General features: G+C 50.0%; 56 protein-coding genes, 2 tRNA genes, 1 rRNA gene and 1 pseudogene (2 of these 60 running past the window's edge). 48 read left to right on the forward strand and 12 right to left on the reverse strand.

Going from position 1 to position 57671, the window contains the following annotated elements; translation table 11 throughout:
- The 9 genes from rpsM to MCJ35_RS29830 all read left to right on the forward strand — a co-directional run.
- Positions 1–352: the 3' portion of a 30S ribosomal protein S13 gene (gene rpsM / locus MCJ35_RS29790; RefSeq protein ID WP_008726447.1), read on the forward strand. It extends 17 nt beyond the left edge of the window; 352 of the gene's 369 nt are visible here — the last part of the coding sequence; the start codon falls outside the window, past its left edge; it ends in the stop codon at positions 350–352.
- A gap of 88 nt (positions 353–440) precedes the next feature.
- Positions 441–842 carry a 30S ribosomal protein S11 gene (rpsK, locus tag MCJ35_RS29795; RefSeq protein ID WP_007869284.1) on the forward strand — a complete coding sequence of 134 codons (402 nt, stop codon included), beginning with the start codon at positions 441–443 and terminating at the stop codon, positions 840–842.
- Between the two features lie 25 nt (positions 843–867).
- A complete protein-coding gene (gene rpsD / locus MCJ35_RS29800; RefSeq protein ID WP_008726448.1) occupies positions 868–1461 on the forward strand; it encodes a 30S ribosomal protein S4 in 594 nt (197 codons plus the stop codon).
- Between the two features lie 165 nt (positions 1462–1626).
- Positions 1627–2589 carry a DNA-directed RNA polymerase subunit alpha gene (locus tag MCJ35_RS29805; RefSeq protein ID WP_007869282.1) on the forward strand — a complete coding sequence of 321 codons (963 nt, stop codon included), beginning with the start codon at positions 1627–1629 and terminating at the stop codon, positions 2587–2589.
- A 155-nt stretch (positions 2590–2744) separates the two neighbouring features.
- Positions 2745–3281, forward strand: a complete 537-nt coding sequence (locus tag MCJ35_RS29810) for a bL17 family ribosomal protein (protein ID WP_008726450.1) — start codon at positions 2745–2747, stop codon at positions 3279–3281.
- A 228-nt stretch (positions 3282–3509) separates the two neighbouring features.
- Positions 3510–4754: an N-acetylmuramoyl-L-alanine amidase family protein gene (locus tag MCJ35_RS29815; protein ID WP_008726452.1), complete on the forward strand. Its 1245-nt coding sequence runs from the start codon at positions 3510–3512 to the stop codon at positions 4752–4754.
- Between the two features lie 114 nt (positions 4755–4868).
- On the forward strand, positions 4869–5864 hold the full coding sequence (locus tag MCJ35_RS29820) for a hypothetical protein (RefSeq protein ID WP_025483875.1): 996 nt from the start codon (positions 4869–4871) through the stop codon (positions 5862–5864).
- A 327-nt stretch (positions 5865–6191) separates the two neighbouring features.
- Positions 6192–7616 carry an extracellular solute-binding protein gene (locus tag MCJ35_RS29825; RefSeq protein ID WP_025483874.1) on the forward strand — a complete coding sequence of 475 codons (1425 nt, stop codon included), beginning with the start codon at positions 6192–6194 and terminating at the stop codon, positions 7614–7616.
- The gene (locus MCJ35_RS29830) at positions 7609–9558 is read left to right on the forward strand and encodes a diguanylate cyclase domain-containing protein (RefSeq protein WP_025483873.1); all 1950 of its coding nucleotides are present in this window, start codon (positions 7609–7611) and stop codon (positions 9556–9558) included. Before MCJ35_RS29825 ends, MCJ35_RS29830 begins: the two co-directional genes overlap by 8 nt.
- A 100-nt stretch (positions 9559–9658) precedes the next feature.
- Here the strand turns inward: MCJ35_RS29830 and MCJ35_RS29835 are convergent, their stop codons facing one another.
- Positions 9659–10591, reverse strand: coding sequence for a LysR family transcriptional regulator (locus MCJ35_RS29835; protein ID WP_025483872.1), 933 nt, complete (start codon positions 10589–10591; stop codon positions 9659–9661).
- A 207-nt stretch (positions 10592–10798) separates the two neighbouring features.
- On the opposite strand from MCJ35_RS29835, the gene MCJ35_RS29840 reads away from it, so the two are divergent.
- From MCJ35_RS29840 to MCJ35_RS29865, 6 genes are all read left to right on the forward strand, one after another.
- The gene (locus MCJ35_RS29840) at positions 10799–12127 is read left to right on the forward strand and encodes an enolase C-terminal domain-like protein (protein WP_025483871.1); all 1329 of its coding nucleotides are present in this window, start codon (positions 10799–10801) and stop codon (positions 12125–12127) included.
- 41 nt (positions 12128–12168) lie between these two features.
- Positions 12169–13176 (forward strand): type 2 periplasmic-binding domain-containing protein, encoded by a 1008-nt coding sequence (locus tag MCJ35_RS29845; protein ID WP_008726459.1) that lies wholly within the window; start codon positions 12169–12171, stop codon positions 13174–13176.
- Positions 13177–13241: 65 nt separating this feature from the next.
- Complete coding sequence (locus MCJ35_RS29850) at positions 13242–13640, forward strand: tripartite tricarboxylate transporter TctB family protein (RefSeq protein WP_008726460.1); 399 nt, start codon at positions 13242–13244, stop codon at positions 13638–13640.
- Between the two features lie 15 nt (positions 13641–13655).
- The gene (locus MCJ35_RS29855; RefSeq protein ID WP_008726461.1) at positions 13656–15137 is read left to right on the forward strand and encodes a tripartite tricarboxylate transporter permease; all 1482 of its coding nucleotides are present in this window, start codon (positions 13656–13658) and stop codon (positions 15135–15137) included.
- 30 nt (positions 15138–15167) lie between these two features.
- A complete protein-coding gene (locus MCJ35_RS29860; protein ID WP_025483869.1) occupies positions 15168–16511 on the forward strand; it encodes an enolase C-terminal domain-like protein in 1344 nt (447 codons plus the stop codon).
- A 216-nt stretch (positions 16512–16727) separates the two neighbouring features.
- Complete coding sequence (locus tag MCJ35_RS29865) at positions 16728–17588, forward strand: energy-coupling factor transporter ATPase (protein WP_025483868.1); 861 nt, start codon at positions 16728–16730, stop codon at positions 17586–17588.
- Here the strand turns inward: MCJ35_RS29865 and MCJ35_RS32435 are convergent.
- The gene (locus tag MCJ35_RS32435; RefSeq protein ID WP_329602254.1) at positions 17585–17770 is read right to left on the reverse strand and encodes a DUF6783 domain-containing protein; all 186 of its coding nucleotides are present in this window, start codon (positions 17768–17770) and stop codon (positions 17585–17587) included. The genes MCJ35_RS29865 and MCJ35_RS32435 overlap by 4 nt on opposite strands.
- On the opposite strand from MCJ35_RS32435, the pseudogene MCJ35_RS29870 reads away from it, so the two are divergent.
- The 8 genes and pseudogenes from MCJ35_RS29870 to MCJ35_RS29905 all read left to right on the forward strand — a co-directional run.
- Positions 17681–18718 (forward strand): annotated as a pseudogene (locus MCJ35_RS29870) (energy-coupling factor transporter ATPase); the annotation flags it as partial. The gene MCJ35_RS32435 and the pseudogene MCJ35_RS29870 overlap by 90 nt on opposite strands.
- Positions 18711–19511, forward strand: a complete 801-nt coding sequence (locus MCJ35_RS29875; protein ID WP_008726465.1) for an energy-coupling factor transporter transmembrane component T family protein — start codon at positions 18711–18713, stop codon at positions 19509–19511. The pseudogene MCJ35_RS29870 and the gene MCJ35_RS29875, both read left to right, overlap by 8 nt.
- 35 nt (positions 19512–19546) lie before the next feature.
- On the forward strand, positions 19547–20290 hold the full coding sequence (gene truA, locus MCJ35_RS29880) for a tRNA pseudouridine(38-40) synthase TruA (protein ID WP_025483865.1): 744 nt from the start codon (positions 19547–19549) through the stop codon (positions 20288–20290).
- 216 nt (positions 20291–20506) lie between these two features.
- Entirely contained in the window at positions 20507–20935 is a 429-nt protein-coding gene (gene rplM / locus MCJ35_RS29885; RefSeq protein ID WP_008726467.1) for a 50S ribosomal protein L13, read from the forward strand.
- A gap of 24 nt (positions 20936–20959) precedes the next feature.
- Positions 20960–21352 (forward strand): 30S ribosomal protein S9, encoded by a 393-nt coding sequence (rpsI, locus tag MCJ35_RS29890; RefSeq protein WP_008726468.1) that lies wholly within the window; start codon positions 20960–20962, stop codon positions 21350–21352.
- A gap of 303 nt (positions 21353–21655) precedes the next feature.
- Positions 21656–22765 (forward strand): AAA family ATPase, encoded by a 1110-nt coding sequence (locus MCJ35_RS29895; RefSeq protein WP_240299749.1) that lies wholly within the window; start codon positions 21656–21658, stop codon positions 22763–22765.
- Positions 22765–23424, forward strand: coding sequence for an HNH endonuclease family protein (locus MCJ35_RS29900; RefSeq protein ID WP_025483861.1), 660 nt, complete (start codon positions 22765–22767; stop codon positions 23422–23424). The genes MCJ35_RS29895 and MCJ35_RS29900 overlap by 1 nt, the downstream gene beginning before the upstream one ends.
- A gap of 66 nt (positions 23425–23490) precedes the next feature.
- Positions 23491–24504 (forward strand): DUF7309 domain-containing protein, encoded by a 1014-nt coding sequence (locus MCJ35_RS29905; RefSeq protein WP_025483860.1) that lies wholly within the window; start codon positions 23491–23493, stop codon positions 24502–24504.
- Positions 24505–24571: 67 nt separating this feature from the next.
- On the opposite strand, the gene MCJ35_RS29910 is transcribed toward MCJ35_RS29905, so the two are convergent.
- Both MCJ35_RS29910 and ymfI read right to left on the reverse strand, forming a co-directional pair.
- The gene (locus MCJ35_RS29910) at positions 24572–25027 is read right to left on the reverse strand and encodes a hypothetical protein (RefSeq protein ID WP_008726473.1); all 456 of its coding nucleotides are present in this window, start codon (positions 25025–25027) and stop codon (positions 24572–24574) included.
- Positions 25028–25175: 148 nt separating this feature from the next.
- Positions 25176–25907 (reverse strand): elongation factor P 5-aminopentanone reductase, encoded by a 732-nt coding sequence (ymfI, locus tag MCJ35_RS29915; protein WP_025483859.1) that lies wholly within the window; start codon positions 25905–25907, stop codon positions 25176–25178.
- A 164-nt stretch (positions 25908–26071) separates the two neighbouring features.
- On the opposite strand from ymfI, the gene trxB reads away from it, so the two are divergent.
- Together trxB and MCJ35_RS29925 are read left to right on the forward strand one after the other, a co-directional pair.
- A complete protein-coding gene (gene trxB / locus MCJ35_RS29920) occupies positions 26072–26989 on the forward strand; it encodes a thioredoxin-disulfide reductase (RefSeq protein WP_008726476.1) in 918 nt (305 codons plus the stop codon).
- A gap of 15 nt (positions 26990–27004) precedes the next feature.
- Positions 27005–28498 carry a C40 family peptidase gene (locus MCJ35_RS29925; RefSeq protein ID WP_025483858.1) on the forward strand — a complete coding sequence of 498 codons (1494 nt, stop codon included), beginning with the start codon at positions 27005–27007 and terminating at the stop codon, positions 28496–28498.
- Between the two features lie 270 nt (positions 28499–28768).
- Here the strand turns inward: MCJ35_RS29925 and hpf are convergent, their stop codons facing one another.
- Entirely contained in the window at positions 28769–29299 is a 531-nt protein-coding gene (gene hpf, locus MCJ35_RS29930; protein ID WP_025483857.1) for a ribosome hibernation-promoting factor, HPF/YfiA family, read from the reverse strand.
- A gap of 550 nt (positions 29300–29849) precedes the next feature.
- On the opposite strand from hpf, the gene MCJ35_RS29935 reads away from it, so the two are divergent.
- The 3 genes from MCJ35_RS29935 to prfB all read left to right on the forward strand — a co-directional run bounded on the left by MCJ35_RS29935 (position 29850) and on the right by prfB (position 34691).
- On the forward strand, positions 29850–30449 hold the full coding sequence (locus MCJ35_RS29935) for a biotin transporter BioY (protein WP_085952124.1): 600 nt from the start codon (positions 29850–29852) through the stop codon (positions 30447–30449).
- 463 nt (positions 30450–30912) lie between these two features.
- On the forward strand, positions 30913–33486 hold the full coding sequence (gene secA, locus MCJ35_RS29940; RefSeq protein WP_008726484.1) for a preprotein translocase subunit SecA: 2574 nt from the start codon (positions 30913–30915) through the stop codon (positions 33484–33486).
- A 67-nt stretch (positions 33487–33553) separates the two neighbouring features.
- Positions 33554–34691 (forward strand): peptide chain release factor 2 gene (gene prfB / locus MCJ35_RS29945; RefSeq protein WP_120058048.1). Its coding sequence is split into 2 segments (ribosomal slippage): positions 33554–33628 and positions 33630–34691, totalling 1137 coding nucleotides; the frame shifts between segments, so codons are not numbered across the junction.
- Between the two features lie 63 nt (positions 34692–34754).
- On the opposite strand, the gene MCJ35_RS29950 is transcribed toward prfB, so the two are convergent.
- Genes MCJ35_RS29950 through MCJ35_RS29970 form a run of 5 tightly spaced genes read right to left on the reverse strand, consistent with a single transcriptional unit; the run spans position 34755 to position 39390 of the window.
- The gene (locus MCJ35_RS29950) at positions 34755–35288 is read right to left on the reverse strand and encodes a chromate transporter (protein WP_081739095.1); all 534 of its coding nucleotides are present in this window, start codon (positions 35286–35288) and stop codon (positions 34755–34757) included.
- On the reverse strand, positions 35269–35832 hold the full coding sequence (locus MCJ35_RS29955) for a chromate transporter (RefSeq protein WP_025483855.1): 564 nt from the start codon (positions 35830–35832) through the stop codon (positions 35269–35271). The genes MCJ35_RS29950 and MCJ35_RS29955 overlap by 20 nt, the downstream gene beginning before the upstream one ends.
- Positions 35833–35872: 40 nt before the next feature.
- A complete protein-coding gene (locus MCJ35_RS29960) occupies positions 35873–37915 on the reverse strand; it encodes a HelD family protein (protein WP_025483852.1) in 2043 nt (680 codons plus the stop codon).
- Positions 37916–37936: 21 nt separating this feature from the next.
- Positions 37937–38614: a hypothetical protein gene (locus MCJ35_RS29965; protein ID WP_025483851.1), complete on the reverse strand. Its 678-nt coding sequence runs from the start codon at positions 38612–38614 to the stop codon at positions 37937–37939.
- Positions 38615–38670: 56 nt separating this feature from the next.
- The gene (locus MCJ35_RS29970; RefSeq protein WP_025483850.1) at positions 38671–39390 is read right to left on the reverse strand and encodes a ferredoxin family protein; all 720 of its coding nucleotides are present in this window, start codon (positions 39388–39390) and stop codon (positions 38671–38673) included.
- A 368-nt stretch (positions 39391–39758) separates the two neighbouring features.
- Between MCJ35_RS29970 and MCJ35_RS29975 the strand changes: the two genes are divergently transcribed.
- Genes MCJ35_RS29975 through MCJ35_RS30000 form a run of 6 tightly spaced genes read left to right on the forward strand, consistent with a single transcriptional unit; the run spans position 39759 to position 46377 of the window.
- Entirely contained in the window at positions 39759–40766 is a 1008-nt protein-coding gene (locus MCJ35_RS29975) for a tripartite tricarboxylate transporter substrate binding protein (RefSeq protein WP_008726493.1), read from the forward strand.
- Between the two features lie 25 nt (positions 40767–40791).
- The gene (locus tag MCJ35_RS29980; protein ID WP_025483847.1) at positions 40792–41241 is read left to right on the forward strand and encodes a tripartite tricarboxylate transporter TctB family protein; all 450 of its coding nucleotides are present in this window, start codon (positions 40792–40794) and stop codon (positions 41239–41241) included.
- A 13-nt stretch (positions 41242–41254) separates the two neighbouring features.
- Positions 41255–42733, forward strand: a complete 1479-nt coding sequence (locus MCJ35_RS29985) for a tripartite tricarboxylate transporter permease (protein WP_008726496.1) — start codon at positions 41255–41257, stop codon at positions 42731–42733.
- Between the two features lie 24 nt (positions 42734–42757).
- Entirely contained in the window at positions 42758–44635 is a 1878-nt protein-coding gene (locus MCJ35_RS29990; protein WP_025483845.1) for an NAD(P)/FAD-dependent oxidoreductase, read from the forward strand.
- A 12-nt stretch (positions 44636–44647) separates the two neighbouring features.
- Positions 44648–45895 carry a 3-isopropylmalate dehydratase large subunit gene (locus tag MCJ35_RS29995; protein WP_025483844.1) on the forward strand — a complete coding sequence of 416 codons (1248 nt, stop codon included), beginning with the start codon at positions 44648–44650 and terminating at the stop codon, positions 45893–45895.
- Positions 45895–46377: a LeuD/DmdB family oxidoreductase small subunit gene (locus MCJ35_RS30000; RefSeq protein ID WP_051400592.1), complete on the forward strand. Its 483-nt coding sequence runs from the start codon at positions 45895–45897 to the stop codon at positions 46375–46377. Before MCJ35_RS29995 ends, MCJ35_RS30000 begins: the two co-directional genes overlap by 1 nt.
- A 98-nt stretch (positions 46378–46475) precedes the next feature.
- Here the strand turns inward: MCJ35_RS30000 and MCJ35_RS30005 are convergent, their stop codons facing one another.
- On the reverse strand, positions 46476–46748 hold the full coding sequence (locus MCJ35_RS30005; protein WP_085952126.1) for a helix-turn-helix domain-containing protein: 273 nt from the start codon (positions 46746–46748) through the stop codon (positions 46476–46478).
- Between the two features lie 265 nt (positions 46749–47013).
- Here MCJ35_RS30005 and MCJ35_RS30010 point away from each other — a divergent pair, with 265 nt between their 5' ends.
- The 3 genes from MCJ35_RS30010 (at position 47014) to MCJ35_RS30020 (ending at position 49135) form a co-directional block, all read left to right on the forward strand.
- On the forward strand, positions 47014–47457 hold the full coding sequence (locus MCJ35_RS30010) for an ACT domain-containing protein (RefSeq protein WP_008726505.1): 444 nt from the start codon (positions 47014–47016) through the stop codon (positions 47455–47457).
- 70 nt (positions 47458–47527) lie between these two features.
- Positions 47528–48769 carry a homoserine dehydrogenase gene (locus MCJ35_RS30015; RefSeq protein WP_025483840.1) on the forward strand — a complete coding sequence of 414 codons (1242 nt, stop codon included), beginning with the start codon at positions 47528–47530 and terminating at the stop codon, positions 48767–48769.
- Positions 48770–48784: 15 nt separating this feature from the next.
- Positions 48785–49135 (forward strand): DUF2752 domain-containing protein, encoded by a 351-nt coding sequence (locus MCJ35_RS30020; RefSeq protein ID WP_025483839.1) that lies wholly within the window; start codon positions 48785–48787, stop codon positions 49133–49135.
- Positions 49136–49143: 8 nt separating this feature from the next.
- On the opposite strand, the gene MCJ35_RS30025 is transcribed toward MCJ35_RS30020, so the two are convergent.
- A complete protein-coding gene (locus MCJ35_RS30025; protein ID WP_227796527.1) occupies positions 49144–49590 on the reverse strand; it encodes a DUF4190 domain-containing protein in 447 nt (148 codons plus the stop codon).
- A gap of 186 nt (positions 49591–49776) precedes the next feature.
- Here MCJ35_RS30025 and MCJ35_RS30030 point away from each other — a divergent pair, with 186 nt between their 5' ends.
- The 11 genes from MCJ35_RS30030 to MCJ35_RS30080 all read left to right on the forward strand — a co-directional run.
- The gene (locus tag MCJ35_RS30030; RefSeq protein ID WP_025483837.1) at positions 49777–51921 is read left to right on the forward strand and encodes a Tex family protein; all 2145 of its coding nucleotides are present in this window, start codon (positions 49777–49779) and stop codon (positions 51919–51921) included.
- Between the two features lie 2 nt (positions 51922–51923).
- Positions 51924–52352, forward strand: coding sequence for a tRNA (adenosine(37)-N6)-threonylcarbamoyltransferase complex ATPase subunit type 1 TsaE (gene tsaE, locus MCJ35_RS30035; RefSeq protein ID WP_025483835.1), 429 nt, complete (start codon positions 51924–51926; stop codon positions 52350–52352).
- The gene (gene tsaB / locus MCJ35_RS30040; RefSeq protein WP_025483834.1) at positions 52352–53188 is read left to right on the forward strand and encodes a tRNA (adenosine(37)-N6)-threonylcarbamoyltransferase complex dimerization subunit type 1 TsaB; all 837 of its coding nucleotides are present in this window, start codon (positions 52352–52354) and stop codon (positions 53186–53188) included. The genes tsaE and tsaB overlap by 1 nt, the downstream gene beginning before the upstream one ends.
- Before the next feature lie 27 nt (positions 53189–53215).
- Positions 53216–53665, forward strand: coding sequence for a ribosomal protein S18-alanine N-acetyltransferase (gene rimI, locus MCJ35_RS30045; RefSeq protein ID WP_025483833.1), 450 nt, complete (start codon positions 53216–53218; stop codon positions 53663–53665).
- 144 nt (positions 53666–53809) lie between these two features.
- Positions 53810–54052 carry a hypothetical protein gene (locus MCJ35_RS30050; protein ID WP_008726514.1) on the forward strand — a complete coding sequence of 81 codons (243 nt, stop codon included), beginning with the start codon at positions 53810–53812 and terminating at the stop codon, positions 54050–54052.
- Between the two features lie 246 nt (positions 54053–54298).
- On the forward strand, positions 54299–55210 hold the full coding sequence (locus MCJ35_RS30055; protein ID WP_008726516.1) for a ribonuclease Z: 912 nt from the start codon (positions 54299–54301) through the stop codon (positions 55208–55210).
- Between the two features lie 13 nt (positions 55211–55223).
- Positions 55224–56258, forward strand: coding sequence for a tRNA (adenosine(37)-N6)-threonylcarbamoyltransferase complex transferase subunit TsaD (tsaD, locus tag MCJ35_RS30060; protein WP_025483832.1), 1035 nt, complete (start codon positions 55224–55226; stop codon positions 56256–56258).
- Positions 56259–56272: 14 nt separating this feature from the next.
- Entirely contained in the window at positions 56273–57016 is a 744-nt protein-coding gene (gene ispD / locus MCJ35_RS30065) for a 2-C-methyl-D-erythritol 4-phosphate cytidylyltransferase (protein WP_008726520.1), read from the forward strand.
- A gap of 157 nt (positions 57017–57173) precedes the next feature.
- Positions 57174–57259, forward strand: a tRNA-Ser gene (locus MCJ35_RS30070).
- Between the two features lie 93 nt (positions 57260–57352).
- Positions 57353–57441: transfer RNA gene (locus tag MCJ35_RS30075), tRNA-Ser, on the forward strand.
- Positions 57442–57657: 216 nt separating this feature from the next.
- Positions 57658–57671: ribosomal RNA gene (locus MCJ35_RS30080) — 16S ribosomal RNA — on the forward strand; it runs 1518 nt beyond the window's last position.

Consider the following 57671-nt stretch of genomic DNA (forward strand, 5'->3'; position numbering starts at 1 on the left):
TGTTGACTTACCAAGAGAAAAACGTGTTGAGATTGGTCTCACTTACATCTACGGAATCGGTAGAACAAGTTCCAACCGTATCTTAACAGAAGCTGGCGTGAACCCAGATACTCGTGTTAAGGATTTAACCGATGATGAGGTGAAGAAGCTGGCAACCATCATTGCTGAAACCCAGACTGTTGAAGGTGATCTCCGCAGGGAAATCGCTATGAACATCAAGAGGCTTCAGGAAATCGGATGCTACAGAGGAATCCGTCACAGGAAGAGCCTTCCGGTCCGCGGGCAGAAGACAAAGACCAATGCAAGAACCTGCAAGGGACCAAGGAAGACAGTAGCAAACAAGAAAAAGTAATTTAGCAACACGGTAACAGAATTCGATTTGCATGTTTTAAAAACAGGAAGAGCGAATTCAAGAAAATGAGAAAGTAGGTTAGTTTAAAATGGCTAAAAAAGTGTCCACGACTAAAAAAGTTACAAAAAAGCGTGTGAAGAAAAACGTTGAACGCGGACAGGCACATATCCAGTCATCTTTTAATAACACAATTGTTACATTAACTGATGCGCAGGGTAACGCCTTATCATGGGCAAGTGCCGGTGGTCTGGGATTTAGAGGTTCAAGGAAATCTACTCCTTATGCAGCTCAGATGGCAGCAGAAACTGCTACGAAGGCAGCTCTTGTACATGGCTTAAAGTCAGTAGACGTTATGGTTAAAGGTCCTGGTTCAGGACGTGAAGCTGCAATCCGTGCCCTTCAGGCATGTGGCTTGGAAGTGACCAGCATTAAGGATGTAACACCGGTACCACATAACGGATGCCGTCCGCCAAAACGTAGAAGAGTCTGATGAACTTAATTAGGAGGTAATTAAAGTGGCAGTAGATAGAGTTCCTGTTCTTAAAAGATGTAGATCCCTTGGACTGGATCCGGTCTATTTAGGAATTGATAAAAAGTCAAACAGAGAATCAAGAAGAACAAATAAGAAGTTAAGTGAGTACGGCATGCAGCTGAGAGAAAAGCAGAAAGCCAAATTCATTTACGGTGTGTTAGAGAAACCTTTCCGTAACTACTATGCAAAGGCTTCCAAGATGAACGGTATGGTTGGTACCAACCTTATGATCCTTCTGGAGTGCAGACTGGATAACGTACTGTTCCGCATGGGCCTTGGACGTACACGTAAGGAAACCAGGCAGATTGTTGACCACAAGCATATCCTGGTTAATGGCAAGCCAGTTAATATCCCGTCCTACCAGGTTAAGGCCGGCGATGTTATCGAGGTAAGGGAGAAGTATAAATCTGCTCAGAGATACAAAGACATCCTGGAAGTAACCGGTGGACGTCTGACTCCAGCATGGCTGGAAGTAGATCAGGAAAACCTGCGCGGCACTGTTAAGGAAATGCCGACCAGAGACGAAATTGATGTTCCAGTAAACGAAATGCTTATCGTCGAGTTGTATTCCAAATAATCCTGCCATTCTCTATAGATTGTACAAGGCATGCCTGTTCCTCACCGGACAGGCGTGCTTTGCAGGACATGGACCCCGGACTTTCTTTGGTTTGGGTATGTTCTGCTGTGTGCAGGTTTTATATCCCTCGAGATTTGATAGAAACCCAAAAAGGAGGGGCTATTAGTGTTCGATTTTGAAAAACCAAACATTGAAATCGCAGAGATTTCAGAAGACAAGAGATACGGCAAGTTTGTAGTTGAACCACTTGAGAGAGGTTACGGCACTACGCTGGGCAATTCCTTAAGAAGAATCATGCTTTCTTCTTTACCCGGAGCCGCAGTGAGTCAGGTAAAAATCGATGGCGTTTTGCATGAGTTCAGTTCCATTCCTGGAGTAAAGGAAGACGTAACTGAGATTATTATGAACATCAAAAGCTTAGCGATCAAGAACAACAGCGATACCGATGAACCAAAAGTTGCATACATTGAATTTGAGGGCGAAGGTGTAATTACTGCAGCAGATATCCAGGCAGATGCTGATATTGAAATCATGAACCCTGACCAGGTCATCGCAACCTTAAGCGGCGGCACGGACAGCAAGTTCTACATGGAGCTTACCATTACAAAGGGCCGTGGATATATCAGCGCTGACAAGAATAAGAACGACGATTTACCAATCGGCGTCATTGCAGTGGATTCCATTTATACACCGGTGGAGCGTGTCAATATGGCTGTTACCAACACCCGTGTGGGACAGCAGACTGACTTTGATAAACTTACACTTGAGATATATACCAATGGCACCCTGGCTCCCGATGAGGCAGTCAGCCTGGCAGCCAAGGTACTCAGCGAGCATCTGAACCTGTTCATTGACCTTTCCGAGAATGCCAAGACCGCAGAAATCATGGTAGAGAAGGAAGACAATGAGAAGGAAAAAGTGCTTGAGATGAATATTGACGAACTGGAGCTTTCCGTCCGTTCATATAACTGCCTGAAGAGGGCCGGAATCAACACCGTGGAGGAACTGTGCAACAGGACTTCCGAGGATATGATGAAAGTCCGTAACCTGGGCCGCAAGTCCTTAGAGGAAGTGCTGGCTAAGCTGAAAGAGTTAGGCTTACAGTTGAATCCAAGTGATGATAACTAAGCACCAATAAAGTGATAGTTACATGTTAACACCCGGCCAGTAAGACCAAAGATGCGTGGCTGAGTAACCAATAAATGTTAAGTGGGCTTAAATGCCTGAACCAGTAAGTCCAATGAAGCATGGTGAAGGTGTTCCACTGATGGAGGAAAATTACAATGGCAGGATATAGAAAATTAGGAAGAACTTCCGACCAGAGAAAGGCTTTAATCAGAAGCCAGGTAACCGCACTGTTATATCACGGACATATCAGGACAACTGAGACCAGGGCTAAAGAAATCCGCAAGGTTGCAGAAGGCCTGATTGCAATGGCTGTGAAGGAAAAAGACAACTTTGAGACCGTTAAGGTTACTGCCAAGGTTGCCCGCAAGGACAAAGACGGCAAGAGGGTAAAGGAAGTTGTTGACGGCAAGAAAGTTACCGTATACGACGAAGTTGAGAAGGAAATCAAGAAGGATCTGCCTTCCAGGCTGCATGCAAGAAGACAGATGTTAAAGGTTCTCTACGGAGTGACCGAGGTTCCTTCCACACCAGCCGGCAAAAAGAAGAACACCAAGTCCGTTGACCTGGTAGCAAAGCTTTTTGACGAAGTTGCCCCTAAGTATACAGGACGCAACGGTGGTTACACCAGAATCATTAAGGTTGGCCCTCGTAAGGGTGATGCCGCAATGGAAGTTCTGATTGAATTAGTATAATGATGTGATTCAGATGACTGCAGATACGCATAGGTGTGTCTGCAGTTTTTTCGTTCCATGATTTTGTGTCAAAAACATCCCCCGGCCATAAAATTGACAGAACTTCGATAGAATAGAGAAAATATCGCAAGATAATCGTAAGTTGACGTAAAACTGCCTTCTGGGCTATAATGGAACCAGAAAAAGAATATTCAGGGGGATACCTGTTTTTGAGGAGGTTGAGATTTCATGAAAAACATGAAACGGTTATTATGTATGGCATTGGCTGCCGGTACACTGATGACAGCAATGCCCATGCAGTCTTTGGCTGCCAGCGACTATAAATATATCACCAACATTTCTTTGAAGGTGAGTATTGATTTGGATTCCGGGGATGAGATTAACAGCGGGGACAGTCTTGGTACCAGTTCAAGCGACAGCGGGAGCAAGGTTTATACATCTTCCAGTAAGTATGAGGTAGAGTCGGCCGAATGGTCCAATGACAGGGAGGTCGGTATTGGGGATACGCCCAAGATAACGGTTTACCTGGATCCCAACACATCCAGCAGCAGCGCTTATGAGTACCGGTTCCGCAGCAGTTACAGCGCCAGCAGCGTAAGCGTAAGCGGAGGTATTTTCGTATCAGCATCCAGGTCAGGGGACCAGCTGAAGGTGGTCCTTAAGGCAACCGGTATCAAAGGAACCTATGACCCGCCTGAGGATGCCGAGTGGGGCAGCAGCAGGGGCAGGGCCAGATGGGAAGAAGCAGAGAACACATCCGGATACTATGATGTGTATCTGTACAGAGGGTCTTCCGTGGTGAAGAAACTGGAAGACTACAAGGGAACCTCCTATAATTTCTACCCATACATGACCAAGGAAGGCGATTATTCCTTTAAGGTAAGGACGGTTCCCCATACGGATGAGGAGAAAAAGTACGGCAAGAAGAGCGAATGGACAGAGGCCGGGGATTTATATATTGCCGATGACGAGGTTTCGGACGGCAGCGGCCAGGATAATGGAGGCAGTACCCCCAGCGGCGGCAATACGGATGTCGGCTGGCGCAAGGAAGGCGATTCCTGGTACTTCCGGTATCCGGACGGCAACATGCAGAAGAACGGCTGGCTGAAGTGGAATGACAAGTGGTATCTGTTTGACAGCACAGGCAGGATGCTGACCGGCTGGCAGCAGACCGGCGGACAGTGGTATTACCTGGGCGAAAGCGGGGACATGAAGAAGGGCTGGATAAAGAGCGGCAACATCTGGTATTACCTGAATCCCAATGACGGCGGACCGGAAGGCGCCATGGTCAAGAGCAGCTGGCTTACCATTAACGGCAAGACTTATTTCCTGAATGAAAGCGGCGCAATGGTAGAAGGATGGTATAAGGTAGAGAACAACTACTATTATTTCTATCCGGGAGACGGTTCCAAGGCCGTGTCCACATCCATTGACGGTTTCCATCTGGATGCCAACGGAGTATGGCAGCACTGATGGGATATATATGAATGATTGGATATATGAAGTTTGTGGGAACGATGTGAGGAAAAGTTGGGTGGCGGCATTTTTCATAGAAGATATCAAGAAGGATGGCTGAAAGGAGATACTATGAAAAAAAGCAGGTATTTAGTGACTGCTGCTGCAGCATTATGGATGGCAATTGGCCTGGGCATGACAGCCCAGGCTAAATCCACATATATGCTGGAGATAGCCAATCAATATGACAGCGAAGGGACCAGCAGGGATGATAATGACAGGAATAAGGTGCATCCCCTGGAACCGGATGTGTATGTGGAGGATGCTTCCTCGGATACCATTGAGATGCTGTCCGCAGTAACCTGGTCCAAAAGCCCTGAGGACTGGACTGCGGGCAGTGAGGTAACAGGCACCGTATATCTTGGAAGCAGTACCGGACTTAACAAGGGCAGCCTGGGGATTAAGGTGGCTGACGGCCGCAACGATGCGGAAATCACCTCTTTGAAGAAGTATACGGGCAGTAAGTATGAGACAGACCAGGATTATGTCTATACAGTCAGATTCACCTACCAGGTGGCAGCCATGCTTGGGAGCACCACGTGGGCTGGCTGGGACAGCGCCAATCCGTCGGTTGCATCCTGGAACAGCGTGAAGTCTGCCAATACCTACCGGGTGGTGCTCTACGATGACCAGGGTTCGGTGGTCAGCCAGATTGTGGAAGGGGCCACCTCCTATGACTTCTCACCGTTCATGACTAAGACCGGGGTACAGTACTACTTCGAGGTAACCGCAATTGCCCGTAATGGGAACCAGCGGGATTATCTGGAAGACGGCGCGCCGGTAAGTTCCTTAAGCTCCCAGGCCGCGGACCCGGGCATCACGGATGGCACCTGGGGGGATTACCAGCAGGGACGGCGTTTCACCTATAAGGACGGAACAGTGGCTGCCGGCAAATGGGAACGCATCATGGGCAAATGGTATTATTTTAATACGGATGGGTATGCGGTGACCGGCTGGAATGAGATTGACGGCAAATGGTACTATATGTATGAGGACGGCTCAATGGCGGCAGGTACGGCTACGCCGGATGGGTTCGCGGTTGGAAGCGACGGGGTCTGGACGGAGTAAGGGGCAGGGAAGTATTCATCTGCGATGGATTGGGGTTAAGATATGCCAATTGCCGGCCAGGCCGTATGAATGGAATTGAAGGACAGTAAAATAAAAATGAGTCCCTGGAGAACAGTTGTTTTTTAGGAACTCATTTTTTCATGCTTTCTTTCTGAAAAAGTATCCGGACATATTGATTTATCCGTCTTCATTACATATTTTATCTATACTACATATAAGAAAATCAAATAGACACCCGGATATCAATCGTGTATACTGAGATTAAATGTAATTAGTGCCCACTGGCACTATGTTTCTGAGGGTCTTGTATGGGAGCAGGGGGATGAAATGAAAAAAAGGGGATATTTGGCTGCGGCATTCATTTTATTGGCCGCAGTATTTGGCTTGTCTGGCTGTGGGGACAGGGAGAATGGCGGACTGGATCCCAAGTCACCTGCGGTCGTCACGGTATGGCATGCATATAATGCAGTGGCAAAGGCACAGTTTGATGAACTGGTCATGGAGTTTAATGAGACGGTTGGAATGGAGCAGGGGATTGTTGTGGATGCGGTGGGGTATGGTTCCAGTGAAGAGCTGGAGGACGTGCTTTATGCTTCTGCCAACCAGGTAATCGGTTCGGAACCATTGCCGGATATATTTGCTTCTTATCCGGATAATGCGTACCGGCTGGACAAAATCGCCCCTTTGGTCAACATGGATGATTATTTTACAGAGGATGAACTGAAGGATTACCGGCCGGAATTCCTGGAGGAGGGGATATGGGATGATGCGTCCTGTAAAATGATACCTGTATCAAAGTCCACGGAACTCTTATATCTGAATAAGACGGATTGGGAAAAGTTTTCCAGGGAGACAGGGGCATCGGATGATCTGCTTTACACCTGGGAAGGCCTGATAGAGGCTGCGGGTATGTATTATGAGTGGTCGGGAGGGAACCCCTTCCTGGGGATGAATTCATATAATGATTATGCCATCCTGACAGCTGCCCAGATGGGTACGCAGGTATACCGGGAAGTGGATGGAAACATGGAGTTCTGCTATCCTGAGGAGATTGCCAGAAAGGCCTGGGATGCCTATTATGTCCCGCATATACTCGGATGGTTTGAGAGCAGGGTATATAATCAGGATGGGATTAAAAGCGGCAGGCTGATGGCCTACATCGGTTCCTCGGCAGGCGCCGGGTTCTTTCCCAGGGAAGTGATAGAGGATGAGAATCAATCATATCCCATTGAATGTGCAAGTTTTCCCTACCCCACATTCCGGGGCGAAACTTCCTATATGACCCAGCGGGGCGCCAATATGGCTGTATTTGAATCAGACCATGTGCACGAATATGCCTCGGCCCAGTTCCTTAAGTGGTTTACACAGCCCGAGCAGAATATCCGGTTTGCGGTATCCACAGGGTATCTTCCCGTAAAGACGGCTGCCCTGGAATCAGTAGACGGGCTTTTAAAACAGACGGGTGATGCTGAAAATGCAGAAATGGTGGAACACAGTATAGAAACAGAGCTGAAAGCCATGAGGGAACAGGAATTCTACATCAAGAAGCCCTTTGAGGGTTCCTATGATATGAACCAGATATTCACCTCATCCCTGGAGAATAAGACTGCCCTGGACCTCCATGAACTGAACCGCCGGGTGGAAGAAGGCGGGAGCCGTGAAAAAGTGGAGGCAGGGCTTTTGGGAGAGGAGAACTTTAAAGCGTGGTATGGAAGCCTCATGAGAGAAATGGCTGGTAGAACGGATGGGTAAAAAAAATGTAAGCGGTTCAATTGCATTTAAACTGGCTGTGGTGTTTATTTTCTTTGCGGTTTTCCAGAGTATCCTCCTGGCGTCCCTGATGGTATCGGGAGGTGTCCTAAAGCAGGCCAAGGCGAACCAATACAGTATTTTTTCCGAAAAGGTCAATGGACGCAGTGATAACCTGGAAAATCAGATGAAGAATATCTGGACGAATCTGGATTATGATATGGAGCAGATCAGCCGGTATTTTGAAACAATGGAACAGGACGGTTCTCCTGAAAATGCGGATGCGATACTGGAAGAGCTGGCCCCCCTGGTTATGGACACCTTATTCCGGGCAAAGACAACAGGGGCATTCCTGGTGATGCCTGGTCAGGGGACGGAAGGGGACGGCGCGCTGCCTGCATTATATTTCCGCAATAATAATCCGGACCGGAACAGCAGGGAGAATTCCAATCTCTACATGCTGGTGGGGCCTTGGAATGTGGCGGAAAAGATGGAGATTGCCACCACCGCCAACTGGAGTTTCCGCCTGAATATGAATGGGTCCAACCGGGATTTTGTGTATAAGCCCTATGAGGCTGCCCTGGATCATGGAAAATCACGGTGGCTTGGGTATTGGAGCAGCCCCTTCCAGGTGAATCCACAGGATGAGGATGTGATTACCTACTCCACACCGCTGTTTGGGGCGGACGGAAAGGTGAAGGCCATATTCGGGGTGGAGATATCCGTGAATTACCTGTACCGCTTCCTTCCGGTTTCCGACCTGCAGACATCGGATTCTTACGGATATATCATAGGAATCAGGGATGGGTCAGGAGAGATAAGGGCAGCCGTCACCCATGGCGCCATGCAGAGGCGGATGCTTCAGGAGGGGATGCCCCTGGACCTGGTGGAGGTGGATCAGGGGAATTCCATTTACAGGCTTTTGAACCATAAAAGCAGCGAGGATGTATATGCCTGCCTGAATCCCATGGGCATGTACTACCACAACACTCCCTTTGAGGAGGAGGAGTGGTTCCTTATAGGGTTAATGGAAGGTCCGGACCTTCACCAGTTCCCTGAGAAGATAGGAAGGATCCTCAGCTATTCATTTCTGTCATCACTGATAATCGGATTCATCACAGCCATCATAACCAGCCAGTGGTTTACGCGCCATGCCAAACTGATTGAACTGGCAGGACTTCCGGTGGGGGCTTTTGAGATGCGGGCCCATTCCAAACGGGTCTACATGACCAGCCAGGTTCCGCGGCTTTTAAACCTTACCAGGGAACAGGAAAGAAGGTTCAGCAGGGATAAGGACCTGATGTGCGCGTTCTTAAAGGAACTTGAAGCTTCTGAGTCCGGTGAGGAGGGCGTCTACAGGATGTATGACATGGGGGAGGTCCGCTGGATTAAAATTGCCCAGAAAACATCAGGCAGCCCAATCCGGTGCGTGGTTGAGGATGTGACGGATGAAATCCTCCAGACAAAGGCCCTGAGGAAGGAACGTGACTGGGATGGGCTTACCGGTGTTAAGAACAGGATGGCTTTTGGCGAGACCATGGAGCGGATGGGAGCACATCGGGAGGAGTACCAGTCGGTTGCGCTCATCATGTGCGACCTCAATGACCTGAAAGGAGTCAATGACGCATTCGGTCATGACAAGGGGGATGAGTATATCTGCGCAGCCGCAGAATGCATCAGGAAGGCATTTCCCGATGGCCATGTATTCCGTATTGGCGGGGATGAATTTGCCGTTATGCTGACCGATGTATGGCCGGATAAGGCCAGGGAAGGAATAAAGGTCCTGGCGGAGGGGATGGAGGCGTACAGTGACGGCTGCTGCTTTGATGCGTCCGTTGCGGTGGGGATTGCATTTTATGATCCGGATATGGATGCTGGACTGGATAATACATTGTCCAGGGCGGATGCCGATATGTATGCCAATAAAAGGAAGATGAAGCGGTGATAAGATAAAAGGCGGGAATAAGGAAGATAGTATTTTCCCTGTTCCCGCCTTTGTTTTTTTGCATTGCTGTTTATGGGGGTTCATACGCCCTTCGTCCGCTTCACACCACGCTCTGGTTGTTCTGCAATGCCGCTGCGTGGTAATGTTCAATGGCCAGTTCGATGAAGGCTTTGCCGGCCTTTGTAAGGTAATGGCCTTTCTTATAGGTTGCGCACAGCTCCCAGAAGGGCCGGGAGGGAAGGTAGAAATAGGCCACGTCCTGCTGCTCCTTGGCATAGTTGTGGGTAATCAGGGAGCAGGCCATCCGGTTCTTAACCATGTTGCACAGGGTCAGGTTGCTGGACGTCTCGAAAAGGATGCGGGGCATGAATCCGGCTTCCTCAAAGAGGGGGTCGATGACGGTGCGCAGGGTGGAATTTTTAAACATGAGCACGAACTGCTGGTCCTTAAAATCCCTCAGGTCCGCGGTGGCAAAGGGCTGGCCCGGCGGATTGGCATGCTTTGCCAGGGGATGGGAGCGGGGCACGGCCAGAAGGATATTCTCATAGTAGATATGGACGTATTCATCATTGGTCTTGTCCTTCTCGCTGAGCGTGACAAAGCCCAGGTCCAGATATCCCTTGGAAATCATGGACTGCTGTGTCTTGACGCCGATTTCCTGAGGCTCTATGGTGATGTGGGGGAACTGCTGGTAAAACTTCGGGTAAATGCTCATAAGCATGCTGATGCCGCGCTCAGGCGTCAGGCCCACGGACAGGCGCCCCACCTTGTTGTCCGCCATGTCATTCAGTATGTCGTAGGCTTCCTGCTTCAGCATAAGGATCTGGCGCGCATACTTCACATAGACCTTCCCTGCCTCCGTAAGCCTCAGGTCATTCTTGCTGCGGTGGAACAGCTGGATGCCCAGTTCGCTTTCCAGCTTTAGCAGCTGCTGGTTCAGGCCGGACTGGGAGATGTAAAGGCGTTCCGCTGCCCGTGTTATACTGTTCTCGTCTGCTATCTTCACGATGTATTCCAATTGTTTTAAGTCCATATGCCCTCCATGATTCCTCCAATCGCACATGACTAAGTTTTACTTAGTGTTAAAATCGAAACTAGTAATTTGACTTAGTCCTATATATTTTATACAATAAAGATGTAAAAAACACAAGGACAAATTACAAAATGACGGTTAAGTTCTTGTTAAGCACCAAACGTATTTTAAAATAACACATATATTTTTTGCTGGGAGGTAAAGAGAATGTCACCAACAATTACTAAAATGGAAGTGTGGCCGGTAGCTGGTCAGGATTGTATGGAGCTGAACCTCAGCGGGGCCCATGCGCCGTATTTTACCAGGAACGTGGTTATCCTGTATGCGGATAACGGTGAGACAGGTGTGGGTGAGGTCCCGGGAGGACAGAAAATCACAAAGGCACTGGAAGAGTGTATCCCCCTTGTGGTGGGCACCAAGGTAGCAGAGTATAAGAGCACGCTGCTGAAAGTGAAGAAGCACCTGGATGCAAGAGGGGAAGAGGATGTGAGGGGAAACCAGACCTTTGACCTGCGTACCGGAGTCCATGTACTGACTGCGATTGAGGCTCCAAGCCTGGATCTTCTGGGCAAGCACCTGGGAGTTCCCGTGTGTGAGCTTTTAGGGGAAGGACAGCAGAGGGATAAGGTGCGTATGCTGGGCTATCTCTTCTTTGTGGGGGACAGGAATAAAACAGACCTTCCCTATGTGTCTGAACCGGATGCGGACTGCGAGTGGTACAGAATCCGCCATGAGGAAGCCCTTACGGCTGATAAGATTGTTGCATTTGCAAAGGCCACAAAGGAAAAGTACGGATTTGAGGATTTTAAATTAAAAGGCGGTGTCCTTGCCGGCAATGAGGAGATGGATGTAATCCGGGCACTGAAAAAGGAATTCCCCAATGCCAGGATTGACCTGGATCCCAACGGAGGCTGGCTCCTTGAGCAGGCAGTGGAATACGTAAAGGGAATGCAGGGCATCCTTACTTACTGCGAGGACCCATGCGGGGCAGAGGGCGTGTACTCAGGGCGTGAAATCATGAGCGAGTTCCGCCGCCGTACCGGTTTCCCCACAGCTACCAACATGATTGCAACGGACTGGAGGGAGGTTGGACATTCCCTGGAGTCACAGGCAGTGGACATCATCCTGGCAGATCCCCACTTCTGGACCATGGCCGGTTCCGTAAGGGTTGGACAGCTGTGTCATGACTTCGGTTATACCTGGGGTTCACATTCCAACAACCACTTTGACATCTCCCTGGCCATGTTCACACAGGTGGGTGCAGCCGTACCGGGTGAGTACAATGCACTGGATACCCACTGGATCTGGCAGGAAGGCCTTGAGCGCCTGACCAAGGAACCGCTTCAGATCGTGGATGGCTGTGTGGCTGTTCCTAAGAAGCCGGGACTTGGGGTAGAGGTTGACATAGACCAGGTTAAGAAAGCAAACCAGATATACCTTGAGAACTGCCTGGGGGCCAGAAACGATGCCATGGGCATGCAGTACCTGATCCCGGGATGGAAGTTTGATCCAAAGCGCCCCTGTCTGGTAAGATAACGGAAGGGACCTGAAGAATATATAAAAAAGGAGAATGAGTAATGAAGAGAAGAGTATTGTGTATGTTATTGGTGTTGGCAATGGCGGTTACCTGCCTGGCAGGATGTAACAGAAAGAAATCCGTACGTGTGGTCATCGGTTCCTCATCCACCAGCGGGGACAGTTATCTGATAGCTGATACAGTAACACGTTATCTGGCAGAAGAGATGGGCTGGGATGCAAAGGTTGACCCGGTGGGCGCAGCAGAAATGTTCGAAATCCTCCGTACGGATAAGGGTAAGGGAGATACCATCGCTATCTTCCATGATATGACATACCTGGGTGTTGTTTTCGGTACATATGGCGAGGAATACGCCCTTGAGAATATGACGGTGGGACCAAGGGTGGCCCAGAACCCTGGCTGCTGCTTTGCTGCAAAGGCAGATGCCCCATACAACACGCTGGTAGAGGCTGCTGAATATTTAAAGGCGAATCCGGACGCTGAAATCCGCGTGGCCTGTGAGAATGGTTCCGTATCAACCCTGTGCTACCTGGCATACTATAACTGGGTGCTGGACAACTACGGACAGGAAGTTGCCGACCAGCTCCGTGTAATCGCTGCAGGCGTTACCTCTGAGAAACGCCAGATGTTATGGGACGGCAATGTGGATATCATCTTTGATGATTACTATGGCATCCAGCAGTATGTGGGCGTGGATGACAAGCAGCTGGCCATGAAGTGCGTGGGCCTTCTGGATGAGATTGAGGGCGCTGAAAATGCTCCTACCTATGCGGAACAGGGAATTACATTTAATGGCGAACCATTTGCACTGTCTAAGGATTTCCTTGTATATTACCCAAAGGATATTGACGCTGATTTTGCAAAGGCAGTGGATACGGCAGCTGCTAAAGTATGTGAAAACGAGAGTTTCAAGTCTGATATGGCTAAGCTGAATTACAGGGGCGCATACCTGGATTCCGCAGCTGCAAAAGACTTTATCTACAACAAGAGGACAGAGATGACACAGCTGATTGAAGCGTGTCCTGATTTCGACTACCTGACCCAGTAATAGATCCGCAAAGCAAGTAAGGCCGGGCTGGACACAGCCCGGTTTCAATTAAGGAGGGAAAGCTTGTGAAGCTTAAGATTATAAATTCAACATCGCACTGGGTCATGCCCAGGATTGTGATGGGGATTCTGGTGGTTCTTCTGGTTATCATAGGGATTCAGAGGCTGATTCATTGTAAGAAGACAGGGACACCGTTCATTCATTTAAAGAATTACCACTTCTTTAAACCCGGCTGGGATAAGGTAAAGTTTCTTGGCGGCATATTGATCTTCATCGCCTACATCTATCTGATGGAATTCCTCACATTCCTTCCGGCAAGTATCATCAGCATCTTCCTATTCAATGTCATCTTTGACAATGAGAGGACAAAGAAGAGCATGATTACATCCGGCGTCATATCGGTTGGTTTCTCGGTTTTTATCTGGCTTGTATTCGGAGTATTGTTCCGCATCACATTACCATAAAAGGAGGTTTCGATTATGTTTGGCATCATGAATATTTTAATGTCGTTCCTCGGAGTGGTAATCGGTATTATCTTCGGAGCGCTTCCGGGCATGACAGCAACCATGGCAATCGCGGTATTCCTGCCGCTCACCTATTCACTGGATCTGGGGCAGGCGCTCTGCCTTCTTCTGGGGCTTTACGTAGGCGGTATCAGCGGCGGCCTTGTACCGGCCATCCTGATTAATATCCCCGGTACCCCATCCTCCATCACCACCGGTTTTGACGGCCATCCCATGGCTGCCAGGGGAGAAGGGGAGAGGGCGCTTAAGATTGGTATCACGGTGTCCCTGATCGGCGGGCTTATTTCCCTGCTGGCCCTGTTCTTCTTCACACCGCCTCTGGCCAAGCTGGCCATTAAGTTCTCTGCGGTTGAGAAGTTCTTAATCATTGTATTTGCCATGACGGTGATTGCGGCCCTTTCAAAGGGGTCCATGACAAAGGGCGTGTTTGCCGGGTTCTTAGGAGTCCTGGTCACGCTGATTGGAAGGTTTTTTGACAACCAGCAGCTCCGTATGGTCCCCTCGTTCCTGACCGTGGAACTGGGAAGTGGTTTCCAGCTGCTTCCGGTGCTTATCGGACTGTTTGCCCTTTCCCAGATCCTTGAGGAAGCAGAGGCGGGCATGAAACGGAATCCCAAGATGGAAGGCGGCATTAAGGGCGGCGGCCGGAAGTTTTCCTTCTCTGATTTAAAGGGGCAGGGGATTAATACAATCCGTTCCTCGGCAATCGGGACATTTATGGGAATCCTCCCAGGCGTGGGCGGTTCTGCCGCATCCCTGCTGTCCTATTCACAGGCCAAGAACTTCTCCAAGCATCCGGATGAGTTCGGCAAAGGCTGTGTGGATGGACTGGTTGCATCTGAGGCAGCCAACAACGCGCTGACCGGCGGCGCACTGATACCGCTTCTGTCCCTGGGTATTCCCGGTGACAGCACAACGGCAGTCCTGGTAGGCGCATTCCTTTTGCAGGGCATCCAGGTAGGTCCCCTGTTCATCACCCAGAACCCGGACTTGTGGAGGGATATCCTTCTTGGCCTTGTGGTATGCAACATCATCATGTTCATCGTGATGTTCTATCCCATCAAGTATATAGCCAAGATTATCAACATTCCGAAAAACCGTCTTTACCCAGTGGTCATCCTTATGTGCGTGGTCGGCTCCTATGCAATCCGCAACGGCAACATGTTTGATGTATGGACCCTCCTGCTGTTCGGAATCGTGGGCTTTGTCTTCAGCAAGACAGGTATCCCGGCAGCGCCCTTCCTGATTGGCTTTATACTGGGGGATGATTTTGAGAAATATTTCATTGACGTACTTAAATCTTCCGAAGGCAGTTTTGCGGCATTTTTCAACCGCCCAATCGGAAATATAATCTGGGTCCTGATTTTGATTTCACTGGCCTATGCGTATTTTGACAACAGGAGGGCAAAGAAATTAGAGGCACAGGGCAAGGCTTAAGCTGCAGGGCTATAAGGACGGAGGTAACCAATGTTGAGCAAGACACCTGTAATAACTGATATGAAGGTCATTCCCTGCGCAGGATATGACAGCATGCTTTTATCCCTGAGCGGGGCCCACAGCCCCCTGTTTACCAGGAACATCGTAATCATCACGGATAATTCCGGCAGCACGGGAATCGGCGAGGTCCATGGCGGGGACGATATAACAAAAATCCTCGAGAGCTACATCCCACTTGTGGTGGGAAAGACAATCGGTGAATATAAGAGCATCATAAGCAGTATCAGGAATAACGGATATGTCCCGGGCGGCAATGACGGCCAGGGGCTGCAGAAGCTGGACCTGAGCAACCTGAAATTCGTGGTGCATGCAGAGACGGCAGTGGAATGCGCCCTGCTGGATTTGATGGGCAAGTTCCTGGGACTGCCTGTGTGCGAACTTCTGGGGGATGGGCAGCAGAGGGATGAGGTAGTAATCCTGGGATATCTGTTCTACTGCCAGGATTACACGAAGACAGACATGGCATACCTGGATGAGAGCGGTTCCGATGACAGATGGTTCCGCCTCAGAAGGAAGACCGCCATGACCACGGACCGTATCGTGGAAAATGCATATGCCATGAAGGAACGGTATGGATTCAAGGACTTCAAACTGAAAGGTGGCGTCCTGAACGGCTGGGAAGAGATGGAGACGGTCCGGGAGCTTAAGAAGAACTTCCCGGATGCCAGGATTAATATTGACCCCAATGGCTCCTGGACCCTGGAGCAGGCAATCGAATACTGCAGGGGAATGAAGGAAATCCTTACCTATATTGAGGATCCCTGCGGTGAGGAAAGAGGCTTCTCCGGCCGCGAGATCATGAGGGAGTTTAAAAATGCAACCGGCATCCAGGTGGCAACCAACATGATTGCAACGGACTGGCGCCAGTTCTACCATGCGGCCAGCCAGACAGCGGTGGACATTGTACTGGCAGACCCGCATTTCTGGACCATGAGCGGCTCCGTGCGCATGGGCCAGGTGTTAAATGACTGGGGCCTGACCTGGGGGTCCCATTCCAATAACCACTTTGATATTTCTCTGGCCATTTTTGCACACAGTGCCGCGGCTGCACCGGGCGGCATCACTGCGCTGGATACCCACTATGTATATCAGGACGGACAGTACCTGACAAAGAACCCCATGGAAATCCGCAACGGCGTGATTGAAATCCGCAAGGAACCAGGACTGGGCATTGAGGTTGACATGGACGCGGTGATGAAGGCAAATGAGCTTTACCGCACCCTCCCTTACGGGGACCGCAATGACGCGGCGGCGATGCAGTATCTGATCCCGGGCTGGAAGTTTGACCATAAGAAGCCTTGCATGGTGAGGTAGGGAGCATTCGTGTGGGTTATTCTAGAATGTAAAATGCAGACAAAGGATGCAGATGTGAAACATACAGATTAAGGATACGGAAGGTATTGCGTTCCCCCGCTGGTTTTAGCGCCGGGAATGCAATACCTTCTATATTTATGTGCCATACTTGACTTCTATAGTATTTTCATCTACAATTGAAAAACGTAAACAATACATGGAAGCAAGGGAAAACATATGGGAATCATAAAAGCAGCCAGACTGGTCTATGAGTATATCAGGCGCGACGAGGAAGAGAATATAGAAGAAGTGAACCGGGCCATTGACGGTTTGGATGTGGATATAGAAAAGGGCGGCTTTGTGGCTGTCCTGGGACATAATGGTTCCGGCAAGTCCACCTTTGCAAAGCATATAAACGGACTCCTCATGCCCACTGATGGAACGGTGTGGGTGGGGGACATGGATACAAAGGATGAGGAACACATCTGGGATGTGCGCAAGACGGCAGGAATGGTGTTCCAGAATCCGGACAACCAGATCATCGGCAATATTGTGGAGGAGGATGTGGGCTTTGGCCCGGAAAACATCGGCGTGCCCACAGAGGAGATATGGAAGCGGGTGGAGGAAAGCCTGAAGGCGGTGGGGATGACCGCATACCGCCTCCAGTCCCCCAATAAGCTGTCAGGCGGACAGAAGCAGAGGGTGGCCATAGCAGGCGTCATGGCCATGAAGCCGGAGTGCATCATCCTGGATGAACCCACCGCCATGCTGGACCCCAATGGCCGCAGGGAGGTCATTAAGACGGTCCATGAACTGAACCGGGCCGAGGGAATCACGGTCCTGCTGATTACCCATTATATGGAAGAGGCAATTGACGCGGACCGGATCATCGTGATGGACGGGGGCAGGATCGTGATGGACGGGAAACCTGCGGAGATATTTTCCAGGGTAAAGGAACTGAAAGCCTATGGACTGGACGTGCCCCAGGTAACGGAACTGGCCTATGAGCTGAAGGAGGCAGGCATGCCGCTGCCCGATGGGATCCTCACCAGGGAACAGCTGGTAAAGGAACTTATGCCGCTTTTAAAGATGGATTAGTACCACTTTGCACAAGGCGGACTAGGGTGTGTTTGAAAATTGCTTTCCGTCAGCTGTGCGTCCCACTTCGTGGGAGATTTGGTCCCGATGAGGGAGGCGTAGCGGGCTACGTTGACCGAATTGGGACCAAATATGCCGCGAAGTGGGGCGTGCAGATGGCGGGAATGAATTTTCAAACACACCCTAGGGACACTGCAGCCATTACTGCGTTGTTAAGGAGAGAACAGATGTCAATTAAAGCAGTTGATTTGAATTTTGTATATGGCGGCGGCACGGCGTTTGAGCAGCATGCCTTGTTTGATGTGAATCTGGAGATACAGGACGGGGAATTTGTGGGGCTGATCGGACATACGGGGTCTGGTAAGTCCACGCTGATCCAGCATTTGAACGGACTTATCAAGGCCAGCGCAGGACAGCTCTATTATAACGGGGAGAATATCTATGACAGCGGTTATGATATGAAGAAACTGCGGAGCAAGGTGGGGCTGGTGTTCCAGTATCCTGAGCACCAGCTGTTTGAGGTGGATGTCATGACCGATGTGTGCTTCGGGCCTAAGAACCAGGGACTTGGCAAGGAAGAGGCGGAGGCCCGGGCCAGGCAGGCGCTTGATCTGGTGGGACTGGATTCTTCCTATTACAAGCAGTCCCCATTTGAACTTTCCGGAGGACAGAAGCGCCGTGTGGCCATTGCAGGTGTGCTGGCCATGGAGCCGGAGGTGCTGATCCTTGACGAACCCACGGCCGGGCTGGACCCAAGGGGCCGGGATGAAATCCTGGACCAGATAGACCATCTTCACAGGGAGCGGGGCATGACCATCATCCTGGTGTCCCACAGCATGGAGGACGTGGCCAGATATGCGGACCGGCTGATTGTGATGAACCACGGACAGAAGGTATATGACGGTACGCCAAAGGAAGTGTTCCGCCATTACAGGGAGCTGGAGGCAATCGGCCTGGCGGCGCCCCAGATTACCTACCTGGTCCATGACCTGAGGGACAAGGGAGTGGGGATTGACGGGGACATTACCACGGTGGAAGAGGCCAGGGAAGCAATCCTGGCACAGTGGCGTAAAACAGCAGGCACCGGGGGAAGTAAATTAACAGAAAGCAGCAGGGATAAAGATGTTTAGAGAGATTACATTGGGACAATATTACCCGGTCGATTCCGTGGTCCACAGGCTGGACCCCAGGACCAAGCTTTTTGGCACCATGGTATTTATTGCATCCCTGTTCATTGCGGATAATATCTGGGGATATGTGATTGCCACCGTTGTACTGGCAGCTGCCATTAAGATTACAAAGGTGCCTTTCCGTTTTATTGTCAGGGGCCTGAAGGCAATCATGATCCTTCTGGTAATCAGCGTCAGCTTCAATCTGTTCCTGACAGACGGCCATGTCCTTGCCAGGTTATGGATATTTAAGATAACGGCAGAGGGACTGCGCCTTGCCTTTTTCATGGGGGTAAGGCTTGTCTACCTTGTAATCGGTTCCTCCCTCATGACCCTGACCACCACGCCCAACCAGCTGACGGACGGACTGGAAAAGGGGCTGGGTTTTCTGAACCGGGTAAATGTTCCCGTGCACGAGGTTTCGATGATGATGTCCATTGCCCTCCGGTTCATCCCTATCCTGGTGGAGGAGACGGATAAGATCATGAAGGCACAGATGGCCAGGGGAGCTGATTTTGACACGGGCAACCTGATTCAGAAGGCCAAGGCAATGGTGCCGCTCCTGGTTCCTTTATTCATATCGGCCTTCCGCAGGGCAACGGATCTTGCCATGGCCATGGAGGCGCGCTGCTACAGGGGCGGGGAAGGGCGGACCAAGATGAAACCGCTGCAGTACAGGCCGGCGGACCATGATGCTTATATGATATTTGCCCTGTATCTGGTGGTAATGATTGCGGCCAGGGTTTACCTGTAAGCCGCAGGAATCGATGACGGAAGGAAGAAGAACCCATGAAGCGAGTACGCCTTGTGGTTGCCTATGATGGAACCCATTATCACGGATGGCAGATACAGCCGGGAAAAGTAACCATAGAGTCCAGGTTAAATGAGGCACTCACCAGCCTTCTGGGGGAGCCGGTACAGGTCATCGGGGCCAGCCGTACGGATTCCGGCGTCCACGCCAAGGGCAATGTGGCTGTATTCGACACCAGCCACCGCATGCCTGCGGACCGGATATGCATGGCGCTGAACCAGCGTCTGCCCGAGGATATAAGGGTGCAGTCGTCAGAGGAAGTGGACCCTGACTGGCATCCAAGAAAATGCAGATGTGTCAAGACATATGAATACAGGATATTAAACCGCAGGATTGAGATGCCCATGCAGCGCTTTTACTCCCATTTCTGCTATTTTAACCTGGACCTGGAGAAGATGCAAAAGGCCGCAGGACTGCTGGTAGGGGAGCATGATTTTAAAAGCTTCTGCAGTGTCAGGACCCAGGTGACGGATACGGTGCGGACCATTTACAGCATTGAAGTAAAGCGTGATGAGGAGGACATGATCGGTATCCGCGTTACAGGCAACGGTTTCCTGTACAACATGGTGCGCATCATCGCAGGCACCCTGATGGCGGTGGGCATGGGACAGATTGCACCGGAGGATATGGGGGCCATATTGGAGGCCAGGGACAGACGGGCGGCAGGGCCCACGGCGCCGGCCAGGGGTCTGACGCTGATCCGGATGGAATACGATGGATAAAGTACGTTTTTACGTCATTTTTCCCGATTAAGTGGTTGACATCCGCGAAAGTATATTATATAATATAAAACTGTGACATTATTAGCAGAGAATACTCATCCAAAGCCCCGGAGTGAGTATTTGTAGATAAATACTTCCCATATTTATCATGCAAAAAGCGGGCATCCGTTGGATGTCAGGTGTATAACAAGATTGAGATTAACAGGAGGTTAACCAATGAAGAGTTTTATGGCTAGTCCAGCGACAATTGAAAGAAAATGGTACGTAGTTGATGCTACAGGATATACATTAGGACGCTTATCTTCCGAGATAGCAAAGGTTTTAAGAGGTAAGAATAAGCCGATTTTCACACCACACATGGACTGCGGCGATTATGTAATCGTTGTAAACGCAGACCAGATCAAGGTTACCGGCAAGAAGCTGGATCAGAAGATTTATTATAACCATTCTGATTACGTAGGCGGTATGAGAGAAACCACCCTGCGTGAGATGATGGCTAAGAAGCCTGAAAGGGTAATAGAGTTAGCAGTAAAGGGTATGCTTCCAAAGGGACCTCTGGGAAGAAGCATGTTTAAAAAGCTTCACGTATATGCAGGCCCAGACCATGAGCAGGCAGCACAGAAACCAGAAGTTTTAACATTTTAATGAGGATTGGAGGAAGAAAGTATCATGGCTAACGCAAAATTTTATGGAACAGGCAGAAGGAAAAAATCCATCGCCAGAGTATATTTAGTACCGGGTACAGGCAAAGTTACAATCAACAAGAGAGATATCGATGAGTATCTTGGTCTTGAGACTTTAAAAGTAATTGTACGTCAGCCTTTAGTTGCAACTGAGACCACTGACAAATTCGACGTACAGGTTAACGTCCGCGGCGGCGGCACAACAGGACAGGCCGGTGCAATCCGTCACGGCATCTCCAGGGCCCTTCTTCAGGCAGACGCTGACTTCAGGCCGGTTCTGAAGAAAGCCGGTTTCTTAACAAGAGACCCAAGAATGAAAGAAAGAAAGAAGTACGGCTTAAAGGCTGCACGTCGTGCTCCACAGTTCTCCAAGCGTTAATCTCGTTTTGGGACAGAATATGGCAGGACAAAACCTTCCAGGGGGATTCCCTGGGAGGTTTTTTTGTGGTATGATGGATGAAAAGGCGGACAAAAATCATCTCGAAAACCTGATTACCAGGAGATTCCGGGAGTGCACTGATATTTTAAGGAGGGAACAGTGAATCAACTATTTATTTCAGCTTTGACAATAGAGAAGGTCCGGCATTTGGAGGATATCTGCATTCCATTGTCTAAAGACAGAATGAAGCATCTGATATTTACCGGAAGGAATGGGAGCGGTAAAACCAGTGTTTTGGATGCCATGGCAGGATTTTTGAATGCGGTATCTACAACCAATGACCCTATGGAAGCGCAAGAGTATTTAAATAAAGATATAGATACTCTGGAATTATGGATTAAAAATGGAAAATCCGGTAATGAAATTTCAGATATAAGGAAACTCATAGAGCATTATAAGCTAAGGATAGAACAGGCAAAGCAAGGAATCAATATGCAATTGAATTATCCATTGAATGAGATACGCAGTATGTATGAAGCCGGTGGATATATCACGGCCTATTATAAAGCCGACCGTATATTCCACACTGAGATTCCAAGACATGTAGAAAAGGTGGAATTGAAGGAATACTATTCAATTTCAGATACGCCACGCCAGGATTTTGTTAAATATCTGCTGGATTTAAAGATGACCCAGGCTCTGGCGGCAACGGGAGGTAAGACGGAAAAGGCCGATGTAATCAAGACCTGGTTTAATAAATTTGAGGATTTATTAGGCAGGATTTTTGAAGATGGCTCCTTAAAGCTGAACTTTGATGAAGATACCTTTCAATTTACGATTTGTGAAACAGGCAAGGAACCCTTTGATTTTAACAGCCTTTCCAGTGGATATGCAGCGGTTTTGGATATCATTGTTGATATTATCATCCGTATGGAAAAGCGGACCGGCAGAAGCTTTAAATTCGAAATGCCGGGAATTGTCCTCATTGATGAAATTGAGACCCATCTTCATCTGGAATTGCAGAAGAGGATTCTGGATTTATTGACAACCATATTTCCCAATATACAGTTTATTGTTTCGACCCATTCTCCATTTATTTTAAACAGTCTGGAGAATGTGGTGATTTATGATTTGGAAAACCATCTGCTGGTGGAAGATGGCTTAACAGATGTGCCCTATGATGGAATTGTTGAGGGATATTTTAATGTGGATAAGATGTCCGCTATGTTAAGGGAAAAGTATGAAAGATATAAAATGCTGGTGAGAAAGAAAAATCTTTCCGATGAAGATATTGCTGAGATTGCTAAATTGGAAATATTTTTAGATGAAATACCGGATTATCTGGCCTTAAATATATCAACAGAGTATAAAGGTTTAAAATTAGACTTCGAAAGCCGGGAGGATTTATTGTAATGGTAAAGATAGAACGCAGTTATCCCGCACCGGAATCATTGTTAAAGGAGGCTGCGAAGATTAATGGAAGTTATGCCAAACCCGATGTGGTAGAAAGGCTGAAACGTGATTTTCATAATAAATGCTATATTTGTGAAATGAAGGAGTTACAGGACCCGCAGATAGAGCATCTGCTTCCCCATAAGGATGGCAGATATAAGGAAAGAAAATTTGATTGGGAAAATCTCTTCTGGGCATGTGGACATTGTAATGGTGTAAAAAACCAAAGTAAGTATGATGACGGTATATTAGACTGCTGTAAAAGGAATCCGGAGGAAGCCATTATCTTTGGTCTGAAAGAGGATAATGTCTCAGTCATTCCCAAAAATCAGGAAGACCCTGAAGCTGGGTTGACTGCCCGGCTTGTGGAAGAAGTATTTAATATGAGAAATACAGGGATGCGTATATACAAAAGTGAAATGCGGTTAAGGGCATTACAGGAAGAGATGAATGTTTTGTATACAAAATTGAAAGCTCACGCAGAGAAACCTGAATCCAAACAGATTATGCGGACATTACAGGTACTGCTGAAAAAGGAAATGCCATTTGCCGGGTTTAAACGGCATTATGTCAGGGAGAGGCTGGATGTTTTTCCGGAGTTATCTGAGTATGTCGTATAGTATCAGATGTATTAATATTGATTTATCAATAAGTGCATAAGTATAGGCGGATCCGGAGGAAATACAATGCGAAAAGAAGCGTCCATACAGGAGTGGAAGGATTTATACCAGGCTGCCACTAAAATTAAGGAACTTAAACCATGGGAACATTTCTGGGACATGGATCTGATTGGGATTCAGGAAGGAAATGAGGAGGATACCGTATTTTTCAGCGTTCTTGGCAGAGGGGGAGGCTGCTACGGCCTTGTTGCCTATGAAGGATATGAGGGGCTCAATGACTTCCTGATGCTGACCATGTCCGAATCAATGAATCTTTCCATGGAATACGCCATGTTCAGCCAGCACAACCTTACCTGCTACTGGGGGAACAGGGATGAACTGTCAGGGAAACAGAGGGAAATCATAAAGGAGCTAGGCTATAAATACCGGGGAAAGAACCAGTGGCTTTATTTCATGTCTTACTGTGCAGGATACTATCCATACAATTATGATCAGGACGAGGTACAAAGAATGACCAGGTATCTTGGACGGCTGGCAGATGCGCTGGAATATTACCAGGCCCATGATATGGATGGGGATTTTGAAAATGCCAATATGTATTTATACTCTTATGACAGGAAGATGGGGCAATGGGGTGGACAGATACAGGGACTTCCATTTACCATGTACCGGTTCAATAACCTGATTATCACGGATGATAAGCTGATGGAAGAGCTTTCCCGGGCGCCCAGGAACCAATATATCCTGGAGGCTGATATATCATATTTAGGCGCCCAGGTCAGTGATAAAATGTATGAGCGCTCTGCCAATCCGCCTTTGTGTCTGATTGTGGAGGCTGCGTCGGAGATGATCCTAAAAGCGGATATGCTGGATCCGGAGGAGGACCCCAATGTGGCGCTGGCAGAGAATTTAATCGGTTTTATCATGGAACACGGAGCCCCAAAGGAAATACGGGTCACCAATGTGATAATGGAGGCAGTGCTTGAACATCTCTGTGAAGCAGCCGGAATCAGGCTGAGAAGGGTGAGACGCCTGGCCGGGCTGGATGGTCTCAGGGAAGGGATGGCCCGGTTCATGTAAAAATAAAAATACCCCTGGGCACTGACAGGCCACAGGGGTATTTTTGGTTGTGTGATGATGCAATCTATTAACGTACCCCGAATTTGGTACCGCGTCTGATTGTGCCGTTACTGTTCCATTCCGTGTAGACGTATGGGCCGCCATCGGTGGTTCCGTTCTCAGTAAATTCGTGGGAGCTGCCGTTTAAGGTGCGGTTGCCGGTCTGAAGCTTCAGGCTGTTGTTGTCAAAATAGTAGACATTGCCATTGATTTTCATCAGGCCGCCCTGAAGTTCGCCGGTATCAGCCGCATAATACCATGTCCCGTCTTTCTGGATCCATCCGGTCCTCATGATCTGGTCAGCGCCAAAGAAGAACCAGTGGTTCTTATAGTTGACCCAGTTGTTGGTGCAGTAGTCACCGGAGCCCCACTGATATTTCATACCCTGTGATGTGCTTACGAAACCAGCTGCAAATGATGTCATAGCGCTTCCTGCTGCCAGGGCCAGGGTCAGGGCAGCTGTTGCTAAATATTTCTTTCTCATGAAAATTCCCTCCTTGCAAAACCTATTAAATGTATTTGTTTTCGATAGCTGAATTCTACACCCTGGAGTTGCTCCAAGGTCAATACAGTTAATGTATTTGTAAGGAAAATGGAAATTTAACGTAACTTTGTAAAAGCCTGTAAAACAGCTAGATCCAACCGCCGTCCAGCCCTATGACCTGGCCTGTAAGGTAGGATTCCTTATAGCCGAGATGGTATACCAGGTCGGCCACCTCCTCTGCCTTCCCAAGCCTTCCTGAGGGAATCTCCTCCACCAGGGAGATGAGTTCGTCCTCCTCCATCCACTGGTTCATCTCCGTGTCAATGGCCCCGCAGGCCACTGCGTTTACCTGTATGTTGCTGGGGGCCAGCTCCTTGGCCAATGCCCTGGTAAGCGCGTTAATGCCGCCCTTGGTGGCTGAATAAGCCGTCTCACAGGACGCTCCCACCACACCCCATACAGAGGAGATGTTGATGATCTTGCCCTGCTTCTGCTGGAGCATATAGGGAATGGCCAGCTTGCAGCAGTTGAATACAGAGGTCAGGTTGGTGCAGAGCATCCGTTCCCAGTCCTGGGAAGACATGTCCTGTAATAGTCCTATATAGGAAATGCCGGCATTATTCACCAGCACGTCGATGCCCCCGAACTGGGTCCTGATTTTCCCGAACAGCTCCTCGCAGCACTGCATGTTACCCATATCGCCCTTATAAGCAAGGCAGGGGACCTGGAATCCTTCAATCTCCTTCTGGGTCTGTAAGAGCCTGTCTTCCCTGTGGACGCAGCTGATGGCTACGTTATAGCCCTTTTTGGCGAATTTGACCGCAATGGCCTTTCCGATGCCCCGAGATGCCCCGGTGACAAGTACTGTTTTACGTGGCATATAGACACACATCCTTTCTGTCATACACTGTATCTATATTTTATCACATCCTTCCTACAATTGTAAGAAATTGAATTGTAATATGTTAAATATCTGTGATATAATAATTACAAATCGGTCAAAATACTAAAATAATGAAACTTAGATAAGGAAAAGGTAGAGACATGGAACATATTTATGATTTGGTAATCATCGGCTCGGGTCCGGCGGGACTTGCCGCAGCAGTCTATGCCCAGAGGGCAAGGCTTGATACACTTGTGATTGAGAAGGCCATGGTCAGCGGAGGCCAGGTGCTCACTACCTACGAGGTGGACAATTATCCCGGTCTGCCCGGTATCGGCGGATACGACCTGGGACTTAAGTTCCGGGAGCATGCGGACCAGCTGGGAGCAGCCTTTGCAGAGGATGATGTGGTAAGGATTGAGGACCAGGGGAAAATTAAGCGGGTGGTATGCGGACATGAGACCTATGAAGCCAGGACCCTCATACTTGCCACAGGAGCTGTCCACAGGAAGCTTGGCATACCTGGCGAGGAGGAACTGGCAGGGGCGGGTGTGTCCTACTGTGCAACCTGCGACGGGGCATTTTTCCGCAACAAGGTAACTGCTGTCATTGGCGGCGGGGACGTGGCTGTGGAGGATGCAATCTTCCTGGCCCGCATGTGCAGCAAGGTGTACCTGATTCATAGAAGGCATGAGCTGAGGGCCGCCAAGAGCCTTCAGGAGACACTCCTTGGCCTTGAGAACGTGGAAGTGGTTTGGGATACGGTTGCGGATTGCATCAACGGCGAGGGCATGGTAAAGAGCCTGTCCGTAACCAATGTGAAGACCGGGGAGAAGACGGACCTGGATGTCCAGGGCGTGTTCATCGCGGTGGGCATTTCCCCGGAGAGCAAGGCCTTTGAGGGGATTGTGGACATGGACCACGGATATATCAAGGCCGGAGAAGACGGAGTGACATCTGTTCCCGGTATCTTTGCGGCCGGGGATGTGAGGACCAAACCCCTGCGCCAGATCATTACGGCGGCGGCGGACGGCGCCAATGCAGTTACCAGTGTGGAACGGTACCTGATAGAGAACTAGGGGGTTGCAGAGCAGATGAAGAAGTGGAAGAGAATACTGGCTGTCAGCGGTCTGTGCAGCTGCGCATTTGCAGCGCCTGCCCTGGCATCAACCAATCTGGAGACCGGTTCTTCCCTTGCAGGTATCTCCGTGGCGCTGAATAATTTCTATGCAGGCAACACGGAGCCTGAAAAGCAGCTGGCGTCCATCTATTCTGATATGGAAACCAGGACTGCGAAGAATCAGGGGAACGGTTCTGGCAGTAATAAAGGTGCGTCTTCTGGTAATGGTTCGGCTTCTTCAGGTTCAGGAACCCAGGCGGCCGCACAGACACAGGCAGCACCCAAGGAAACCAAGGCGGCAAAACCCAAGTCATCTCCATATGATAACATAGCTGTCTCCAAGGTCAATGGATCCGTGAACATCAGGACCGATGCCAATACCAGCAGCGGTGTTGCGGGTAAGATATACAACGATTCAGCGGCAACCATCCTGGGTACCGTGGATGGAGAGGGAGGCAAGTGGTATAAGATACAGTCCGGTTCCGTTACCGGCTACATAAAGGCAGAGTATTTTGTGACAGGTGAGCAGGCAGAGGCAAAGGCCAGACAGGTGGGGACCACCTACGGTACGATTGTGGGTACGCCCAGCCTGCGTCTGCGGGATACCCCTAACCTGGAGGGCAAGACCCTGACCCTTCTCTCTGAGGGCGCCCATTATGTGGTTACGGGAGAAGAAGGGGACTTCCTGAAGGTTTCCGTGGACTCGGACCTGGAAGGATATGTGTTCAAGGAATATATGAAGACCAGCGTGGAGTTTAACAAGGCCGTGTCCGTGGAAGAGGAGAAGGCTAAGGAAGCAGAGGAGGCCAAGCGCAAGGAGGAGGCTGAAAAGGCCCTGAAGGCCCTGGAAGACGCTAAGAAGAAAGAATCTGAGAAAAAGACTACTGCAGCTTCCACAAAGGCTGAGAAGACCACGGAAGCGCCTACCACTGCAGCGCCTAAGAAGGAAGAGGGCAAGCCCACGGATCCTGTAATCCAGACCATTGCAGCCAATCCGGAGAATGGAAAGGATGCCACGGTGGCAGCGCCCACAACCCAGAAGGAGACAGAGGGAAGCCAGTCCAAGGGACCAGGAGGCGGCGGAAGTCCTTCCTCAGAGGTGGTATCGGCCACCAGGAATGCGGTGGTGGCGTATGCCAAGCAGTTCTTAGGCAATCCATATGTGTACGGAGGGACAAGCCTTACAAGCGGCGCGGACTGTTCCGGATTTACCCAGAGCGTATTCGCCCATTTCGGTATAAGTACGGGCAGGAGTTCCAGGGACCAGGCGGCCAGGGGAAAGGTGATTCCTGTGAGCGATGTAAAGCCGGGCGACCTGCTGTTCTACGCCAGCGGCGATTATATCAACCATGTGGCCATATACATAGGAGGCGGTCAGATCATCCACTCCAGTACTCCTGCGACCGGTATCTGCATTGCGCCTTCCAATTACAGGACGCCATGCAAGGCTGTTACGTTCCTGGATTAGGGAAGTGCGGGGGCCGGGATATGGGGCCGGGATATGGAGCTGGTACATAAAGATGGTATTGATTGACAGATTACCCACAGATAAAAGGGATCATGCACGGTTTACGGTGCATGGTCCCTTTTTAGGTCCGGCAGCTTTTGACCAAATGCTTTCATGCAATGGAGGATGGCCATTGTGTCATCAGCGGACACATAAAAACTGCAGCCAGCATTGCACTGGCTGCAGTCTTGTCCTTATTTAGATGAAACATCCTTCCATCATCTTATATGACTAGAATTCCGGTTCAATAAGACCATAGGTTCCGTTCTTACGTTTGTAAACAACATTGACCTGGTCCGTATCCGCGTTTAAGAATACGTAGAAGCTGTGGCCCAGCATCTCCATCTGCAGGCATGCCTCCTCAGGAATGGTTGGCTTAATGGCAAACTTCTTGGTCTTGACAATCTGGATCTCATCGTCCTGCACTTCATCCTCTTCCTCTATGAATGCCTGAGAGAAAGAGATTGCCGCCTGTTTCTTGTCAATCAGTTTCTTTCTATATCTCCGGATCTGGCGTTCAATAACCTCCTCCACCAGATCGATGGATACGTACATGTCTGTACTGGATTCTTCTGCACGGATGGTATTGCCCTTGACCGGGATTGTTACTTCAATCTTCTGCCTGTCTTTCTGCGCGCTCAGCGCTACGATTACTTCGGTGTCCGGAGTGAAGAAATGTTCCAGCTTGCCTATCTTCTTTTCAACGGCAGCCTTCAAACCTGGAGTTACCTCAATATTTCGTCCTGTTATGGTATAACGCATAATCATCAACTCCTTTTCTTGAGATAGTGACATTATAACATATTTAGTATAAAATTACAATCAGAACCGATGAATTGCCTAACAATTTATCTTAATTTTTTATAAAAATAATCTTTGTATCAGGGGAATGACCATTGAATCATCAATAGGAACCACCCTGAAATGTCAAGAGAAAAACTTGTATTTTCTTCCGAAATATGAAAGTTTATCAGAAGTGTACAAAAATAAAATTTCTGTTAAGCCTGGGTAAAGTTTGGAGGCCAAAACTTATAAACTTGTGGATAATGTGGATAAGTCAGTGTATAACTATTTTTTGCCTTAAAATGGACAAACTGGGATGTGGATAACTTTGGGGGTAATGTGCATAAACTTCTGGGGATAATGTGGACAGGTAAAAAATCGAACACATTTTTTGTGCAATGTGCTTGGTTGACCATAAGAGGGCCGGAAAAATGGGGCTAATAATGAAAGATGGTTGTTTAAATGATAAAAAAGCAGTAGAATAATGTTGATAGCAATTGCCTGGCATTGAGACGGAGGAGAAAGACAGATGAATTATGAAAGCAGGGTTATGGTACAGAGACGGGGAAAGGCAAGGGATTTAACGGTATGCGGGCTGTTTTCAGCATTGATAGCAGTTGGCGCATTTATAAAAATTGTGATACCGGTGGGCGCGGACAGCATGAATTTCACCCTTCAGTGGTTTTTTGTGCTGCTGGCAGGACTGCTTCTGGGGTCAAAGAGGGCGTTCTTAAGTGTGTCCACCTATCTGTTGATCGGGCTTATGGGAATCCCTGTTTTTGCACGGGGAGGCGGACCGGCGTATCTGCTCCGCCCCACCTTCGGCTTTTTACTGGGGTTTGCGCTGGCAGCCTATGCCATGGGCAAGATCTGTGAATGGCTGCACTCATCCAAACCAGGTACCTGGATATTTGCGGCATCGGTTGGGTATGTGATTTATTATGGAATGGGGATTCTTTATTTTTATTTTATAACCCACTGGATTGTGGTAACGCCCAACACGGTTGGGTGGGGAGCCATATTTGCGGTTTACTGTCTGCCCACCATGTTTCCGGACGTTGTGCTGTGTGTGCTTGCCATCATGGTGGCGGGGAGGCTGCGGCCGGTCGTGGCGCAGATACTGGGGTAATGGAAGAACGGGTTCCGGGAATCATGACAATGACCGGACCCGTTCTTATTTATATGCAGGAGCGGCTGGAATCAGACCTTCTGTATGGCGTTTCAGGCTGTATATAACCCGGAAAACCCTGTAAAACCGTTGATTTTATGTCCAAAATGTTAATTTTTCATTAACCCGTTGAATAAATCCTCTTCAAGTGCTACAATAAGTAAGATTGTATCATAGGCGTAGTATTTGCAGGATTTTATGCGGAAAATCCACAATCGGAAAGCATTGTGGAAAGGTCCGGCAGGTCCACGACAGGAGAGTATCGTGGAATGTAAAGGAATAGACTGGAATCAGCGGGCAGATAATATAAGTACTGCAAGGCAGTGCCGGGTCCTGAAGGAACTGCCCTGACAGGTGATGCAGATACAGACGCTGGTTGAAAATGATTTTCTATTATATAAGGAAGAAGTTAGGAGAGTATACCATGAACGTAATTGAAAAGGTGTTCGGGACTCACAGTGAAAGAGAACTGAAGATGATAAGGCCGATAGTGGCAAAGATTGAAAGCATGCGCACGGATATGATGGCCAAGTCAGATGAGGAACTGCGCGACCAGACCAGGATCCTTAAGGAGAGACTGGCTGGAGGCGAGACACTGGATGACATTTTGCCGGAGGCATTTGCCACTGTCCGTGAGGCGGCAAAAAGAACCCTGAATATGGAGCATTTCCCTGTACAGCTCATCGGCGGCATCGTGCTTCACCAGGGCCGTATTGCTGAGATGCGTACGGGTGAAGGTAAGACGCTGGTATCCACCTGTCCTGCTTACCTGAACGCACTGAGCGGCAAGGGTGTGCAGATTGTAACGGTCAACGACTATCTGGCAAAGCGTGATGCTGAGTGGATGGGCCAGGTGCACCGTTTCCTGGGCCTGAGCGTGGGTGTGGTGCTGAATGACATGACCAGTGAACAGCGTAAGGAAGCATATGCATGTGATATCACATATGTTACCAACAATGAACTGGGATTTGACTATCTGCGTGACAACATGGCTATCTATAAGGAACAGCTGGTTCTGCGCGACCTGGATTACGCCATCATCGATGAGGTTGACTCCGTGCTGATTGATGAGGCCAGGACGCCTCTTATTATTTCAGGCCAGAGCGGCAAGTCCACCAAGCTGTATGAGGTATGCGATGTGCTGGCGCGCCAGTTGGAGCGCGGGACCGTGTCCAAGGAATTTTCCAAGATTGACGCCATCATGGGTGAGGAGATTGAGGAGACCGGGGATTTTGTTGTAGATGAAAAGGATAAGGTCGTGAACCTGACCGAGCAGGGCGTTAAGAAGGTGGAGGAGTTCTTCCGCATTGAGAACCTGGCTGACCCTGAGAACCTGGAAATCCAGCATAATATCATCCTGGCCCTGCGCGCCAACAACCTGATGTTCCGTGATAAGGATTATGTTGTAAAGGATGACGAAGTTCTTATTGTTGATGAATTTACAGGACGTATCATGCCGGGACGCCGCTATTCAGACGGACTCCATCAGGCAATCGAGGCCAAGGAGCATGTGAACGTGCGCCGTGAGAGCCGTACCCTGGCTACCGTTACATTCCAGAACTTCTTTAACAAGTATACCAAGAAGTCAGGTATGACAGGTACAGCCCTTACAGAGGAGAAGGAGTTCCGTAACATTTACGGAATGGACGTCATCGCCATACCGACCAACAGGCCGATGGTCCGTAAGGATCTGGATGATGCCGTATATAAGACCAAGAAGGAAAAGTACAAGGCAGTTGTGGATGAGGTCGCAAGGGCCCATGAAAAGGGGCAGCCTGTCCTGGTGGGTACCATTGCCATTGAGACTTCCGAACTGCTCAGCAAGATGCTGAATAAGCGCGGAATCCCCCACAAGGTGCTGAATGCCAAGTTCCATGAGCTGGAGGCTGAGATTGTAGCAGATGCAGGTATCCATGGTTCCGTAACCATTGCCACCAACATGGCAGGCCGTGGTACGGATATTAAGCTGGATGAGGAATCCAAGGAACTGGGCGGACTGAAGATCATCGGTACGGAGCGTCATGAGTCACGCCGTATTGACAACCAGCTGCGCGGACGTTCCGGACGTCAGGGAGACCCGGGTGAGTCCAGGTTCTACCTGTCCCTTGAGGATGACCTTTTAAGGCTCTTTGGTTCTGACCGTCTCATGGCCATGTTTGAGGCAATGGGTGTGCCGGAGGGTGAGCAGATAGAGCACAAGATGCTTTCCAATGCAATTGAGAAGGCGCAGATGAAGATAGAGAGCAACAACTTCGGTATCCGTGAGCAGCTCCTTAAATTCGACGAAGTGAACAACGAACAGCGTGAGGTCATCTACGCGGAGCGCCGTAAGGTCCTGGACGGCGACAACATGCGCGACCTTATCCTTAAGATGATTACGGATATTGTTGAGAACGCAGTGGATATGTCTGTCTCCGATGACCAGACCCCGGATAAATGGGACCTTAAGGAACTGAACAACCTTCTTCTTCCTGTTATTCCCTTAAAGCCGGTCATCCTGAGCGAAGACCAGAAGAAGTCCATGAAGAAGAACGAGTTAAAGCACAACCTGAAGGAAGAGGCAATCAAGCTTTACGAGACAAAGGAAGCTGAATTCCCTGAGCCTGAGCAGATCCGTGAGATTGAGCGCGTTGTACTTCTTAAGGTCATTGACAACAAGTGGATGGCCCATCTGGATGATATGGATGCACTGCGTGAGGGTATCGGCCTTCAGGCATACGGCCAGAGGGATCCGGTCGTGGAATATAAGATGCAGGGCTATGAGATGTACGAGGCCATGATGGCTGCCGTGCAGGAGGAGACCGTGCGTATCCTGTTCCACATCAGGGTTGAGCAGAAGGTGGAGCGTGAGCCGGCTGCCAAGGTAACAGGCACCAACAAGGATACCTCCCTTGCCAGCGCGCCGAAGAAGCGGGCGGAGCAGAAGGTTTATCCGAACGATCCATGCCCATGTGGTTCCGGTAAGAAGTATAAGCAGTGCCACGGAAGGATTAAATAATTAATTGCAATATAAGGCCGGCAAGCACAAGACCGGGAGAAAATATAAAATGAAAGCGGGTGAAGCTGTGGTAGAGTTAGATAATTTTAAATATACGTTATCAACGTATGACAAACCATTAGTGGAAGTGAGGGATTCACTTTGACCTGGATAACAAGGTCAGACGAATCGATGAATTAGATAAATCCATGGAAGAGCCGGGATTCTGGGATAACCCTGAGAAGTCCACAAGGATGGTCAGGGAAGCCAAGAACCTGAAGGATGAAGTGGAGACGTTCCGGGAACTGGAACAGGAATATGAGGATATCCAGGTCATGATCCAGATGGGATATGAGGAAAATGACGCCTCCCTGATTCCGGAGATTGAAGAGATGCTGGGCCATTTTTCCGATACCCTTGAGAAGATGCGCATGAAGCTACTTCTGTCCGGTGAATATGACAGCAACAATGCCATACTGCGCCTGAACGCGGGGGCAGGCGGCACGGAGTCCTGTGACTGGTGCAGCATGCTTTACCGCATGTACTGCCGCTGGGCAGAGAAAAAGGGATTCAAGACAGAGGTACTGGATTTCCTGGACGGGGATGAAGCCGGTATCAAGTCTGTTACAGTGCAGATTAACGGGGAAAATGCCTACGGTTACCTGCGCTCTGAACACGGTGTGCACCGTCTGGTCCGCATATCGCCCTTTAACGCTGCGGGAAAGCGCCAGACCTCCTTTGTGTCCTGCGATATCATGCCGGACATCCAGGAAGACATTGACATAGAGATTAACCCGGATGACATCCGTATTGACACCTACCGTTCCAGCGGTGCAGGCGGACAGCATATCAACAAAACCTCCTCCGCCATCCGTATCACCCATTTCCCCAGCGGAACCGTGGTTACCTGCCAGAATGAGCGGTCCCAGTTCCAGAACAAGGATAAGGCCATGCAGATGCTTAAGTCCAAGCTGTTCCTGCTTAAGCAGGAGGAGCAGGCTGCCAAGGCTGCCGGTATCCGGGGAGATGTAAAGGACAATGGATGGGGAAGCCAGATCCGTTCCTATGTGCTCCAGCCGTATACCATGGTCAAAGACCACCGGACCGGCGAGGAGAGCGGCAATGTGGATGCGGTGTTGGACGGAAATATTGATTCATTCATCAGTGCATATCTGCGGTGGATGAGTTTGGGATGCCCGGATAAGAATGCGGCGACAGAGGATTAATGGATTAGGAATAAACATGAACAGGCCTGGAATATGGAAGGATCCGGGCCTGTTTTTTTGTGCTTATCCCATCAGAATGCCTAAGAATGCGGCCAGAAGTATGGTGTGGGGAATGGAGAACTTTCGTTTGAACAGGCAGTATCCCGTGATAAGGGAGATGATGACCAGATTCCAGCATATGGAAGAATGCTCCCAGAACACGGACTGTCCCATGGTTATGGCAGTAGCCATGAGCATGCCCAGGCATATGGGGCGGATTCCCTTTAACAGTGTATTAAGGGTCATATTATTCTGGAATTTGTGGATAAAGTGGGCTGCCATGAGACATAAGGTCAGGGAGGGCATCATGGTACCCAGGGTGGCACAAAGCGCGCCCGGTATCCCTCCGCTTCGCAGCCCCACAAAGGTGGCACAGTTGATTCCAAGGGAACCGGGAGTCATCTCTGCAATTGCAACGATGTCCAGCACTTCCTCTGTGGTCATCCACCCGAATTTAAGCACTTCTTCATTGATGATGGGAATCATGGTCATGCCGCCAAAACTCAGGAAGCCGATTTTCATGAAGGATAAGAACAGATTAAGATAGAGAATTGTCACCGCCCCCTTTCCGCTGAATCACAAAGCCGATAAAGGCTCCAAGAACAATGACAATGGTTTTGGGAACCTGGGTAAAGGCGCATAGAAGAAGGGCTGCGGCTGCCAGGAGCCACTGAAGCTTAAGGGTTACGGCCCGGGATTTCAGTTTCCAGGCAGCCAGAAGGATGATGGGGATTACGGCGCTTCGGATTCCATTTAATATCCGTACCACAAACGGGTTGTTTTTGATGGAATCGTAAAACAGGGCTACAAGGGCTATGACCAGAATAGCAGGCGAGACAAGGCCGAAGGCCGCAGCCACCGCCCCGGGGAAGCCTCCCATGGCATAGCCTGAAAGAATGGAGAAGTTGACCACCATGATTCCGGGAAAGGTACGGGCCAGGGACATATAATCCATAATCTGCTCTTCGCCCATCCATTTGCGTTTTTCCACAAACTCTTCCTGGACCTGGGTGATGATGCTCCAGCCCCCGCCAAAGGTGAGGGCCCCTATTTTAAACATGATAAGGTAGATGGTCCATAGTTTTTTACAATCCTGTTTCATGGATAACAACTCCTTTCATTAAAGGAAGTTTCCTGGTATCCTAGTCATCCAAAAGGCTGCTCCAGTCCGGGGGACCCAGAAGATAAAGTTCGTGAAGCGCCCTGGTGGCAGCCACATACAGAAGATTGGCGTGCCGGGGGTCAGATGGGTAGTGTTCTTTGTCCGGTTCCCAGAGAATCACCACATCAAATTCCAGGCCTTTGGAAAGCATGACCGGCAGTACAAGGACACCGTTGGAAAAACCTTCCTCCTCATCTGCAGGAAGGATGCCTTGTTTTTGAAGCGCTGACTTCACCTGGACTGTTTGTTTCTGGCTGAGGCAGATGACAGCAATGGTATGGTAACCTTGTTCAAGGGCCTTGCGGATCAGGGCTGCACATTGTACGGGCAGCTGTTCTTTCCGGTCCGTTATCCAGACAGCTTCCATGCCGTGGCGGATGACCGGCTGGATGGCATAATCTTTTGCGGCTGTTTTCTTCAGAATCCGGGAAGCCAGCCTGGAAATCTCAATGGTATTCCGGTAACTCTTTAAGAGCAGATGAAACGAATCTTTTTCGCCGTTCAGGAAGATTTCCTTCATGGTATCCCAGCTGTTTAAACCGGTGTCATAATTAATGTTCTGGGAAATGTCGCCTGTCAGGACGAAGCGGCAGTTATCCAGGGACTTTGCCAGCACATAATACAGGGATTCCCCAAAATCCTGGGCTTCATCTATCAGTATCAGCCGGTACTGGTCAAAGTCCTTTTTTGCTGCAAGGCGCCGGTAGAGGTAAACCAGGGCCGCCAGGTCATAGATATCGAAGCAGTTCTGGGCGATGGAGTCCAGGGTTTCTGAAAACATTTCCCCATCCTTCCTGTATTGGATTAAAAAGTCCGTGTATAGGTCTGTGATGGAAGGGCACTGATCCAGGGGACTCCAGAAATTCCGGTATTGGCCTTTCTTTTTCTTCAGTAATTCCCTGTCATCCATGAGTATGGATTCCAGCTGGGAGAGGATCCGGCTGTTGATAAGGGCAGCAATCTGGGCCACTGATTTGGTGGGGTTCAGTTCAATGGTACCTGCCTGGTTGGTATCGGAAAGCAGAATCCCCAGCTGGCAGTCGGAGATGATGGCAGGAGACAGCAGACGGGCCCGGATGGAATCGATATATGTGGAAAGGGCCTGGATGAACGGAATCCTGCTTTTTTTGATGCAGTCTTTTCCCGGCGGCACAAGACGGTATTTCTTTTTCCAGTTCCGGTCCAGAAGGCTGGTCAGGAGATCCTCCATGGTCCAGGCCTGGATATGGTCCACATCCAGTTCCGGAAGTCCGCTGGCTATGTAAGACAGCAGCATTTTGCTTCCTCCTATGATGCAGCACTCTTCAGGATGGATATATCTATTGTAATTATACAGCACATAGGACAGATGATGCAAGATGACCGTTGTTTTACCGCTGCCCGCAACCCCCTGAATCAGCATGTTCTTAAAAGGAGGCTGTCGGATGATAAGATTCTGTTCCCTCTGTATGGTTGCAATGATATCGTCCAGGGCAGCTTCCTTGTTACGGGAAAGGTAGGATACCAGAAGCTGGTCATTGGATGCAATATCGTTGTCATAGTAACCAAGAAGCTGCCCGCCGGATACGTTGTAAGTACGCTTTAGGTAAAGATTGATGGGAACCTGGTCTGCCCCCGGTACATTGTAGGAACCTTCCCCTGGCTCATTTTCATAGTATACGGAAGCAGCAGGAGCGCGCCAGTCAACAATCAGTATGTTCTGCTGCCTGGCGATTCCGTTCTTGCCTATGTATAGGGTTTCGTAGGACTGTTCATGCAGGTCATCGTAATCGATTCTGCCAAAGTAGGGTTTGTCCATGGCTGCCTCGTGCTTTTTTAGGGAGCGGTTTAACTGTTCCAGCTGGTTTTGGCTGACCATGAGAAGATTGCGGGATTCTTTTGTATCCTTGTCCGGCAGACGCCCCAGCTGGTTTATCCGTTCCTTTAACTGGCTGATTTGTAAGGCAAGGGAAGTCCTGTTTTCATGGATAAGCTGAAGGGTGGACTGAAAATGCCTTTCCTCGTCGATATTCTTATAATTCATAGATGACCTCTGTGCTGATTTTTATTTTTCTGCCGTGATGCAGCCGGGACAGCCATTGCCTTCAGGACAGCCCTTATCTTCGGTACCGCCCATCAGTGAGGCGCAGCGCCGTGTATTGAAGATACCGCAGGTGCATGGTTTCCCAATGATGACCGAGCCTTCCTCCGGCGTGATGGTTCCCTTTTTTACTTTTTCAGCCACGGATTGTACCAGTGGGGCGCCAATCAGGGAGTGACCGCACATGGTGATGATTTTAAGGGTATCCTCATCCGGGAGCAATTCTTTTTTTCCGTAGATGCCCAGGGACAGGGTGGCGGTGTGTGGGGTAAGCCCGATTTCATCACAGATATTGCTGACTTCCTCAATCAGGCCGCTGACCACGATGGAGATACCAAGATCCGCATCTTTTAGTTTGGTAAGGACTCCTTTTACTGATTCCCGGTCCGAGAATGAGATGATGATTCCATAGGCATGGTCCAGGGTCTTCTTATATTCCTCCGGCTTCAGGCCATTGATAAAGCTTTTGCCGGCATGACTGGAACCGTAATTAACATAATTTTCAGAGAGATAGATATCCAGTATTTTCCTGAGCTTATCTCCGGGATTGTCCCGGTTGACGCCCCGGGCGCAGCGTGCATACATGCAGAAATCATTTTTAAGATCTTCTTTGGTGCCGTATCTGTGTAAGGAATGACTCATGATTAAAACCTCCTGTTTTTTTCATATATTAACGATAGGATGCGTGAATGGATTATTTATGGGATCAGGGGACGGCCCAGGCCGATGTTAATCTTGGCATTGGGACGGACAGGGATGTTCATGGCTGCCAGTTTATCTACGACAGGAAGGGAGCCGTTTTCGCCAAACCTTGTTACCAGACCTACGGATACCACCGTGTCAACATCCTCAAGAAGTTTTAATATGGTGGTGATGATGTATTCCAGGTCCTTTTCCTCAATACGCAGTTCCAGGATGGCGGAAAGGACCTTTTCATTTACATATTCTTTCTTAAAACGGCCGGAACCGTCTTCCTCCAGAAGCCCGTACAGGGGATTGTCCTCCAGGATGGGGATGTCCAGCCTGCGCATGGCAGTGGTTACTTTCTCTACTTCCGTGAACCTGGTTCCTGTACAGGGACGGCCGAATTCCAGCAGAAGTCCGTATTCCCCATAGCCGAATTTTCCTGTAACATCATTGGTCTTGGCCTCCTCGGTGCCACGCCCCCAGGCCTTTAAAGCAGGATGCTGGACGCCGGGGTCGCTGAACTGCATGCGCACGGCCCTGGGATATTCAAAGTTTTCATCGGGCATATAAATGGCGTCTGCAGCACAGACGCCGGCTCTGAGACAGACACCGCAGTCAACGCATTCTTCTTCATTGATGCTGACTTTCTTCCCATCTCTGGTGATACACCCCAGCATACAGTAATCTGTACACCGTCCACATCCAATACATTTTTCCTTGTTAATCCTCACTGTCAAATTCCTCCTTATTCCTTTAGAATCGGGTTTCCTCGGTAATTTCATATTACTGTTTGATTTACGAAAAGTCAATACATTTTTCAATAAAGTAAAATAATATTTACTAAATATAAAAAAATACTTTACAAATGGCAATTGACTGTGCATAATAGATATATAGACAAAAGAAGATGGGAAAACAATAGCAAAAATGTACAAAAATATGGAAATCCATTTGAAACCCGGCAGGGGGGCTCTTTAAACGGGCGGGGAGGGGGATTGATAAGGGGATGTACGGACCGCGGCCGGACAGGATCTTTAAAGCCCCTTCAGCCCAGACCGGGAATCATGATGCAGGTTTAAAACAAAAGGAGGAAAAAGGAATGAAGAAGACAATTGCAGCACTGCTAACCTTATCCATGCTGGCAGCAGCCCTTACAGGATGTTCTAAGAAGGCAGAGGAGGCCGGAGCCAAAGGACCATGGAAACCAGAAGAGAATATAGAGTTCATATGCCAGTCCTCAGCCGGAGGAGGAAGTGACCTGATGGCACGTTCCATTGCACAGTATATGAAGTCAGAGGGTATTATTGACCAGCCTATTGTTGTGGATAATATTACTGGCTCAGGCGGTGTCAAGGCATTTACCTATACCCTGGAGAAGAAGGGCGGCGCCTATAACTGGCAGACTGTTAACAGTAATTTCTTCACAGCGCCCATTGCCGGCAATATCGAACAGGATTATCATGATTATACGCTTCTGGCTGTAATCGGGGTAGACCCAAATGTACTTTGTGTACCTTATGACAGCCCATTTGAGACCTTTGAGGACATTGTGGAAGCTGCAAAGGCAGAACCTGGGAAATACAGCATATCCATTGGCGGAGCAGGTTCATCAGGAGCCTGTGTCACCATCATGATGCAGCAGGAGGTTGGGATTGAACTGAACCAGATTCCCTTTGAGGGAGGAGCGGACGGCCTGACCGCTGTCATGGGCGGACAGGTGGATATGGGCTGGCAGGGAATAGCAGAGCTGGTAGGACCATGGCAGAATAAGCTCCTGAGACCCATTGCCATAGCGGAAGAAAGCCGTGTGGATGCACTGCCTGATATCCCCACCCTTAAAGAGCTGGGATACGATGTGGTGTTCTCCGTACCAAGGGCAATTGTAGGACCGCCGGACATGCCCCAGGAAGCGTATGAGTTTTATTGTGATGCATTTGACAAGCTGAATGCATCGGAGAAATGGCAGAAGGAATACATAGAAGCCAACTACATCATCCCAAGAACAGCAGTGGGCAAGGACTGTGAGATTATCTTCAAGGATTTCCACAATGATACATATGCTCTGTATGATGCGATGGGTCTGGCTGTGGGCGAGGCAGTCCAATAGCTTTGTAGCAGGAGGTGTGATTCGTATGGATTTGGTGTTGGGGATAGTAAGTATCATATTGAGTGTCATTGTATTTGTTGTTTCCTATAATTATGACAATTATATGTATGATGTGGTAGGCGGAGGCGGTTTCCCGAAGATGCTGGCTGTCATCATCATCCTCTGTTCCATTGCTGTCATAGGACAATATCTGATGAGGAAAAAACAGGGACAGCCGGAAGAAAAAAAAGAGAAGCAGAAAGGAAATGACAAGGCAGCAATCCTGCTGGTGGCCGGTGTCCTGGTATATATCCTGGCGCTGGAGACAGTGGGATATCTGGTATGCACCATCCTGCTGGTGGCTTTCCTGCTGTGGATACAGAAGGTAAGGAATCCCAAGGTGCTTCTGGCCGGTACCTGTACCATCTGCGGCTTTTTGTATATCATATTCGTGGTGGTGCTGAATGTAAAGCTGCCCACCGGTTTCTTAATATAGGGAGGTAGAGAAGGTGTTACAGAGTTTATGGATTGGAATACAGACCGCGTTTGGACCGGCCGCCCTGCTTTGTACGGCTCTTGGGGTGGCGGTTGGCATTCTGGGCGGCGCAATGCCGGGAATCAATGCGTCTATTACAACGGCGCTGCTGCTCCCTTTCACCTATTCAATGGAACCCACGGAAGCACTTATGCTCCTGGTAGGCGTGTATATCGGCGTTAACTACGGCGGTTCCATTCCTGCTATTTTAATCGGAACCCCGGGAACCCCGTCAGCCGGGGCCACACTTTTAGACGGTCATCCCATGAGGATGCAGGGAAAAGCCAGTCTGGCCCTCAATGTATCCCTGACCGCCAGCACCGTTGGCAATCTGGTCAGCGGCGTGATACTCGTAGCGGTTGCCCTTCCCATTGCAAAAGCCGCGCTCCGTTTTGGACCGGCGGAGTACTTCAGCCTTGGCGTATTAGGACTTACCCTGATTGCGGGGCTTACTGAGAAAAATGTCATCAAGGGAATCTTTGCTGCTTCCCTGGGACTTTTCCTGTCAACCGTGGGAGCGGACGAGTTTTTGGGCAGGCCCAGGTTTGCCTTTGGAAGCATTGACCTGGCCCAAGGAATTGACCTGGTGCCTGCCATGATGGGACTTTTTGCCATGGGCATGATGATTAAGGATTTCTGGAAACCTCAGGACCTGGACAGTAATAAGGAAGAGATAAAACTGTCCGTGCTGCCGCTTAACGTGTTTAAGAAAATATTCCCTATCAGCCTGTTTTCAGGAACACTGGGAACCTTCATCGGTGCCCTTCCGGGAGCAGGGGCATCGGTTGCAAGTTTTATCTGCTACAACCAGGTTAAGTCCATGTCTAAGGAGCCTGAGAAATTCGGCACAGGCTGTGTGGAGGGAGTCGCGGCTGCGGAGGCATCCAACAACGGTGTTACCGGCGGCGCCCTGATACCCATGCTGGGTCTTGGAATCCCAGGTTCCGGGACAACCGCAATCATCCTCAGCGCCATGATCATCCATGGGATTGTTCCGGGGCCGAATCTTTTCATCAGCAAACCGGAGATTCCATATGGGTTATTTGTGGCGGTATTCACAGGAACCATATTCATGTATCTGCTGGGACTTCTTTATACAAGGATGTTCCTGAAGGTGATCATGCTGCCCCAGGAAATCCTGAACACGGCAATTGTGGCAATCGTCCTTACAGGGGCTTATGCGGTACAGAGGGATACCTTTGACCTTTGGGTTGTATTTACCCTTGGGATTGCAAGCTTTTTCCTTCGGAGGGTAAAGGTTCCCATTACCCCTCTGGTCCTGGGGCTTGTGCTGGGGGCTACGGTGGAGCGTTCCATGAGAAGGGCGCTTACGCTTTCGGGCGGCAGCTGGAGTACGTTCTTTACCAGACCCTTAAGTGCGGTGCTGCTTATGGGAGCTGTTTTCATGCTTGGATGGACCATTTACCGGTCCCATAAATTTGCAAAGAAATAGACAGACGTCAGGAGGATTTTTAAAATGGAAAAGTTGTTTACACCCATTAAGCTGGGGGCTGTGGAGATTAAGAACCGGGTCATCCTTCCGTCCATGTGTGTGCATTTTTGTGACAAGGACGGACATATGAATGATTGCTTCCGTGAGTATGTGAGGAAGCGGGCAGCCGGCGGCGCAGGCCTTTTGATCATACCGGGAAGTCCGCACGGAAAGACAAGCGCCGGACGTCCGGCACTGTCAGATGATTCATACATACCGGACTGGAAGGAACTGGCGGACATGGTGCATTCCTATGGAACGAAGTTATTCTGTCAGCTCCACCCGGCCAAGCATCAGGCTGGCAGGGGACATGCGGTGGAAAGACCCTCGGATTTTACAAAGGAAGAACTGGATGGACTGATTGCCAGTTATGCGGCCTGCGCCCTCCGGTGTAAAAAAGCCGGGGTGGATGGTGTGGATATCCATGGGGCCCATGCCCATGAAATAGCTCTGTTCATGTCAGAGTTTTATAATGACAGGACAGATGAGTATGGCGGAAGCATTGAGGGAAGGGCGCTGTTCCCTGCCCAGATCATAAAAGCCATCAAGGCTGCCTGCGGTTCCGGTTTTCCCGTGGTGTTCCGAATCAGCGGCACCGAGATGGTGGAGGGCGGGCGTACTGTCCAGGAAACCGGGGAGATAGCCAGGATTCTGGAGACAGCTGGGGCGGACGCAATCCACGTGTCTATCGGTATGCCGGAATCAGGCGGATATATATCGGCAACCATGGATGTGGAGGACTGTTTTAATGTGGAAAATGCAGCTGTCATCAAGAAGTATGTGAACATACCGGTGATTGCCGTAAACCGTATTGTGGATATCAAGGATGCGGTGGAAGTGGTGGAACAGGGAAAGGCAGACATGGTTTCCATGGCCAGGGCACAGCTGGCTGATCCGGAACTGGTGAATAAGTATCTGGGGATTAATGATGAACCGGTATACAGGTGCATTGGATGTAATCAGGGATGCAAGGATAAAAAGGCGCGTAAGAAGATTACCTGTATGCAGAACCCGCTTCTGGGACGGGAGGAACTGATTCATTTCGTCCCGGCCACAAAAGAAGAACAGCAGGAAAAGATATTGATTGCAGGAGCTGGTCCGGCAGGGCTGGAGCTGGCCTGTAACCTGGCAAGAAGGGGGCTTGTACCTGAGATTTATGAAAAAGACCAGATACCGGGCGGACTTGTGAACCTGTCAGCCCTTGCACCCTGCAAGAAGAATATGTTAAGCCTGATTAAAAGCCGTGTGCAATATCTGGCGCAGCATGGGATTGATATACATTGCGGCGTGGAAGTGACAGAGGAACTTATAAAAGAGAAAAATCCTGATGTGCTGGTGGTGGCTACAGGAAGCCGTCCCGCTGTACCTGAGATTCCCGGAATCCATGCAGACGCTGTGATGACAGGAGATGAAGCGCTGAAAGCGAAGGAAATCACAGGAAAACATGTGGTTGTACTGGGAGCAGGGCTGATTGGCTGTGAGGTGGCGGACTATCTGGCAGAAGCAGGAAACCGTATTACTATTGTGGATGTGGCTTTGGAGGCTGCTTCTTCCCTTAATGCCTTTAGAAGGAATTTCATGCTGAAACGTATGGGGCAGTATTCCATTGAATGGATGATGGAAACGCAGATTACAGACATTTCCCTTCCAAGGATAGGGGTTTCACAACAAGGAGAGGACAAGACAATTGAGGATGTGGATTTCCTGGTGGTTGCGGCTGGCAGGAAACCAGTGAGGGAACTGGAGGACATAGGGAAAGCACAAGGATGCAAGGTCCTGGTGCTTGGGGACGCATGCAGCGTGGGAACTGCGTTGGATGCAATCTATCATTCGGTAGAGCCGGCCCTTCACATCTTTGATTGACAGGTGTATGCTATGGCAACTATTGTAGAAAAGATTTTCAGCAGCCATGCCGGAGGAGAAGTAAAAGCCGGGGAACTGGTCATGGTTAAGGTGGACGCAAGTCTTGTCCAGGATATGAACGGACCTTCCACTATTAAGTATTTTGAGTCATTTGCAGAGACGGTCATATCCCCTGAAAAACATCTGTTTTCACTGGATCATTTCTCGCCAAGCTCATCCATACAGGCGGCCAACAATCATCGAAAAATGCGGCATTTTGTAAAAAGGCACGGGATTGGGCATATGGTGGAAGAAGGAAGCGGCATCGGTCATCAGCGCATGGTGGAGACAGGATTAGTGAAACCCGGTGGTATCATCGTGGGCACGGATTCCCATTGCTGTCATTATGGGGTGCTCAATGCCTTCAGTACCGGTATCGGGGCGTCGGAGGAGGCTGTTGTCCTGGCCAGTGACAAGTGCTGGTTCAAGGTGCCGGAAACCATAAGGGTGGAATTTACCGGTGCCCTGAACCCCATGGTCACTTCCAAGGACCTGATTCTTGTACTGATTCAGGAACTTACACAAGCAGGGGCAATCTACCAGTGCCTGGAGTTTGGCGGGGACACCCTTAAGGAACTGTCCGTGGATGACAGGGCGGTTATCTGCAATATGGCAGTGGAGGCAGGGGCAAAAGGCGCCATCATGCCGTATGATGAGGTGCTGGAACAGTGGCTGGCGGATAGGGGAATGGAATGCAACGGGGGGGTTGCCCCGGATGCGGATGCCTGTTATGCAAGGCAAATGGTCATCGACGTATCTGCCATCGCGCCCATGGTGGCCATCCCGCCTGATATCGACCAGGTGGTTCCCGTGGATTCCATTGGAAAGCAAAAGGTGCATGAGGTAGTGATTGGAGGCTGTACAAATGGAAGATACACGGATTTTGCCCAGGCAGCAGATATCTTAAGGGGCAGGAAGATAGCCCCGGGTGTCCGCCTTGTGATAGCCCCCGCCTCCAGGGAGATTGCAGGTAAAATGCTGGAGACAGGCGTGTACCGGGATCTGTTGATGGCAGGCGCCACCATATTGCCGCCCTGCTGCGGCCCGTGTACGGGAATCACGGGAGGCCTTATCGGCGATAATGAGGTGGTTTTTGCCACGGCGAACCGGAATATGCCGGGCAGGATGGGAAGCCAGAAGGGGAAAGTGTTCATCGGTTCCCCGGTGGTGGCTGCCTATTCCGCTTTGGCAGGGATAATTACAGTTAAGGAGCAGGTATGATGTTTAAAGGCAGAGCGCGTATTTTAGGCGATAACATAAGCGGGGATTACATAATCAGCAAGGAGTATATCCGGGCCGGTTATCCCCTGGATGAGATGGTGAAATTCCTGTTCCAGGTACCCCGTCCTGATCTGGGGCCAACCCTTAAGCCTGGTGATATCATCGTGGGAGGCCGGAACTTTGGCTGCGGTTCTTCGCGGGAATTCGTGATGCTGCTGCTTAAAGAGGCAAAGATTGACTGTGTGATTGCGAAGTCCTTTGCAAGGGGATTTTTCAGGGCCTGTATCAATCAGGGAATCATGCCCGTGGAATGTGAGATGGAAGCTGTGGAATATGATGAGATATGTGTGGATACCCAAGCGGGAACCGTGAAGGTAAACGGGCAGCGGGAATATGGATTCCAGAAGCTGCCGGTCCTGATGGACAGGATTGTCCTTGAAGGGGGCCTGATACCCTATTATGTGAAGCACCAGGGATTGTAGTACCGGCGCCGCCCGGCGCTATCAATATATCAGTAAAAAATAAACTATCAAATTCTGCCGGATGGATGGGAGCCCTGAAAAGCAGGTTTGATAGTTTTTTATTGTTTGTTCAGTTTGGAGGAGCCGTCCGTCCCTTCGGTGTCAGAGCCGTCTACATGTACATCATTAAAAAGAATCAACTCGTCGGGGTTCAGTTCCAGAAAATCGCAGAGCCGGATGAACGTGGTGGCTAAGGGTGTCTTGCCGCTGAGATACTGATGGATCTTTGGTTTGGAAACACCGGAGAGCTGGGATAACTCGGTAAGGGTCTTGATGTCCTTGTCAATCATCCTTTTACGTATGGTCTTTGAATCTACCGTGATTCTGGTCACTATATCACCTGCCTTATGTAAAGTGTATGGAATGGAACCATCCACACCTCATCCTATTATAAGTGGTTTTCAGATTGATGTCAAGCAAGTGGCTGGAGCGTTTCCAACTGCATTCCTCAAACGTTCCTCCTTATTTCCTGCCGCCGCCGGAAGTATGGCATAAAAAGTGGTTGCATTTTCAATAAAATTGTGCTAATATCTTCCTCATGAGCACAGATGTATTCCTAATACGGACATGAATGCGGACCTATGAAAGGATTAAAGAATGGAAGACAAAAGCAAATACTTTGTGGTAAAGCAGAAGGCGGTGCCGGAGGTCCTCCTAAAGGTGGTGGAGGCCAAGAAGCTTCTGGAGACAGAGCGGGCCATTACGGTGCAGGAGGCAACGGATAAGGTGGGAATCAGCCGCAGTTCCTTTTATAAATATAAGGATGACATTTTCCCGTTTTATGACAATACCAAAGGCAAGACCATTACCCTGGTGGTACAGATGGATGATGAACAGGGGCTTCTCAGTGATCTGCTTCACGTGGTGGCGGTGTACAGGGCGAATATCCTTACCATCCATCAGAGTATTCCGGTTAACGGCGTGGCTACCCTCACCCTGAGCGTGGAAGTCAGGGATGACACAGGCAATGTGTCCAGCATGATTGATGAGCTGGAGGAGCTGGAGGGAATCCATTACGTTAAGATCCTTGCCAGGGAATAGGCGGCTTTGACAGACAGATATGGTGCCGGTGGCACAGCATTGAAAATAAAACACAGGGAGCGGAAGGATTATGATTAAGACGGCAATAATGGGATACGGGACAATCGGTTCCGGCGTGGCAGAGGTTTTGGAACAGAATAAGGACGTGATAGCGAAGCAGGCGGGCCAGGAAGTGGAGTTGAAATACGTGCTGGACCTGAGGGAATTTCCGGACAGCCCGGTGGCGGATAAGATTGTCCATGATTTCAAGGTGATTGAGCAGGACGAAGAGGTGCAGATCGTGGTGGAGGCCATGGGCGGACTGAACCCGGCCTATCCATTTGTCAAGGCCTGCCTTCTGGCCGGAAAGCATGTGGCCACGTCCAACAAGGCCCTGGTGGCTGCCTATGGAACCGAGCTTTTAGCCATTGCCAGGGAAAAGGGCGTGAATTTCCTGTTTGAAGCCAGCGTGGGCGGCGGCATCCCGATTATCAGGCCTATGTACCGGTGCCTGATGGGGGAGAGGATTGAAGAGATTACGGGAATCCTCAACGGCACCACCAACTTTATCCTGACCAAAATGGATAAAGAGGGAGAGTCGTTTGAGAATGCGCTGAAGGAAGCACAGAACCTGGGATATGCGGAGCGCAACCCGGAGGCCGACGTGGAAGGCCATGACACCTGCCGCAAGATAGCTATCCTTACTGCCATGGCAACAGGCAGGGAAGTGGATTACGAGGATATCTACACAGAGGGGATTACCAGGATTACGGATATTGACTTTAAGTATGCGGAGAAGATGGGTACCTCGGTCAAGCTTTTTGGCACCAGCCGCATCAAGGACGGCAAGGTGAACGCATTTGTGGCTCCTGTGATGATCCAGAAGAATAATCCCCTGTATTCTGTCAATGATGTGTTTAACGGAATCATGGTTAAGGGGAACATGCTGGGGGTTTCCATGTTTTACGGAAGCGGAGCAGGAAAGCTTCCCACTGCCAGCGCGGTGGTGGCGGACATCATTGAGGCGGCCCAGAACCTGGACCACAATCTGAACATTGGATGGTCCGGTGAAAAGCAGGCCATCGAATCCATGGATCAGGCAAGGTTCCGCTATTTTGTCCGTGTGGCCGGTTCCTACCGCAACAAGGAGCAGGATGTGAAGAGGGCCTTTGGTAAGGTGGAGGTCGTGGAGCTTTACGGTATGGATGAGTTCGCGGTGCTTACATCCGAGATGTCAGAGGGAGAATTCAAGGCAGCGGCAACCGCATATGACAGCGCGGAGCAGGCCAGGTCTGATTATGGAATCAAGCAGATGATCCGGGCAATGCTGTAGAAGGTACGGGATTATATGACAGGAATCATTGAATGGATGACAAGGCAGGGATTTCCCTGCCTGTTTCATCTTTTAACAGGACTGTACTGCCCTGGCTGCGGCGGTACAAGGGCGGTGCGTGCCATGATGGCAGGGAACCTGGGGCTGAGTTTCCAGTACCATCCCCTGGTCCTCTATACGGCGGCGGTGCTGACCCTGGAACTGGTCAGCCTTGCCATCTCAAAGGCAGCAAAAAACCCCAGATTGTATCTGGGGCATGAGACGCTGTTCGTGTATATAGCGGCAGGTATTGTCGTGGTTAACTGGATATGCAAGAATGTGCTGCTGGTATTCTTCGGCGTGGACCTGCTGCCGCCATGGGGATAAGGTCCCAATCAGAGGTGGATCCAGGAGGAACCGCCGGACAGGTGCATCTGCTGCTGGATGCGGTTGATGTACTCATTAAACTTAGGTCCCATCTCCGGGTCGCTGAGGATTTCATAGTAGCAGCCCAGCAGATAGAAAAAGAAGAAGGTCAGCGCAATGGCAAGGCCGCTGAGCACAATGCCTGTGATTGCACGGGCATTAAAGCTTTTCTTGCCGCTGACATCCGCATTCCTTGACATGATGGCAAGGACAATGCCGATGATGCCGCAGATCATCCCGGTAGGCGTGTTGCTGCCGCTGACAAGGGATACCGGAAAATAAAAGAAGCTGCATATCATGCCGGTAATCCCTGCTATCATGGAGCAGGTTGCCAGGCGCTCTGAGGAAGTGGATTCCTTTGGGTTCCTTGGCTGTTTGCCGGTGTTAGGGTTTTGGCTATTATAAGTTTCATTCATAATTCTGAACAGATACCTTTCTGTAAGTCCTTACGGTAGTTTTTCTGTAGTTATCCTGCTTATTTTATCACGAATTACACGCCGTGTCCAGATGAAGACAATTCCATTGTAACAGAACTTGCATAAGAAGAAGGGATGAACTATAATATATAAGTTAGTTAGATTACAGATAGGTGAGGATTACCCATGGACATTATTAAAAAACTGGCGGAAGAACTGAAGATTGGCCGCCACCAGGCAGAGGCAGCCGTAAAGCTGATTGATGAAGGCAACACCATTCCCTTTATTGCCAGATACCGCAAGGAAGCCACAGGCTCCCTGGACGACGAGGTACTGCGCAATCTGGACGAACGTTTAAAATATCTGCGCAACCTGGAAGACCGCAAGAACCAGGTCATCGCATCCATTGCAGAACAGGAGAAGCTGACCCCTGAGCTGGAACGCAGTATCAGGGAGGCACAGACCCTGGTGGCTGTGGAGGATTTATACAGGCCCTATAAGCCAAAGCGCAGGACCCGGGCCATGATTGCAAAGGAAAAGGGCCTGGAGCCCCTGGCGGATTTAATCAGCATGCAGATGGTGAAGGAGCCGTTGATCCAGGCTGCTGCCGCCTACATTTCCCAGGAAAAGGGCGTGGAAACCGCGGAGGAAGCCATCCAGGGGGCCAAGGATATCCTGGCGGAGCGCATCTCGGATAATGCGGAGTACCGCACCTATATCAGGAATGCAACCATGAACAAGGGTGTGGTCCAGTCCTCGGCCAAGGATGAGAAGGTCCAGTCCGTGTATGAGATGTACTATAATTACGAGGAGCCGGTTAAAAAGTGTGCCGGACACAGGGTCCTGGCCCTGAACCGCGGGGAGAACGAGAAGATACTCACGGTTAAGGTCCTGGCCCCGGAAGACCAGATCCTCATGTACCTTGAGAAGCAGACCATTGTAAGGGACAACCCCCATACCACGCCTGTTTTAAAGGAGGTTGCGGCCGACAGCTATCAAAGGCTCATAGGCCCATCCATCGAACGTGAAATCCGCAGCGAGCTGACGGAACGGGCAGAGGAAGGCGCCATCAAGGTATTTGGAAAGAACCTGGAACAGCTTCTGATGCAGCCTCCCATTGTGGGGCGGGTTGTCCTTGGATGGGACCCGGCCTTCCGTACGGGCTGTAAGCTGGCTGTTGTGGACAGCACGGGAAAAGTGCTGGATACAGTGGTGATTTATCCCACGGCGCCCCAGAACAAGGTGGCGGAATCTAAGAAGATAGTAAAGGATTTTATTAAAAAATATGACATTTCCCTGATTTCCGTTGGAAATGGAACGGCGTCCAGGGAATCCGAGCAGATTATCGTGGAGCTTTTAAAAGAAATCAAGGAGCCGGTGCAGTATGTGATTGTCAATGAGGCGGGCGCATCCGTATATTCCGCCAGCAAGCTTGCCACGGAGGAATTCCCTAATTTTGACGTGGGACAGCGCAGCGCCGTATCCATTGCAAGGCGCCTTCAGGACCCGCTGTCAGAACTGGTGAAGATTGACCCCAAGTCCATTGGCGTGGGACAGTACCAGCATGACATGAACCAGAAGCATCTGGGCGAAACACTGGAAGGAGTGGTGGAGGACTGCGTGAACAAGGTGGGCGTGGACCTTAATACGGCATCCGCTTCCCTGCTTGAGTACGTGTCCGGCATCAATAAGGCCCTGGCTAAGAACATTGTGGCCTACAGGGAGGAGAACGGGGCGTTTAAGAACAGGAAACAGCTGTTAAAGGTTGCCAAGCTTGGTCCCAAGGCGTTCGAACAGTGCGCAGGCTTTATGCGGATTACAGGCGGGGAGAATCCCCTGGACGGCACCAGCGTGCATCCTGAGAGCTATGAGGCGGCCAGGAAGCTTCTGAACCGTCTGGGATATGACCTGTCTGAGCTGAACCAGGGAGGCATCAAAGGAATCGGCAAGAAGATTGTGGATTACAGGAAAATGGCGTCCGAGCTGGAGGTGGGCGAGATTACCCTGCGCGACATTGCAGGGGAACTGGAAAAGCCTGCCAGGGACCCAAGGGATGAGATGCCAAAGCCAATCCTCAGAAGCGATATCCTGGAGATGAAGGACCTGAAGCCGGGCATGGTCCTTAAGGGGACGGTGCGCAATGTAATTGATTTTGGCGCCTTTGTGGACATCGGAGTGCACCAGGACGGCCTGGTACATATCTCACAGCTGACCGACAGGTATATCAAGCATCCGCTGGAGGCGGTGAGCGTGGGGGATGTTGTGGACGTCAAGATCATCAGCGTGGATCTGGCAAAGAAAAGGATTGCCCTTACCATGAAAGGAATTTAGTCATGACAGTGTTTGAAACATGGAAACCAGAGGAAACATATGAGCTGGGCAGGAAGATGGGGGAGGAAGCCGCGCCGGGGCAGATTGTCTGCCTGAACGGCGACCTGGGCGTGGGCAAGACCGTGTTCACCCAGGGATTTGCAGCCGGCCTTGGGATTGAGGGTCCGGTGAACAGCCCTACCTTCACCATTGTCCAGCAGTATGAGGAGGGGAGGCTGCCCCTGTATCATTTTGATGTATACCGCATTGGGGATGTCAGTGAGATGGACGAAATCGGTTATGAGGACTGCTTTTTCGGGGACGGCGTGTGCCTGATTGAGTGGTCCGGGCTGATTGAAGAGATACTTCCAGAACATGTGGTGAAGGTGGTCATTGAAAAGAACCTGGAGCAAGGGTTTGATTACAGGCGGATTACAGTGGAGGAAACGTGATGAGGGTATTAGGAATTGAAAGTTCATCCCTGGTTGCCAGCGTGGCCTTGGTGACGGATGATATAATGACGGCCGAATACACGGTGGATTTTAAGAAGACCCATTCCCAGACGCTCTTACCCATGCTGGATGAGATCGTAAAGCTGCTGGAACTGGACCTTGATACCATTGACGCCATTGCCGTGGCAGGAGGCCCCGGTTCCTTCACCGGCCTGCGCATCGGCGCAGCCACTGCCAAGGGACTGGGCCTGGCCCTTAAAAAGCCTTTGGTACATGTTCCTACCGTGGATGCCATGGCATATAATATGTGGGGGACGTCAGGCCTTGTGTGCCCGATCATGGATGCCAAGAGAAGCCAGGTATATACCGGGCTTTATCATGTGGAGGACGGCCTTAAGGTGCTGATGGAACAGTGTCCCATGGATATGAGGGAGCTGGCCCGTCTTCTGAATGAAAGAGGGGAGCGGGTCATATTCCTGGGGGACGGCGTGCCCGTGTACAGAAGCATCATTGAAGAGGAAATGCAGGTAAGCTATGGATTTGCACCGGCCCAGATGAACCGGCAGAGGGCGTCCTGTGTGGCGGTCCTGGGAATGACGGCGCTTTTGGATGCAGGAAGCGGGAGTGGAGCCGGTGTCGGGACCGGAGCCGGGGCAGTAATTGGAGCCGGGACTGGAGCCGGAGCCATAACCGGAGCCGGGGACTACCATGGAGCCCGCCTTGTGAGCGCGGCTGACTTTGCCCCGGATTATCTGAGGAAGCCCCAGGCAGAACGCCAGCGTGAGGCGGAACTTTCCGCCAAGGGGGCTGCTGCGAAGCTGCCGGGCGATTATTGATGTAAAATATGCAGTGAGGATTGGTGTATGGAGTTAATCAGAGGGGTGCGCCCCATGACTGCCCGGGATATCGAGGCCGTAACCGGCCTGGAGCAGGTATGCTTTTCGGAAAAATGGTCTGAGAGCCTGCTGCGTTCCGGCCTGGACAGCAGGCTGGACACGTATTTTGTGTACGAGGACTACGGTCATATTCTTGGATACAGTATTATAAGGATACTGGCAGATGAAGGTGAGATACAGCGGATTGCTGTCCTGCCCGGTTACCGCAGGCAGGGAATCGCAAGGAAACTCATGGACGCCATGGTCACTTTTTCCAGAGTAAGGGGCGTGCGCTCCATTGCCCTGGAGGTCCGTGAAAGTAACGCCGGAGCCAGAAAGCTTTATGAATCCTACGGTTTCAGGCAGGAGGCCCTGCGCAGGGGGTATTACCATAATCCGCCCGAGGACGCGGTCATCATGTGGAACAGGGGAATATGAAACAATTTCCACTTAAAATATGTATATTTTGTGTATATAATGGAGAGGAATCGGACATTCCTCTTCATTTTTGCATGGAGCATGTTTCGAAGGATAAAGGGAATGGATGAGAGGACATGATGAAAGAGAAAGGCGAGGGTTCATATGAAGAGGTACAATAGAAACGGGCAGCTGGAGGCAGTCCTTTGCAACTGCTGCGGAAAGAAGCTGGTTGTGGAGCATGGGATCATCCGTGAAGGTTCCATCGGTATTGACCATGCATGGGATTATTTTTCCGAAAAAGACGGACAGGTCCATCATTTTGACTTGTGTGAAGACTGTTACGACGAATGGATTTCCGGTTTCCGGCTTCCTGTGGAAACAGAAGAACAGATAGAATTATTATAGGCTTATATTGAACCAGGAAACATTGAACCGGGAAACATCGAACCAGGATATCCGTGACCATTCCCATGCAAGGGCGGTCCGGTCATCCTGGTTTTTTGCTGTCCGTGACCCGTGGATATAGGAGGTCTGCCGGGTATACCTTCATTTTCCTCCATATCACACAGAACTTTTCCGGCCTCCTCTTGATTATTCAATACAATCTGTGTTATGATTTCCAAAGTTAACAAGAAAAGATGAGGAACTGATATGTTAGATATATGTTTATTAGGAACCGGGGGCATGATGCCTCTTCCATACAGATGGCTCACCTCCATGATGGCAAGATGCAGGGGAAGCAACCTGTTGATTGACTGCGGCGAGGGCACCCAGGTGGCGTTAAAGGAAAAGGGATGGAGTCCCAAACCCATTGACGTCATCTGCTTTACCCATTACCATGCAGACCATATCAGCGGCCTTCCGGGACTGCTTCTGACCATGGGCAACGCGGAGCGGGTGGAACCCCTTACCCTGGTTGGCCCCAAGGGGCTGGAGCGGGTGGTCTCCGCCCTGCGCACCATTGCGCCGGAGCTTCCCTTTGAGCTGAAGTTCGTGGAGCTGACAGAGAACAGGGAACATATGGAGTTGGGTCCGTATGTGATTGATGCCTACAGGGTAAACCACAATGTAATCTGTTACGGGTACTCCATTTCCATTCCCCGTACCGGACGCTTTGACGTGGAGAGGGCAAAGGCGGAGGCGATTCCCCAGAAGTTCTGGAGCCGGCTTCAGAAAGGCGAGGAGATGGAACACGAGGGAAGGCTGCTGACCCCGGGGATGGTGCTGGGGCCTGACAGGCGGGGCCTTAAGGTGACATACTGTACGGATACCAGACCGGTGCCTGTGATTGCAGAATATGCGGCCGGTGCGGACCTCTTTATCTGCGAAGGCATGTACGGTGAAAAGGACAAGGCTGCCAAAGCAAAGGAATACAAACATATGACCTTTTACGAAGCAGCTTATCTGGCCAGGGAAGCACAGCCGGCGCAGATGTGGCTGACCCATTACAGCCCTTCCCTGACAAGGCCTGAGGAATATATGGATGAGGTACGGAGCATTTTCCCGCGGGCAAAGGCTGCCAGGGATGGCTGGACCATGGAACTGGAATTTGATGAGGATTAGTGGAGATGGGATTATGATTGGAAATACTTCAGAGGATATTTTAATATTGGCAATAGAAAGTTCCTGTGACGAGACAGCCGCTTCCGTGGTGAAAAACGGAAGGACCGTGCTGTCCAATGTGATTACTTCCCAGATTGCGACCCATACTGTATATGGGGGCGTGGTTCCGGAGATTGCTTCCAGGGAGCATATCAAGGCCGTGAATTACGTGATAGAGCGGGCGCTGGCAGAGGCCCAGGTAAGCCTGGAGGACATCACTGCCATCGGCGTGACCTACGGTCCGGGGCTGGTAGGCGCTTTGCTGGTGGGAGTGGCGGAAGCCAAGGCCCTGGCCTATGCTGCAAAAAAACCGCTGGTTGGAGTGCATCATATAGAAGGCCATGTGTCCGCTAACTTTATTGAGAACCCGGACCTTGAGCCGCCCTTCGTATGCCTGATCGTATCCGGCGGCCATACCCACCTGGTGATTGTGAAGGATTATGGTGAATTCGAAATCATCGGACGTACCAGGGACGATGCGGCAGGGGAGGCGTTTGATAAGGTGGCCAGGGCCGTGGGCCTGGGATATCCGGGTGGACCCAAGGTTGACAAAACGGCCAGGGAGGGCAATCCCCATGCCATGGAATTCCCCAGGGGCAAGGTGGATGGCTCGCCCTATGATTTCAGCTTCAGCGGACTTAAGTCGGCGGTCCTGAACCACATCAACCATGCCCGCATGATCGGCGAGGAGATAAATGTGCCTGACCTGGCGGCCTCATTCCAGAATTCCGTCGTGGAATCCCTGGTAAGCCGGGCCATACTGGCTGCCCGGGAGTTTGGGTATAAGAAGCTGGCCATTGCAGGAGGGGTTGCCAGCAATACAGCCCTCAGAAGCGCCATGGAGGAAGCCTGCAAAAAGGAGGGGATAAAGTTCTATCATCCCTCGCCCATATTCTGTACGGACAATGCGGCCATGATTGGCGCAGCTGCCTATTATGAGTATTTGAAGGGAAATGTCTCAGGCTGGGATTTGAACGCTGTCCCCAACCTTAAACTTGGCGAACGGTAAGGAGGGCAGGTACCATGGAAAAGCAATATTGTACGGCTGTTGTGCTGGCAGCGGGCAAAGGCGCCAGGATGGGCACCCGGACAGCAAAGCAGTATCTGGAAATCGGAGACATGCCGGTGGTAGCCCATGCACTTCTGGCATTTCAGGAATCTTCCCTGATTGACGAGATAATCCTGATGACAGATGCAGGCCATCTTGAATACTGTAAAAAGGAAATCGTGGATGCCTATCATCTGGACAAGGTATCCACGGTGGGAGCAGGCGGCAGGGAGCGGTACGAGAGCGTATGGAAGGCGCTCTGTACCATGATGGACAAGGAAGAGTGGGAGGATGAGGCGCTTTCCAGGGCAAGACGGGAAGGGTATGTATTCATCCATGACGGCGCCCGTCCCTTTGTGACCCCTGAAATCATAGCCAGGGCATATGAGGATGTGGTGAAGTGGAAGGCCTGTGTGGTGGGGATGCCTGTAAAGGACACCATTAAACTGGTTGACGAGGACAGCTGTATTGTGGACAGCCCCAGACGCAGCCTTGTATGGCAGGCCCAGACTCCCCAGGTGTTTTCGGTGCCTTTGATTGCAGAGGCATTTACACGTCAGATGAAGGAAGACTGCAGTCATGTGACAGACGACGCAATGGTGGTGGAAGCCCAGATGGGAGTCAGGATCCACATGACCCAGGGCAGCTATGAGAACATAAAAATCACCACCCCTGAAGACCTTTTGATAGCCGAGACCATGTTAAATAAAAAAAGTTAAAAAAGGTGTTGACTTATGTCGAAATACATGATAGACTATCCAAGTTGCCGCTGAACAGGGCAACACAGAAAAACAGTCAGAAAAAAAGTTTTTCAAAAAGATTTAAAAAAACACTTGACAAAACTGCTAATCTTCTGTAAAATAGAAAAGCACGTTTGGAGAGATATCGAAGTGGTCATAACGAGGCGGTCTTGAAAACCGTTTGTCCGCAAGGGCGCGTGGGTTCGAATCCCACTCTCTCCGCTGCAGACGGATTTTATGATTTGCCTGCGGAATTAAATAAATAATGATTGCCATGCTTCCGGTCTTTGGGAGTAGGCAAAAAGCATCAGCCAAGCAGAAGTACCCAAGCGGCTGAAGGGGCTCCCCTGGAAAGGGAGTAGGTCGTTAGTAGCGGCGCGAGGGTTCAAATCCCTCCTTCTGCGTTCGGCATATGACATTTTGGACAAGACAGCTTGTTCTTTGTGGAAATGCCCCGTACCTTTACAATTGAAGACTGAATAATACACAAACCCTGAAAATTCTAAAAACAAAAGGCCTGGTTTGGGCCTTTGGATTTGAGAAAATTCAGAACAAAACCAAGTAATGAAGGTTAAAGATAACTAGCCAAGCTAAGTAGTCTGAAACCTGGAATCAGCTTTTAATTTGAGAGTTT

The organism is Enterocloster sp. OA13, assembly GCF_022440595.1.
GTDB classification, from domain to species: Bacteria; Bacillota; Clostridia; order Lachnospirales; family Lachnospiraceae; genus Enterocloster; species Enterocloster hominis.

Excerpts from the sequence above, each read along its gene's own strand:
- rpsK (WP_007869284.1), top strand. The coding sequence starts at position 441 with ATGGCTAAAAAAGTGTCCACGACTAAAAAAGTTACAAAAAAGCGTGTG.
- MCJ35_RS29810 (WP_008726450.1), top strand. The coding sequence starts at position 2,745 with ATGGCAGGATATAGAAAATTAGGAAGAACTTCCGACCAGAGAAAGGCT.
- MCJ35_RS29815 (WP_008726452.1), top strand. The coding sequence starts at position 3,510 with ATGAAAAACATGAAACGGTTATTATGTATGGCATTGGCTGCCGGTACA.
- MCJ35_RS29820 (WP_025483875.1), top strand. The coding sequence starts at position 4,869 with ATGAAAAAAAGCAGGTATTTAGTGACTGCTGCTGCAGCATTATGGATG.
- MCJ35_RS29825 (WP_025483874.1), top strand. The coding sequence starts at position 6,192 with ATGAAAAAAAGGGGATATTTGGCTGCGGCATTCATTTTATTGGCCGCA.
- MCJ35_RS29830 (WP_025483873.1), top strand. The coding sequence starts at position 7,609 with ATGGGTAAAAAAAATGTAAGCGGTTCAATTGCATTTAAACTGGCTGTG.
- MCJ35_RS29835 (WP_025483872.1), bottom strand. The coding sequence starts at position 10,591 with ATGGACTTAAAACAATTGGAATACATCGTGAAGATAGCAGACGAGAAC.
- MCJ35_RS29840 (WP_025483871.1), top strand. The coding sequence starts at position 10,799 with ATGTCACCAACAATTACTAAAATGGAAGTGTGGCCGGTAGCTGGTCAG.
- MCJ35_RS29845 (WP_008726459.1), top strand. The coding sequence starts at position 12,169 with ATGAAGAGAAGAGTATTGTGTATGTTATTGGTGTTGGCAATGGCGGTT.
- MCJ35_RS29855 (WP_008726461.1), top strand. The coding sequence starts at position 13,656 with ATGTTTGGCATCATGAATATTTTAATGTCGTTCCTCGGAGTGGTAATC.
- MCJ35_RS29860 (WP_025483869.1), top strand. The coding sequence starts at position 15,168 with ATGTTGAGCAAGACACCTGTAATAACTGATATGAAGGTCATTCCCTGC.
- MCJ35_RS29865 (WP_025483868.1), top strand. The coding sequence starts at position 16,728 with ATGGGAATCATAAAAGCAGCCAGACTGGTCTATGAGTATATCAGGCGC.
- MCJ35_RS29875 (WP_008726465.1), top strand. The coding sequence starts at position 18,711 with ATGTTTAGAGAGATTACATTGGGACAATATTACCCGGTCGATTCCGTG.
- truA (WP_025483865.1), top strand. The coding sequence starts at position 19,547 with ATGAAGCGAGTACGCCTTGTGGTTGCCTATGATGGAACCCATTATCAC.
- rplM (WP_008726467.1), top strand. The coding sequence starts at position 20,507 with ATGAAGAGTTTTATGGCTAGTCCAGCGACAATTGAAAGAAAATGGTAC.
- rpsI (WP_008726468.1), top strand. The coding sequence starts at position 20,960 with ATGGCTAACGCAAAATTTTATGGAACAGGCAGAAGGAAAAAATCCATC.
- MCJ35_RS29895 (WP_240299749.1), top strand. The coding sequence starts at position 21,656 with ATGGCAGGATTTTTGAATGCGGTATCTACAACCAATGACCCTATGGAA.
- MCJ35_RS29900 (WP_025483861.1), top strand. The coding sequence starts at position 22,765 with ATGGTAAAGATAGAACGCAGTTATCCCGCACCGGAATCATTGTTAAAG.
- MCJ35_RS29905 (WP_025483860.1), top strand. The coding sequence starts at position 23,491 with ATGCGAAAAGAAGCGTCCATACAGGAGTGGAAGGATTTATACCAGGCT.
- MCJ35_RS29910 (WP_008726473.1), bottom strand. The coding sequence starts at position 25,027 with ATGAGAAAGAAATATTTAGCAACAGCTGCCCTGACCCTGGCCCTGGCA.
- ymfI (WP_025483859.1), bottom strand. The coding sequence starts at position 25,907 with ATGCCACGTAAAACAGTACTTGTCACCGGGGCATCTCGGGGCATCGGA.
- trxB (WP_008726476.1), top strand. The coding sequence starts at position 26,072 with ATGGAACATATTTATGATTTGGTAATCATCGGCTCGGGTCCGGCGGGA.
- MCJ35_RS29925 (WP_025483858.1), top strand. The coding sequence starts at position 27,005 with ATGAAGAAGTGGAAGAGAATACTGGCTGTCAGCGGTCTGTGCAGCTGC.
- hpf (WP_025483857.1), bottom strand. The coding sequence starts at position 29,299 with ATGCGTTATACCATAACAGGACGAAATATTGAGGTAACTCCAGGTTTG.
- MCJ35_RS29935 (WP_085952124.1), top strand. The coding sequence starts at position 29,850 with ATGAATTATGAAAGCAGGGTTATGGTACAGAGACGGGGAAAGGCAAGG.
- secA (WP_008726484.1), top strand. The coding sequence starts at position 30,913 with ATGAACGTAATTGAAAAGGTGTTCGGGACTCACAGTGAAAGAGAACTG.
- MCJ35_RS29955 (WP_025483855.1), bottom strand. The coding sequence starts at position 35,832 with ATGAAACAGGATTGTAAAAAACTATGGACCATCTACCTTATCATGTTT.
- MCJ35_RS29960 (WP_025483852.1), bottom strand. The coding sequence starts at position 37,915 with ATGAATTATAAGAATATCGACGAGGAAAGGCATTTTCAGTCCACCCTT.
- MCJ35_RS29965 (WP_025483851.1), bottom strand. The coding sequence starts at position 38,614 with ATGAGTCATTCCTTACACAGATACGGCACCAAAGAAGATCTTAAAAAT.
- MCJ35_RS29975 (WP_008726493.1), top strand. The coding sequence starts at position 39,759 with ATGAAGAAGACAATTGCAGCACTGCTAACCTTATCCATGCTGGCAGCA.
- MCJ35_RS29980 (WP_025483847.1), top strand. The coding sequence starts at position 40,792 with ATGGATTTGGTGTTGGGGATAGTAAGTATCATATTGAGTGTCATTGTA.
- MCJ35_RS29990 (WP_025483845.1), top strand. The coding sequence starts at position 42,758 with ATGGAAAAGTTGTTTACACCCATTAAGCTGGGGGCTGTGGAGATTAAG.
- MCJ35_RS29995 (WP_025483844.1), top strand. The coding sequence starts at position 44,648 with ATGGCAACTATTGTAGAAAAGATTTTCAGCAGCCATGCCGGAGGAGAA.
- MCJ35_RS30000 (WP_051400592.1), top strand. The coding sequence starts at position 45,895 with ATGTTTAAAGGCAGAGCGCGTATTTTAGGCGATAACATAAGCGGGGAT.
- MCJ35_RS30010 (WP_008726505.1), top strand. The coding sequence starts at position 47,014 with ATGGAAGACAAAAGCAAATACTTTGTGGTAAAGCAGAAGGCGGTGCCG.
- MCJ35_RS30015 (WP_025483840.1), top strand. The coding sequence starts at position 47,528 with ATGATTAAGACGGCAATAATGGGATACGGGACAATCGGTTCCGGCGTG.
- MCJ35_RS30020 (WP_025483839.1), top strand. The coding sequence starts at position 48,785 with ATGACAGGAATCATTGAATGGATGACAAGGCAGGGATTTCCCTGCCTG.
- MCJ35_RS30025 (WP_227796527.1), bottom strand. The coding sequence starts at position 49,590 with ATGAATGAAACTTATAATAGCCAAAACCCTAACACCGGCAAACAGCCA.
- MCJ35_RS30030 (WP_025483837.1), top strand. The coding sequence starts at position 49,777 with ATGGACATTATTAAAAAACTGGCGGAAGAACTGAAGATTGGCCGCCAC.
- tsaE (WP_025483835.1), top strand. The coding sequence starts at position 51,924 with ATGACAGTGTTTGAAACATGGAAACCAGAGGAAACATATGAGCTGGGC.
- tsaB (WP_025483834.1), top strand. The coding sequence starts at position 52,352 with ATGAGGGTATTAGGAATTGAAAGTTCATCCCTGGTTGCCAGCGTGGCC.
- rimI (WP_025483833.1), top strand. The coding sequence starts at position 53,216 with ATGGAGTTAATCAGAGGGGTGCGCCCCATGACTGCCCGGGATATCGAG.
- MCJ35_RS30050 (WP_008726514.1), top strand. The coding sequence starts at position 53,810 with ATGAAGAGGTACAATAGAAACGGGCAGCTGGAGGCAGTCCTTTGCAAC.
- MCJ35_RS30055 (WP_008726516.1), top strand. The coding sequence starts at position 54,299 with ATGTTAGATATATGTTTATTAGGAACCGGGGGCATGATGCCTCTTCCA.
- tsaD (WP_025483832.1), top strand. The coding sequence starts at position 55,224 with ATGATTGGAAATACTTCAGAGGATATTTTAATATTGGCAATAGAAAGT.
- ispD (WP_008726520.1), top strand. The coding sequence starts at position 56,273 with ATGGAAAAGCAATATTGTACGGCTGTTGTGCTGGCAGCGGGCAAAGGC.